48 protein-coding genes, 7 pseudogenes and 1 riboswitch (2 of these 56 cut by a window edge) are annotated in these 57,671 nt (G+C 60.7%); of the genes and pseudogenes, 31 read left to right on the forward strand and 24 right to left on the reverse strand.

All coding sequences use genetic code 11. From position 1 onward, the window contains the following. The 3 genes in view from NMD14_19185 to pepQ are tightly spaced (at most 36 nt apart) and all read right to left on the reverse strand, a layout consistent with a single transcriptional unit that may run on beyond the window. On the reverse strand, positions 1–265 hold the beginning of the coding sequence (locus tag NMD14_19185; protein XEI32778.1) for a TrkH family potassium uptake protein. Its footprint begins 1,193 nt before the window's first position; the window shows 265 of its 1,458 coding nt (coding positions 1–265); the start codon lies at positions 263–265; the stop codon falls past the left edge of the window. Between the two features lie 36 nt (positions 266–301). Then, positions 302–919 carry a YigZ family protein gene (locus tag NMD14_19190; protein ID XEI32779.1) on the reverse strand — a complete coding sequence of 206 codons (618 nt, stop codon included), beginning with the start codon at positions 917–919 and terminating at the stop codon, positions 302–304. Next, the gene (gene pepQ, locus NMD14_19195; protein XEI32780.1) at positions 919–2,241 is read right to left on the reverse strand and encodes a Xaa-Pro dipeptidase; all 1,323 of its coding nucleotides are present in this window, start codon (positions 2,239–2,241) and stop codon (positions 919–921) included. Before pepQ ends, NMD14_19190 begins: the two co-directional genes overlap by 1 nt. A 190-nt stretch (positions 2,242–2,431) precedes the next feature. Between pepQ and NMD14_19200 the strand changes: the two genes are divergently transcribed. From NMD14_19200 to NMD14_19225, 6 genes are all read left to right on the forward strand, one after another. Continuing rightward, the gene (locus tag NMD14_19200; protein ID XEI32781.1) at positions 2,432–4,369 is read left to right on the forward strand and encodes an acetoacetate--CoA ligase; all 1,938 of its coding nucleotides are present in this window, start codon (positions 2,432–2,434) and stop codon (positions 4,367–4,369) included. Positions 4,370–4,573: 204 nt separating this feature from the next. After that, complete coding sequence (gene fadB / locus NMD14_19205) at positions 4,574–6,721, forward strand: fatty acid oxidation complex subunit alpha FadB (GenBank protein XEI32782.1); 2,148 nt, start codon at positions 4,574–4,576, stop codon at positions 6,719–6,721. 21 nt (positions 6,722–6,742) lie between these two features. Continuing rightward, complete coding sequence (gene fadA / locus NMD14_19210) at positions 6,743–7,906, forward strand: acetyl-CoA C-acyltransferase FadA (GenBank protein ID XEI32783.1); 1,164 nt, start codon at positions 6,743–6,745, stop codon at positions 7,904–7,906. A gap of 277 nt (positions 7,907–8,183) precedes the next feature. Continuing rightward, a complete protein-coding gene (locus tag NMD14_19215) occupies positions 8,184–8,906 on the forward strand; it encodes a response regulator transcription factor (GenBank protein XEI32784.1) in 723 nt (240 codons plus the stop codon). After that, the gene (locus tag NMD14_19220) at positions 8,903–10,348 is read left to right on the forward strand and encodes an ATP-binding protein (GenBank protein ID XEI32785.1); all 1,446 of its coding nucleotides are present in this window, start codon (positions 8,903–8,905) and stop codon (positions 10,346–10,348) included. The genes NMD14_19215 and NMD14_19220 overlap by 4 nt, the downstream gene beginning before the upstream one ends. Positions 10,349–10,352: 4 nt before the next feature. Then, complete coding sequence (locus tag NMD14_19225; GenBank protein XEI32786.1) at positions 10,353–11,591, forward strand: ABC transporter substrate-binding protein; 1,239 nt, start codon at positions 10,353–10,355, stop codon at positions 11,589–11,591. 75 nt (positions 11,592–11,666) lie between these two features. Here the strand turns inward: NMD14_19225 and NMD14_19230 are convergent, their stop codons facing one another. Continuing rightward, complete coding sequence (locus NMD14_19230; GenBank protein ID XEI32787.1) at positions 11,667–11,858, reverse strand: hypothetical protein; 192 nt, start codon at positions 11,856–11,858, stop codon at positions 11,667–11,669. A 169-nt stretch (positions 11,859–12,027) separates the two neighbouring features. Here NMD14_19230 and NMD14_19235 point away from each other — a divergent pair. The 8 genes and pseudogenes from NMD14_19235 to NMD14_19270 all read left to right on the forward strand — a co-directional run bounded on the left by NMD14_19235 (position 12,028) and on the right by NMD14_19270 (position 13,333). After that, positions 12,028–12,120: pseudogene (locus tag NMD14_19235) on the forward strand (sulfurtransferase TusA). A 17-nt stretch (positions 12,121–12,137) separates the two neighbouring features. Further along, a pseudogene (locus tag NMD14_19240) lies at positions 12,138–12,206 on the forward strand (sulfurtransferase TusA). Between the two features lie 41 nt (positions 12,207–12,247). Continuing rightward, positions 12,248–12,493, forward strand: coding sequence for a sulfurtransferase TusA (gene tusA, locus NMD14_19245; protein ID XEI32788.1), 246 nt, complete (start codon positions 12,248–12,250; stop codon positions 12,491–12,493). Positions 12,494–12,513: 20 nt separating this feature from the next. After that, positions 12,514–12,861, forward strand: coding sequence for a RidA family protein (locus NMD14_19250; GenBank protein ID XEI32789.1), 348 nt, complete (start codon positions 12,514–12,516; stop codon positions 12,859–12,861). 28 nt (positions 12,862–12,889) lie between these two features. After that, positions 12,890–12,979: pseudogene (locus NMD14_19255) on the forward strand (endoribonuclease L-PSP). A 28-nt stretch (positions 12,980–13,007) separates the two neighbouring features. Next, positions 13,008–13,097: pseudogene (locus tag NMD14_19260) on the forward strand (endoribonuclease L-PSP). 28 nt (positions 13,098–13,125) lie between these two features. Further along, positions 13,126–13,215, forward strand: a pseudogene (locus NMD14_19265) (endoribonuclease L-PSP). Between the two features lie 28 nt (positions 13,216–13,243). After that, positions 13,244–13,333: pseudogene (locus tag NMD14_19270) on the forward strand (endoribonuclease L-PSP). A 144-nt stretch (positions 13,334–13,477) separates the two neighbouring features. Here the strand turns inward: NMD14_19270 and NMD14_19275 are convergent. Further along, positions 13,478–14,134, reverse strand: coding sequence for an OmpA family lipoprotein (locus NMD14_19275; GenBank protein XEI32790.1), 657 nt, complete (start codon positions 14,132–14,134; stop codon positions 13,478–13,480). Positions 14,135–14,307: 173 nt separating this feature from the next. Beyond that, entirely contained in the window at positions 14,308–14,880 is a 573-nt protein-coding gene (locus tag NMD14_19280) for a DNA-3-methyladenine glycosylase I (GenBank protein ID XEI32791.1), read from the reverse strand. Between the two features lie 222 nt (positions 14,881–15,102). Here NMD14_19280 and glyQ point away from each other — a divergent pair, with 222 nt between their 5' ends. Together glyQ and glyS are read left to right on the forward strand one after the other, a co-directional pair. After that, positions 15,103–16,032: a glycine--tRNA ligase subunit alpha gene (gene glyQ, locus NMD14_19285; GenBank protein ID XEI32792.1), complete on the forward strand. Its 930-nt coding sequence runs from the start codon at positions 15,103–15,105 to the stop codon at positions 16,030–16,032. A 9-nt stretch (positions 16,033–16,041) separates the two neighbouring features. Then, positions 16,042–18,111 (forward strand): glycine--tRNA ligase subunit beta, encoded by a 2,070-nt coding sequence (gene glyS / locus NMD14_19290; protein ID XEI32793.1) that lies wholly within the window; start codon positions 16,042–16,044, stop codon positions 18,109–18,111. Positions 18,112–18,715: 604 nt separating this feature from the next. On the opposite strand, the gene NMD14_19295 is transcribed toward glyS, so the two are convergent. After that, positions 18,716–19,618: a LysR family transcriptional regulator gene (locus NMD14_19295; GenBank protein XEI32794.1), complete on the reverse strand. Its 903-nt coding sequence runs from the start codon at positions 19,616–19,618 to the stop codon at positions 18,716–18,718. Between the two features lie 126 nt (positions 19,619–19,744). Between NMD14_19295 and NMD14_19300 the strand changes: the two genes are divergently transcribed. Further along, positions 19,745–20,311 (forward strand): NAD(P)H-dependent oxidoreductase, encoded by a 567-nt coding sequence (locus NMD14_19300; protein XEI32795.1) that lies wholly within the window; start codon positions 19,745–19,747, stop codon positions 20,309–20,311. Between the two features lie 401 nt (positions 20,312–20,712). Further along, positions 20,713–20,904, forward strand: a complete 192-nt coding sequence (locus NMD14_19305; protein XEI32796.1) for a hypothetical protein — start codon at positions 20,713–20,715, stop codon at positions 20,902–20,904. A gap of 84 nt (positions 20,905–20,988) precedes the next feature. Here NMD14_19305 and NMD14_19310 read toward each other — a convergent pair whose 3' ends face one another. From NMD14_19310 to norV, 5 genes are all read right to left on the reverse strand, one after another. Beyond that, positions 20,989–21,462 carry a DUF2846 domain-containing protein gene (locus NMD14_19310; GenBank protein ID XEI32797.1) on the reverse strand — a complete coding sequence of 158 codons (474 nt, stop codon included), beginning with the start codon at positions 21,460–21,462 and terminating at the stop codon, positions 20,989–20,991. Positions 21,463–21,770: 308 nt separating this feature from the next. Continuing rightward, a complete protein-coding gene (locus tag NMD14_19315; protein XEI32798.1) occupies positions 21,771–22,988 on the reverse strand; it encodes a 4Fe-4S binding protein in 1,218 nt (405 codons plus the stop codon). Positions 22,989–23,121: 133 nt separating this feature from the next. Continuing rightward, positions 23,122–23,463 carry a DUF1971 domain-containing protein gene (locus tag NMD14_19320; GenBank protein XEI32799.1) on the reverse strand — a complete coding sequence of 114 codons (342 nt, stop codon included), beginning with the start codon at positions 23,461–23,463 and terminating at the stop codon, positions 23,122–23,124. Positions 23,464–23,514: 51 nt separating this feature from the next. Then, on the reverse strand, positions 23,515–24,666 hold the full coding sequence (gene norW, locus NMD14_19325) for an NADH:flavorubredoxin reductase NorW (protein ID XEI32800.1): 1,152 nt from the start codon (positions 24,664–24,666) through the stop codon (positions 23,515–23,517). Then, a complete protein-coding gene (gene norV, locus NMD14_19330; protein ID XEI32801.1) occupies positions 24,663–26,147 on the reverse strand; it encodes an anaerobic nitric oxide reductase flavorubredoxin in 1,485 nt (494 codons plus the stop codon). The genes norW and norV overlap by 4 nt, the downstream gene beginning before the upstream one ends. Before the next feature lie 170 nt (positions 26,148–26,317). On the opposite strand from norV, the gene norR reads away from it, so the two are divergent. Next, positions 26,318–27,844 carry a nitric oxide reductase transcriptional regulator NorR gene (gene norR / locus NMD14_19335; protein XEI32802.1) on the forward strand — a complete coding sequence of 509 codons (1,527 nt, stop codon included), beginning with the start codon at positions 26,318–26,320 and terminating at the stop codon, positions 27,842–27,844. Between the two features lie 75 nt (positions 27,845–27,919). On the opposite strand, the gene NMD14_19340 is transcribed toward norR, so the two are convergent. Beyond that, entirely contained in the window at positions 27,920–28,924 is a 1,005-nt protein-coding gene (locus tag NMD14_19340; GenBank protein XEI32803.1) for a substrate-binding domain-containing protein, read from the reverse strand. A 434-nt stretch (positions 28,925–29,358) separates the two neighbouring features. Here NMD14_19340 and NMD14_19345 point away from each other — a divergent pair, with 434 nt between their 5' ends. From NMD14_19345 to glpG, 7 genes are all read left to right on the forward strand, one after another. Then, positions 29,359–30,480 carry a branched-chain amino acid ABC transporter substrate-binding protein gene (locus NMD14_19345; protein XEI32804.1) on the forward strand — a complete coding sequence of 374 codons (1,122 nt, stop codon included), beginning with the start codon at positions 29,359–29,361 and terminating at the stop codon, positions 30,478–30,480. Between the two features lie 65 nt (positions 30,481–30,545). Then, complete coding sequence (gene livH, locus NMD14_19350; GenBank protein XEI32805.1) at positions 30,546–31,472, forward strand: high-affinity branched-chain amino acid ABC transporter permease LivH; 927 nt, start codon at positions 30,546–30,548, stop codon at positions 31,470–31,472. Further along, positions 31,472–32,740 (forward strand): high-affinity branched-chain amino acid ABC transporter permease LivM, encoded by a 1,269-nt coding sequence (locus NMD14_19355; GenBank protein ID XEI32806.1) that lies wholly within the window; start codon positions 31,472–31,474, stop codon positions 32,738–32,740. The genes livH and NMD14_19355 overlap by 1 nt, the downstream gene beginning before the upstream one ends. Then, positions 32,737–33,501, forward strand: a complete 765-nt coding sequence (gene livG / locus NMD14_19360; protein ID XEI32807.1) for a high-affinity branched-chain amino acid ABC transporter ATP-binding protein LivG — start codon at positions 32,737–32,739, stop codon at positions 33,499–33,501. Before NMD14_19355 ends, livG begins: the two co-directional genes overlap by 4 nt. A 10-nt stretch (positions 33,502–33,511) precedes the next feature. Next, on the forward strand, positions 33,512–34,213 hold the full coding sequence (locus NMD14_19365) for an ATP-binding cassette domain-containing protein (GenBank protein ID XEI32808.1): 702 nt from the start codon (positions 33,512–33,514) through the stop codon (positions 34,211–34,213). Positions 34,214–34,335: 122 nt separating this feature from the next. Continuing rightward, entirely contained in the window at positions 34,336–34,659 is a 324-nt protein-coding gene (gene glpE / locus NMD14_19370) for a thiosulfate sulfurtransferase GlpE (protein XEI32809.1), read from the forward strand. Beyond that, complete coding sequence (gene glpG, locus NMD14_19375) at positions 34,656–35,489, forward strand: rhomboid family intramembrane serine protease GlpG (GenBank protein XEI32810.1); 834 nt, start codon at positions 34,656–34,658, stop codon at positions 35,487–35,489. The genes glpE and glpG overlap by 4 nt, the downstream gene beginning before the upstream one ends. A 66-nt stretch (positions 35,490–35,555) precedes the next feature. On the opposite strand, the gene NMD14_19380 is transcribed toward glpG, so the two are convergent. Then, on the reverse strand, positions 35,556–37,973 hold the full coding sequence (locus tag NMD14_19380) for a lipase (GenBank protein XEI32811.1): 2,418 nt from the start codon (positions 37,971–37,973) through the stop codon (positions 35,556–35,558). A 296-nt stretch (positions 37,974–38,269) separates the two neighbouring features. Here NMD14_19380 and NMD14_19385 point away from each other — a divergent pair, with 296 nt between their 5' ends. Further along, positions 38,270–38,527: an accessory factor UbiK family protein gene (locus NMD14_19385; protein ID XEI32812.1), complete on the forward strand. Its 258-nt coding sequence runs from the start codon at positions 38,270–38,272 to the stop codon at positions 38,525–38,527. A gap of 271 nt (positions 38,528–38,798) precedes the next feature. Here the strand turns inward: NMD14_19385 and NMD14_19390 are convergent, their stop codons facing one another. The 6 genes from NMD14_19390 to trxA all read right to left on the reverse strand — a co-directional run bounded on the left by NMD14_19390 (position 38,799) and on the right by trxA (position 45,277). Further along, a complete protein-coding gene (locus NMD14_19390) occupies positions 38,799–39,812 on the reverse strand; it encodes a sensor domain-containing diguanylate cyclase (GenBank protein XEI32813.1) in 1,014 nt (337 codons plus the stop codon). Positions 39,813–40,031: 219 nt separating this feature from the next. Continuing rightward, positions 40,032–40,730: an NAD(P)H-flavin reductase gene (gene fre, locus NMD14_19395; protein XEI32814.1), complete on the reverse strand. Its 699-nt coding sequence runs from the start codon at positions 40,728–40,730 to the stop codon at positions 40,032–40,034. A 146-nt stretch (positions 40,731–40,876) separates the two neighbouring features. After that, the gene (ubiD, locus tag NMD14_19400) at positions 40,877–42,346 is read right to left on the reverse strand and encodes a 4-hydroxy-3-polyprenylbenzoate decarboxylase (protein XEI32815.1); all 1,470 of its coding nucleotides are present in this window, start codon (positions 42,344–42,346) and stop codon (positions 40,877–40,879) included. Positions 42,347–42,379: 33 nt separating this feature from the next. Next, positions 42,380–43,372, reverse strand: coding sequence for a hypothetical protein (locus tag NMD14_19405; protein ID XEI32816.1), 993 nt, complete (start codon positions 43,370–43,372; stop codon positions 42,380–42,382). Between the two features lie 108 nt (positions 43,373–43,480). Continuing rightward, positions 43,481–44,746 carry a transcription termination factor Rho gene (rho, locus tag NMD14_19410; GenBank protein ID XEI32817.1) on the reverse strand — a complete coding sequence of 422 codons (1,266 nt, stop codon included), beginning with the start codon at positions 44,744–44,746 and terminating at the stop codon, positions 43,481–43,483. Positions 44,747–44,950: 204 nt separating this feature from the next. After that, on the reverse strand, positions 44,951–45,277 hold the full coding sequence (gene trxA / locus NMD14_19415; protein XEI32818.1) for a thioredoxin TrxA: 327 nt from the start codon (positions 45,275–45,277) through the stop codon (positions 44,951–44,953). Between the two features lie 113 nt (positions 45,278–45,390). Here trxA and rhlB point away from each other — a divergent pair, with 113 nt between their 5' ends. From rhlB to NMD14_19430, 3 genes are read left to right on the forward strand one after another with little or no spacing between them, the layout of a single operon-like run. Beyond that, positions 45,391–46,680 carry an ATP-dependent RNA helicase RhlB gene (gene rhlB, locus NMD14_19420; protein XEI32819.1) on the forward strand — a complete coding sequence of 430 codons (1,290 nt, stop codon included), beginning with the start codon at positions 45,391–45,393 and terminating at the stop codon, positions 46,678–46,680. 11 nt (positions 46,681–46,691) lie between these two features. After that, positions 46,692–48,182 (forward strand): guanosine-5'-triphosphate,3'-diphosphate diphosphatase, encoded by a 1,491-nt coding sequence (gene gppA, locus NMD14_19425; GenBank protein XEI32820.1) that lies wholly within the window; start codon positions 46,692–46,694, stop codon positions 48,180–48,182. A 30-nt stretch (positions 48,183–48,212) separates the two neighbouring features. After that, positions 48,213–48,467: a modulator protein gene (locus NMD14_19430; protein XEI32821.1), complete on the forward strand. Its 255-nt coding sequence runs from the start codon at positions 48,213–48,215 to the stop codon at positions 48,465–48,467. A 71-nt stretch (positions 48,468–48,538) separates the two neighbouring features. Here NMD14_19430 and NMD14_19435 read toward each other — a convergent pair whose 3' ends face one another. From NMD14_19435 to prlC, 3 genes are all read right to left on the reverse strand, one after another. Next, a complete protein-coding gene (locus NMD14_19435; GenBank protein ID XEI34804.1) occupies positions 48,539–49,291 on the reverse strand; it encodes a class I SAM-dependent methyltransferase in 753 nt (250 codons plus the stop codon). Positions 49,292–49,354: 63 nt separating this feature from the next. Further along, the gene (locus NMD14_19440) at positions 49,355–51,904 is read right to left on the reverse strand and encodes an EAL domain-containing protein (protein XEI32822.1); all 2,550 of its coding nucleotides are present in this window, start codon (positions 51,902–51,904) and stop codon (positions 49,355–49,357) included. Positions 51,905–52,109: 205 nt separating this feature from the next. Beyond that, on the reverse strand, positions 52,110–54,152 hold the full coding sequence (gene prlC, locus NMD14_19445; protein ID XEI32823.1) for an oligopeptidase A: 2,043 nt from the start codon (positions 54,150–54,152) through the stop codon (positions 52,110–52,112). 424 nt (positions 54,153–54,576) lie between these two features. Continuing rightward, positions 54,577–54,662, forward strand: a riboswitch (cyclic di-GMP riboswitch). 138 nt (positions 54,663–54,800) lie between these two features. Here prlC and NMD14_19450 point away from each other — a divergent pair. Continuing rightward, positions 54,801–56,165: pseudogene (locus NMD14_19450) on the forward strand (glycosyl hydrolase family 18 protein). Positions 56,166–56,974: 809 nt separating this feature from the next. On the opposite strand, the gene hemB reads toward NMD14_19450, so the two are convergent. Continuing rightward, a protein-coding gene (gene hemB, locus NMD14_19455) for a porphobilinogen synthase (protein XEI32824.1) crosses the window boundary here: on the reverse strand, positions 56,975–57,671 show its 3' portion. 320 nt of this gene lie beyond the right edge of the window; the window shows 697 of its 1,017 coding nt (coding positions 321–1,017); its start codon lies beyond the right edge, outside the window — the gene reads right to left on this strand; the stop codon is at positions 56,975–56,977.

A 57,671-nucleotide genomic window follows, 5' to 3' on the forward strand; every position in this document is an offset into this window, starting at 1 on the left:
TGAAGGGCACCGCCCCCACACTGCCCAGTACGGTCCAGAACAGCACCACGATGAGGAAGCCCTCTTTCGAGCGCATCTCCTTCTTGTGATAGCGATTGGGAAACCAGAGCACCACGCCGAGCAGCAGGGCGATCAGAAAAGAGCTGACAAACTCGGCACCCCCACCATCCCGATAGCCAAAGGCCACCAGTGCAGGCAACAGCATGGTCGAGCTGAACAGCGCAACCAGCAGGCCAACAATGCGAATAATGCTCAGGATGTGCATTACAGCCCCCTTTCCCCAATTAAAGAGCGATGGATTCTAGCCATCTAAGGGACTGAGGGATACCCGCCCATGAGTCCGGTCGGTCAATTCACGGTCCACCTGAGCCCAAACCGAGGACTCCCACGCCACCTGCAAGGTGACCTGCTGACCGTAATCCGCCGCCAGCAATTCGCCATTATGGCTACTGATCAGCGACTCGACTGTCCCCATGTCACCATAATCGCAGTGAATGAGAGAGGGAGTGCGCGGCACCTTGAGCAGGGTTGGCAATTGCTTGAGGGCGGCACCGACACCGCCCCCATAAGCTTTGACCAGTCCACCGGTGCCAAGCTGGATGCCGCCGTAGTAACGCACCACCACGGCACAGATTTCACCGATCCCCGAACCCATTAGCTGGGCCAGGATCGGCTTGCCCGCGGTACCGGACGGTTCGCCATCATCGCTGAAGCCATAGACCTGGCTATCTTGCGGTGCGCCAGCCACAAAAGCCCAGCAGTGGTGGCGAGCGGTCGGATGTTGGCGCTTGATCTCGTTGACCCACCCCTTGGCCGCCTCGACAGTCGGGGTGTGGGCAATCAGGGTAATGAAGCGGCTCTTCTTTATCTCTTCGGTCAACTCCAGCGGGGCGGCCGGAATGGAGTACGCTGCTGCCATCAGAGCCCTGCTTGTCTGGTCATGTTCTCCACCCCGTTGGCATGCAGCACGATATTGTCTTCGATGCGGATGCCACCAAACGGCCGCAGTGCCTCCACCTTGTTCCAGTTGACCCGTTTGCCCTGTTCGCCGCGGCGCAGCGGCTCCAGCAGGCTGTCGATAAAGTAGAGCCCCGGCTCGATGGTGAACACCTGATCCACCTCCATCACCCGGGTGCAGCGCAGATAGGGGAACAGCTCGGGCGCCGCCAGATGGGTGCCGCGCTCATCCTGCATGAAACCACCGGCATCGTGTACCTGCAGACCGAGGAAATGGCCGAGGCCGTGGGGGAAGAAGACGTTGGTCACCCCGGTGTTGATCATCTCGTCAACCGACATGTCCACCAGCTCGGTCGCTTGCAGCAGGCGCGCCAGCTTGTGGTGCATCTGCAGATGCAGCTCGCTGTAGCGGCGACCCGGCTTGATCTCCTTGATGATCTCCTGCTGCTGCTCGTCGAGGGCAGCAATCAGATCGGCAAACTCGCCGCGCCGCCACGCCCAGGTACGAGTGATATCGGAGGCATAACCGTGAAAATCGACGCCAGCATCGATCAGGAAGGAGTGGCGTTCCGCATCGGGCACCCGCAAGGCGGACAAATGGGTGTAGTGCAGGATGGCTGCATTGCGGTTGATGGCAACGATATTGCCGTAGGGCGCCTCATTCGCCCCCTGCCCGACCGCCTTCATGTAGGCCAGATTGATCTCGAACTCGCTTGCCCCAGCCATAAAGGAGTCCTTGGCAGCGATATGGCCGCGCACCCCGATGCGGTTCGCCTCGCGCAGACACTCCAGCTCGTAGGGGGTCTTGTAGGCGCGGTGATAGTGCAGGTAGTTGAGCACCGCCTCGGGATTGGGCTGGGTCAGCCCCAGCAGCTCGGCCACGTCCAGATGGCCGCCCAGATAGGCCCACTCCTGCTTGTTGGCAGGCAGATGCTCGGCCACCTGCTCCGGCCTCGTCAGGAAACGGATATCGAAGAACTCGACCCAGAAGGCATTGGGCAGATCCGCCACCTTGTGCCAGAAATCGACCGGGCGGTAGAACAGCAATACCGGTTTGTTCACCCCGTCCACCAGCAGCCAGCAGTGGGGGTTGTCCAGCACCGGCAACCAGGCCTTGAAGTGCGGGTTTACCTTGAACGAGTAATCCTGATCATCGAGGAAGATGCGGTGGGTCTGGCCGGAGTGAATGGCCAGTCCGCTGAGCCCCTGTTGTTGCAGAATGTCGCGGGTGCGCTGCTGCAAGGTATCGAGGTGCTGGGCAAAAAGTTGGCTGTAGCTGCTCATGGCGTCCTGCTCCGAGGTGAATGTGATAGCAGCATAACATCAAGCTCGGAGCGGCTCGACCCGTCAAGCTGCCGCTTCGTGAGGTAACGCATGCGTTACAACCTGTCTGTTATCAAACAAGAACCAATCATTAACAAATAGAAAACAATTCAATACACTGCCGGTAGATACATGAAGTCAGGGATTACTCATGGACAACCTCTGCCTGTGGCAACCGGATCCGCTCAGGATGCAGCAATCCAACCTCTACCGTTTTATGGCGGAGGTGAACCGTTTCCACGGCTTGCAGTTGCAGAATTACCCGCAGCTTTACCAATGGTCGGTGGAGAAGACCACCCGTTTCTGGCCGCTGGTATGGCAACACTGCGGCGTCAAGGGCGAGCTCGGCAACATAGTGGCGGAGAACCGTCAGGATATGCAGCGCACCCGCTGGTTCCCCGACAGCCGCCTCAACTTCGCCGAGAACCTGCTGCGCCGCCAGGACGAGAGCCCGGCCATCATCTCCCGCATCGAAGGGAGCCCAAGCCGCACCCTTAGCTGGCGTGAATTGAGTGATCAGGTTGCCCGGCTGGCTCAGTGGCTGCGCCATCAGGGGATTGGTCGTGGCGATGTGGTGGCGGCCTATCTGCCCAATATTCCGGAAACTGTCGTTGCCATGCTGGCAACCAGCAGCCTCGGGGCGATCTGGACCTCCACCAGCCCCGACTTCGGTGAAGCCAGCGTGGTGGAGCGTTTCGGCCAGACCCGGCCTCGAGTGCTGTTCGCGGTGGATGGTTATCACTACAACGGCAAGGAGATCGACATTCAGCAGAAGGTCGCCAGCGTGGTGAGCCAGTTAAGCAGCATAGAACAGACGGTGATGATCCCCCTGCTCGGCAACCCGCTGCAGCTTGGCCACGACTGGCAACAACTGCTGGCGAGCCACCAGGGTGCCCAGCTCGCCTTCGAGTCGATGGCCTTCAACGATCCGCTCTACATCCTCTATTCGTCAGGCACCACCGGCAAACCCAAGTGCATCGTACACGGCATCGGCGGCACCCTGCTGCAACATCTGAAAGAGCATCAGCTGCACTGCGACATCAAACCGGGGGAGCGGATCTTCTACTTCACCACCTGTGGCTGGATGATGTGGAACTGGCTGGTGAGCGCCCTCGCCTCCGGCGCCACCCTGGTGCTCTACGACGGCTCGCCGTTTTACCCGGACGGCAACGTGTTGTGGGATCTGGCCCGCGACGAGCAAGTCAGCTTGTTCGGTACCTCGGCCAAGTATCTCGATGCGCTGCACAAGCAGGCTTATGCCCCCATCAAGACCCACGACTTGCCGCACTTGCGGCTGATCTGCAGTACCGGCTCCGTGCTGTCGCCGGAGGGATTTGACTACGTTTATCAGCAGATCAAGCAGGATGTGCAGCTCAGCTCCATCTCAGGTGGCACCGATATCTGCTCCTGCTTCGTCATCGGCAACCCCCTCAGCCCGGTCTATCGCGGCGAGAGTCAGGGGCGCGGCCTCGGCCTCGCGGTGCAGGTATTCAACGAAGCGGGCCAGCCGGTGCAGGGGGAGAAGGGCGAGCTGGTCTGCACCAAGCCGTTCCCAGCCCAGCCCATCTACTTCTGGGGCGACGAGAATGGCGACAAGTACCACGCAGCCTACTTCGAGCGGTTCGACAACATCTGGTGCCACGGCGACTGGATCGAGCTGACCCCGACCGGTGGCATTCTGTTCTACGGCCGCTCCGACGCCACCCTCAACCCGGGCGGCGTGCGCATCGGCACCAGCGAGATCTATCGCTATGTTGAACAACTGGACGAGGTGGAAGAGAGCATCGTTATCGGCCAGCAGTGGCAACAGGACGAGCGGGTGGTGCTGTTCGTCAAACTCAAGGCGGGTTGCAAGCTGGACGAGCCGCTGCGCGAGCGGATCCGCCAGCAAATAAAGCAACACTGCACCGCCCGCCATGTGCCCGCCCGCATCCTGCAGGTGGATGCCATCCCCCGTACCAAGTCCGGCAAGATCGTCGAACTGGCGGTGCGGGAGGTGGTGCACAACCGGCCGGTCAACAACACCCATGCCCTCGCCGATCCCGAGGTGCTGAACCAGTATCGCAACCGGCCGGAACTGGCCAGTTGATAAAAAGCTCACAGTCATCCGAGGCGCCGCAAGGCGCCTCTCTTTTGCCCGTTTTGTGATGAGGAGCTTTCACTCGAGAACTGTTAAACAAATGTTTTAAATAGGTGTTGAAAATGTCTCCTTTTGGATCAATAGTGAGCCTCGCCCCCTGCTGGGGATAAAGGAGCAACACCCCCCACCGAGTGGGAACAAGGAGACACTCTCATGATCTACCAAGGCGAAACCCTGTCGGTCAGCTACCTCGAAAACGGCATTGCCGAGCTGAGGTTTGATGCCCCGGGTTCAGTCAACAAGCTGGATCGCGCTACCCTGCTCTCCCTGAGCGAAGCGATCGCCGCATTACAACAAGAACGTGAACTAAAAGGTCTGATCCTCACCTCCGGCAAAGACGCCTTTATCGTCGGTGCCGACATTACCGAATTCCTGGAACTGTTCGATCTGCCGCAAGAAGATCTGCTCGGCTGGCTGAAAAAGGCCAACGACATCTTCAACGCCATCGAAGATCTGCCGGTGCCGACCCTCTCCGCCATCAAGGGCCACGCCCTGGGCGGCGGCTGCGAGACCATCCTCTCCACCGACTTCCGTCTGGCCGACACCAGCGCCAAGATTGGCCTGCCCGAGACCAAACTCGGCATCATGCCGGGCTTTGGCGGCACCGTCCGTCTGCCGCGAGTGATCGGTGCCGACAATGCGCTGGAGTGGATCACCACCGGCAAGGATGTCCGTGCCGATGACGCCCTCAAGGTGGGGGCCATCGATGCCGTGGTCGCCCCCGATGTGCTGCACAGCGCTGCCGTGCAGATGATCAAAGACGCCATCGCGGGCAAGCTGGACTGGCAGAGCCGTCGCGCCGCCAAAAAAGCCCCGCTGCGCCTCTCCAAACTGGAAGCCATGATAAGCTTCACCACCGCCGCCGGCATGGTTGCCGCCGTGGCGGGCAAACATTACCCGGCGCCGATGACTGCGGTGAAAACCGTCGAGGCCGCCGCAGGTATGGGCCGTGACGAGGCGCTCAACGTCGAGGCACAAGGCTTTATCAAGCTGGCCAAGACCGATGTCGCCAAGGCGCTGGTCGGTATCTTCCTCAACGATCAACACATCAAGGCGCTGGCCAAGAAGGCAGCCAAGCAGGCAAGTAAGGCCACCGGCCATGCCGCCGTACTGGGTGCCGGCATCATGGGCGGTGGCATCGCCTACCAGTCTGCCAGCAAGGGCATTCCGGCGGTGATGAAAGACATCAACGAGAAGGCGCTGGCACTTGGCATGGGTGAAGCCACCAAGCTGCTTAACGGCCAGCTCGAAAAAGGCCGCATCGACGGCATCAAGATGGGCCAGGTGCTCTCCGCCATCACCCCGACTCTCAGCTATGACAACGTCAAGCATGTGGATGTGGTGGTCGAAGCCGTGGTCGAAAACCCGAAAGTGAAAGCCGCCGTGCTGGGCGAAGTGGAAGGGATCATTGGCGAAGACGCCGTGCTCGCCAGCAACACCTCCACCATTCCCATCTCCCTGCTGGCCAAGGGACTGAAGCGCCCGCAGAACTTCTGCGGCATGCACTTCTTCAACCCGGTACACCGTATGCCGCTGGTGGAGATCATCCGCGGCGAGCAGACCTCCGATGAAACCATCAACCGCGTGGTGGCCTATGCCGCCGCCATGGGCAAGTCCCCGGTGGTGGTCAACGACTGCCCGGGCTTCTTCGTCAACCGGGTGCTGTTCCCCTACTTCTTCGGCTTCAACAAGCTGGTCGCCGATGGCGCCGACTTCGCCGCCGTCGATAAGGTGATGGAGAAGGAGTTCGGCTGGCCGATGGGCCCCGCCTATCTGTTGGACGTGGTCGGCATCGACACCGGTCACCATGCCGGTGATGTGATGGCGCAGGGCTTCCCGGCTCGCATGAGCAAGGAAGGTCGCACCGCCATCGACGTGATGTACGAAGTGAACCGCTTCGGTCAGAAGAACGGCAAGGGCTTCTACGCCTATGAGCAGGACAAGAAGGGCAAGCCGAAGAAGGTGGCTGATGCCGCTGCTTACGAGCTGCTGGCCCCGATTGCCAAGCCGAAGCAGGATTTCGACAAGGAAGCCATCATTGCTCGCATGATGATCCCGATGATCAACGAGGTGGTGCTCTGTCTGGAAGAGGGCATTGTTGCCACCCCAGCCGAAGCCGACATCGCGCTGGTCTACGGTCTGGGCTTCCCTCCCTTCCGCGGCGGCGTGTTCCGCTATCTGGACACTATCGGTCTGGATCGCTACGTGGCCATGGCCGACCAGTATGCCGACTTGGGCCCGCTCTACCGCGTCAGCGACAAGCTGCGCGAGATGGCCGCCCAGGGCAAAACCTTCTACTGATTGCGGAAAGGAGATCCATTCATGAAAGACGTAGTCATTGTCGACTGTATCCGGACCCCGATGGGCCGGTCCAAGGGCGGCGCCTTCCGCAACGTGCGTGCAGAAGATCTGTCCGCGCACCTGATGAAATCCATCCTGCTGCGCAACCCCAACCTCGACCCGAACGAGATCGAGGATATCTACTGGGGCTGCGTGCAGCAGACCCTGGAGCAGGGTTTCAACATCGCCCGCAACGCCGCCTTGCTGGCCGGCATTCCGAAGCAGGTGGGGGCGGTCACCGTCAACCGTCTGTGCGGCTCCAGCATGCAGGCGCTGCACGATGCTTCCCGCGCCATTCAGGTAGGTGATGGGGATATCTTCATCATCGGCGGCGTCGAGCACATGGGCCACGTGCCGATGAGCCACGGCGTTGACTTCCACCCCGGCATGGCCAAGTCGGTGGCGAAAGCCTCCGGCATGATGGGGCTGACTGCCGAAATGCTCGGCAAGCTGCACGGCATCAGCCGATCGCAGCAGGATGAGTTTGCCGCCCGCTCCCATCGCCGCTCCCATGCGGCCACCGTGGAAGGACGTTTTGCCAAGGAGATCGTCGGGCTGGAAGGCCATGACGCCAGCGGCGCCCGCTTCTTCTACGACTACGACGAAGTGATCCGCCCGGAGACTACGGTCGAAACTCTGAGCCAGCTGCGCCCGGTGTTTGACCCGGTCAACGGCACCGTCACCGCTGGTAGCTCCTCGGCCCTGTCCGATGGCGCCGCCGCCATGCTGGTGATGAGCGCGGATCGCGCCAAGGCCCTCGGCCTCACGCCGCGCGCCAAGGTACGTGCCATGGCCATCGCCGGCTGTGACGCCGCCATCATGGGTTACGGCCCGGTGCCGGCCACCCAGAAGGCGCTCAAACGTGCTGGCCTGACTGTTGGTGATATCGACCTGTTCGAGCTGAACGAGGCGTTTGCCGCCCAGTCGCTGCCTTGCGTGAAGGATCTGGGTCTGCAGGATCAGGTGGACGACAAGGTAAACCTGAACGGCGGCGCCATTGCGCTGGGTCACCCGCTTGGCTGCTCCGGTGCCCGCATCTCCACCACCCTCATCAATCTGATGGAGGAGAAGGATGCCACCTTGGGGGTTGCCACCATGTGTATAGGTCTGGGTCAGGGCATCGCCACCGTGTTTGAACGGGTGTGATAACCAGCCGGATCGACGGGATGCACTACTGAGAGTTGTCCCTTTTCGGGGCCAGTCTGACTGGCCCCTTTTCAAGTCTGTGACGATCGCCACACGGGGTGCTCGTCAGTGGTCAGAAGCTGTCTGTTGGCCGTCCCGTTTGGGTCGGCCTTTTTTCGTTTTAACCTTATCAATAGGCTGTTATTGCCTTAAACCTCACATTAGATAGGGGGCTTGCTTGCTTTTTACTCCCCCGACAGGTTCAATCTGCACAAAAAAAGGGTGGATGCACATACATATGTCAATGAGCAAACAACTGCTGATCGTCGACGACGACCAAGAGATCCGCGAGCTGCTCAATGAGTACCTGACCCGGGCGGGCTTTCAGGTATTGACGGCGGCGGAGGGCAACGAGATGCGCCAGCAGCTCTCCCAGCACAGCCCGGACCTGATTATTCTGGACATCATGATGCCCGGCGAGGACGGTTTTACCCTCTGCCAGCAGATCCGTCGTGATTCTCAGGTTCCCATCATCATGCTGACCGCCGCCTCCGACGAAGCGGATCGGGTGATCGGCCTCGAACTCGGTGCTGACGACTATATCGCCAAGCCGTTCAGCCCCCGTGAACTGCAGGCCCGCATCAAGGCGCTGCTGCGCCGCGCCGAATTCCGCCAGCCGGAAAAAGAGAAGGAACCTAGCCGCCGCCTGCGCTTCGCCGAGTGGACCCTCGACACCCTGAGCCATCAGCTGACCCACGACGATGGCAGCCTGCTGGATCTCTCCGGCAGCGATGCCCTGCTGCTCGGCATGTTCCTGCAACAGCCCGGCGTGGTGCTGGATCGGGATACCATCTCCGATGCCACCCGCGGCCGCGAAAGCCTGCCGATGGAGCGCGGCATCGACGTACAGATCAGCCGTCTGCGCCAGAAGCTGGGTGACAACGGCAAGAGCCCGCGCATCATCAAGACCATTCGCGGTAGCGGCTACATGCTGATTGCCGAGGTGCACGAGCTGCCATGAGCAACAAGTGGTCCTGGGGGGCGCTGGTGCCCCGCTCCCTGCTGTCACGGATGATCCTGCTGCTGCTGCTGGCTATCCTGCTCTCCCAGACCATTCTGACCGGTATCTGGATGCAGCAGATCCAGAAGCGGGAGCTGGAGGGGATGATCAGCACCACCCGCAACCTGGCGCTCTCCGCCGCCTCCACCGTCAACTTCTTCAAATCCCTGCCGCTGCAGTATCGCCATATCGCGCTGGATCAGCTGCGCAACATGGGCGGCAGCCGCTTCTTCGTCTCGCTCAACGAAGAGGAGATCCACATCAGCGCCATCCCCGACAGCGAGCGCAAGACGCTGGTGCTGAAAGAAGTGCAGGGGGTGCTGACCCGCAAGCTCTCCGATGCCATGGCAATCAAGGTGGATTTCTCGCGGCCCGAAGAGCTGCACGTCTTCAACAACGACACCTTGCTGGCGGATCTCCCCTCCTCCTGGGCCCGCTATACCCTGTCGCTGGAGCCGCTCAATCCGCCAGTACTGGTGACCCAGATCGAAATCGAAAAGGGGGAGTGGCTCTATCTGGCGGCCCTGCTGCCCGCCCCGTACATGACCCTCGATGACACCGTGATGCCGAGTAATCAGGTGCGTTTCATCGCCCTGATGACCGTGTTCCTCTGCTTCTTCACCTTTATGTTGGTGCGCTGGCAGACCCGCCCGCTGCGCCGTCTCGCCAAGGCGGCAGTCAGTCTGGGAAAAGATATCGACCAGCCTTCGCTCAAAGAGGAAGGCGCATCGGAAATCGTGGCCGCCACCCGCGCCTTCAACATCATGCAGCACCGTATTCGCCGCTATATCGACGATAGAGAGCGGCTGTTCAGCTCCATCTCCCACGACCTCAAGACCCCCATCACCCGGCTGCGGCTGCGGGTTGAACTGCTCGACGACGAGGTACAGATCGGCAAGTTCAACAAAGATCTCGACGAGCTGGAGCTGATGGTGAAAGGGGCGCTGCAGACGGTCAAAGAGACCGACATTCACGAGAATATCGAGGAGATCGACATCAACGCCCTGCTGGAGCAGATGGCGGAGTCGATGAACCTGCACGACGAGCGGCTGACTATCGAAGGCCACTGCAAATGGCCCTATCGCGGCAAGCTGCTGGCGCTCAAACGCTGCATCGGCAATCTTGTGGATAACGGCATCAAGTACGGCCAGCGCGTGCGCATCATCATCATGGATGACAAGGAGATGCTGATCCTGTTCATCATGGACGAGGGCCCCGGCCTGCCAGACGATCAGTTCGAGCGCATCTTCGAGCCCTACTACCGGCTCAGCACCGATCAGGCGGGAACCGGCCTTGGCCTTGGCATCGCCCGCAATATTGCCCACGCTCACGGCGGCGATCTGGTACTGGAAAACCGTCCGCAAGGTGGCCTGCAAGCCACGCTCTCCCTACCAAGGCAGTAACCTTATGAAGTGGTTGTCTTTTTCTGTCATCGCCCTGCTATCACTACCGGCGTGCGCCTCCCAGGTGGAGGTGTTGCACTGGTGGACCTCGGGCGGCGAGGCCCGGGCAGTGGAGGTGCTTAAAGCGGAGTGGATCGCCCAGGGCAACCAGTGGAACGACTTTGCGGTGCAGGGCGGCGGCGGCAAGAGCGCCATGACGGTATTGAAGAGCCGGGCGCTGGCCGCCAACCCGCCCGAAGCGGCCCATCTCAAGGGCTATGAGCTCAAGGAGTGGGCCGGACTCGGCTTTCTGCGCGATCTCAGCCCAATGGCCGATCACCTCGGCTGGTACACCAAGATGCCCCCCATGGTGCGGGCCACCCTCAGCCAGAATGGCGCCCTGATGGCGGTGCCGACCGGCATCCACCGGGTCAACTGGCTGTGGCTCAACCGCAAGGTGTTCGAACAGCAGAAGCTGGCCCCGCCCGACGACTGGGCCCAGTTTGTCACCATCGCCGATAAGCTTAAAAAACAGGGCATCACCCCCCTCGCCATCGGCAACGAGCCCTGGCAGCTGGCGGTACTGTTTGAAACAGTGGCGCTCGGTGAGGGCGGCAAGACGTTCTACCGCAAAGCCTTTATGGAGCAGGACAGCGCCACCCTGACCGGTCCCGACATGGTGCGGGTACTGACCCGCTTCCAGCAGTTGCGCGCCTATGTACCGGAAAAATACGCCGGTCTGAAATGGCATCAGGCCACCAATCTGCTGGAGAGCGGTGGCGCCGCCATGCAGGTAATGGGGGACTGGGTCAAGGGGGAGCTGAGTGCAGGCAACTACAGGCCGGGTGAGGATATCGCCTGCCTGCCGAGCCCGGGCAGTGCCGGGCTGTTCAGCTACAACCTCGACTCCATCGCCATGTTCAAACAGCGGGATCCGGCCCAGCTACAGGCCCAGGGCGATCTGGCCCAACTGCTGATGACGCCGACATTCCAGGAGGAGTTCAATCGGGTGAAGGGGTCGATCCCGGCGCTGACCCGGCCCGATATGAGCAAGTTCGACCGCTGCGCCGTGCGCTCCTATCAGGATTTCCTGCTGGCGGAAAAGCAGAACAACCTGCTGCCCAGCATGGCGGAAGGGATGGCGACGCCGACCAATATGCGGCAGGCGATCCTCGATGTGCTGAGCAACTTCTTTAACGACCCCAGAGCCAACCCGGAGCAGACGGCATTGCATCTGGAGCGGGCGATGCGTTCGACCCGCTGATCCGGGAAAATGGCCAAACAGCTGAAATGACAAAGGCGGAATTGTTCCGCCTTTGTTGTTGAATCGTCACCTGATTCAGGATTGATCGTTTTCGTCCTCATCCTCGTCATAGTAATCGCTAAGCTCGATCCAGAGTCCCAACCCGACCATCACCATGGAGCCGAACCAGGTACCGGTATTCCCGATCGGGCTGCCCATCACTATCATGGCGAAAGACAAGAACCCCATGCCTGCATAGGCCTGTAATCTGCCGTAGGAGACCTGCATATTCACCTCCTTGTTGAATATGGTTCAATTTTTATATTACTCGTCCGGCGCGAGCTGGATAGGGCCGAATAACATTTTGGTTACATATGCTGGTTGATGGGTCGTTTGTTTGATTATTTTTTAGCCCTGAGTATCATTGGTAGCCGAATAGGTTGATGATTGATAACAGATGAGTGATTTATTCTGCAGCGCAACTCACGAGTTGGTTGCAATCGGGCTTCGTTGCCCGGAAAACGTGACGATAGCTCGCAAGAAAGTGCGGCTGAAGGTTGATTATTAATGAGTAATTTATTCTGCGATGCGACCCACGAGTTGGACGCAATCGGGCTTCGTTGCCCGGAACCCGTGACGATAGCTCGCAAGAAAGTGCGGCTGAAGGTTGATTATTAATGAGTAATTTATTCTGCGATGCGACCCATGAGTTGGACGCAATCGGGCTTCGTTGCCCGGAACCCGTAATGATGGTGCGCAAAAAAGTGCGACTGATGGCGGATGGCGAGACCCTGCTGGTCAGCGCCGACGATCCTTCAACCACCCGCGACATCCCCAGTTTCTGCCGCTTTATGGATCACACCCTGGTCGCCAGCGAGACAGAGCAGGCCCCTTACCGCTATCTGATCCGCAAGGGTCAATAAGCCCCGTACCGGAGCACGCCATGACAACCATTACCCGAATCGGCACCACCCAGCGTTGGTCAGACGTGGTCATCCACAATGGCACCCTCTACGTGGTGGAAGTGCCCGTCAGCGAAGAGGCTGACATCCACCAGCAAACCCGCGAAGTGCTGGCGAACCTGCAGCGTCTGCTGGAAGCCAACGGCTCCGGCATCGACAAGATCCTGATGGCCAACATCTATCTCAAAGACATTCAGGACATCGCGGCCTTCAACGAGCAGTGGGATGCCTGGCTCCCGGCTGGCACCGCACCGGTTCGCGCCTGCGTACAGGCCCGTCTGGCCCACGAAGGCTACAAGGTCGAAGTGCAGCTCACTGCCGCTGTCTAAGCAAAACGGGATGCCTGGCTCCCCTGATGCCGACACCGCACCGGTTCGCGCCTGCGTACAGGCCCGTCTGGCCCACGAAGGCTACAAGGTCGAAGTGCAGCTCACTGCCGCTGTCTAAGCAAAACGGGATGCCTGGCTCCCCTGATGCCGACACCGCACCAGTCCGCGCCTGCGTACAGGCCTGTCTGGCCCACGAAGGCTACAAGGTCGAAGTGCAGCTCACTGCCGCTGTCTAAGCAAAACGGGATGCCTGGCTCCCCTAATGCCGACACCGCACCAGTTCGCGCCTGCGTACAGGCCCGTCTGGCCCACGAAGGCTACAAGGTCGAAGTGCAGCTCACTGCCGCTGTCTAAGCAAAACGGGATGCCTGGCTCCCCTGATGCCGACACCGCACCGGTTCGCGCCTGTGTTCAGGCCCGCCTGGCCCACGAAGGCTACAAGGTCGAAGTACAGCTCACTGCCGCGGTCTAAGAGGCGGTTATCCCCCTCATCCCCGCCCCTTCTCCCACGAGGGGAGAAGGGAGCAAACAACAAGGCACCATTGCTCGCCACGGCGCCAATAGAAAGGCCCCGCCATCACTGGCGGGGCCTTTTCGTTACCGAAACCTGAACGAGTTAGGCGGTCGGGGTCAGGGTAATGGTCACGCGGCGGTTCTGGGCTTTGCCAGCGGCGGTGCTGTTGGTGGCAACCGGCTGATCCGGGCCCACGCCGGTGGTGGAGATGCGGCTGCCAGCTACACCGTGGCCAATCAGCTGGGCGGCAACGGCATCGGCGCGCTCGCGGGAGAGCTTCATGTTCAGATCGCGGGAACCGGTGCTGTCGGTGTGACCGACCACATTCAGGCGGGTCTTGTCGAACTCGGCAACCACCATGGCGACGCCGGAGAGGGTGTTGGCACCGGCCGCTTTCAGCTGGGAGCTGGAGCTGTCGAAGGTGACGTTGTTCGGCATGTTGAGGATCAGCTCATTGCCATTGCGGGTCACGTTGACGCCAGTGCCCTGCAGCTTCTCGCGCAGCTTGGCTTCCTGCACGTCCATGTAGTAGCCGATACCGCCGCCCAGTGCCGCGCCGGCAGCCACACCAGTCAGAATACCCTTCTTGCGATCACCCTTGCTGGAGGAGAGCGCACCCACGGCTGCACCGGCAGCGGCGCCGGCCAGCGCGCCCCAGGCACCTTTGGAGGTCTGGGATTCGCGGGTGTAGGGGTTGATGGTACAGCCGCTCAGGGCAACGGTCAGTGCCAGAGCAGGCACCAGGATCTTGGCTCGCATGAAAAAACCTCTGTGAAAACAATCCGGCACCATGCCGGGGGGCCGGATTGTAACGCGCTGGAACGCCATTGTCTGACGTAGGCCTGAACCGTTGGCGAGAGTGGCGGTTATTTGCGCAAAAACCGCCGAAAGGAGAAAGCCGGTGGAGACAAACGCAGCCAATGAAGGCCAGATTAGCGCGGTGACTGACACTCGCTGTGGCAAGGACAGCTGACCAGATGATCGTTCACCATCCCCACCGCCTGCATAAAGGCGTAACAGATGGTGCTGCCAACGAAGTTGAAGCCGAGCTTCTTGAGCGCTTTCGACATGGCGTCCGACTCCGGCGACGTTGCCGGAATATCGCCGTTGCCCTGTCGCTGGTTGACGATGGGGGCGCCGCCGACAAAGGCCCACAGGTAGTCGGCGAAGTCGATCCCCTGCTCCTGCAACGCCAGATAGGCGCGGGCATTTCTGATGATCGACTGCACCTTGAGCCGGTTGCGGATAATACCGCTATCCTGCATCAATCTCTCCACATCCTGCTCGTCGAACTGCACGATGCGCACCGGATCGAAGTCGGCATAAGCGCGATAGTAGCTCTCGGTACGCTTCAAGATGGTGATCCACGACAGCCCCGCCTGCTGGCCGTCGAGGCAGAGCTTGGCAAACAGCTCGCGGGCGTCATAGACCGGCCTGCCCCACTGTTTGTCATGGTATTCAATGTATTCCGGGTCCCTGGTCACCCAGGCGCAGCGCAGTTCCATTTCCTCTCCCTTATGATTTCAGCGGCTTCCCCGACCCAGCCCACTCTGCTGGCGGCATCGCTCACATCCTGTACCGGACATCCCGCCCGACCAGCCAGGGCGCAGTGCCATCCCGTGAATCCGCTGCAATTTCGCCTATTATCCGACCATGCCAGACGGTATACTCCCTCGGTTCACATTCAGCAAATCTTGCTCTGATTTTCACTTCGCGCGAAAAAAATTATGCAAAAATTCGATGTCAAAACCTTTCAGGGCCTGATCCTGCAGCTGCAGGACTATTGGTCCCGCCAGGGCTGTACCATCATTCAGCCGCTGGATATGGAAGTGGGTGCCGGTACTTCCCACCCCATGACCTGTCTGCGTGCCCTGGGCCCGGAGCCCATCGCCTGCGCCTACGTGCAACCGTCCCGCCGTCCGACCGACGGCCGCTACGGTGAAAACCCGAACCGCCTGCAGCACTACTACCAGTTCCAGGTGATCATCAAGCCTTCCCCCGACAACATTCAGGAACTCTATCTGGGCTCCCTGAAAGAGCTGGGTATGGATCCTGAAATCCACGACATCCGCTTCGTGGAAGACAACTGGGAAAACCCGACCTTAGGGGCCTGGGGCTTGGGCTGGGAAGTGTGGCTGAACGGTATGGAAGTGACCCAGTTCACCTACTTCCAGCAGGTTGGCGGCCTAGAGTGCAAGCCGGTCACCGGCGAGATCACCTACGGTCTCGAGCGTCTGGCCATGTACATTCAGGGCGTAGACAGCGTCTACGATCTGGTCTGGTCTGACGGCCCGCTGGGCAAGACCACCTACGGCGATGTGTTCCACCAGAACGAAGTGGAGCAATCCACCTACAACTTCGAACACGCCGACGTGGAGTTTCTGTTCCACTGCTTCGAGCAGTACGAGAAGGAAGCCCAGCACCTGCTGGCACTGGAAAAACCGCTGCCGCTGCCTGCCTACGAGCGCATCCTCAAAGCCGCTCACTCCTTCAACCTGCTGGATGCCCGCAAGGCCATCTCGGTCACCGAGCGTCAGCGCTACATCCTGCGCATTCGCACCCTGACCAAGGCCGTGGCAGAGGCATACTACGCCTCCCGCGAAGCGCTGGGCTTCCCGATGTGCCAACGCGGCAGCAACGAGAACAAGCAAGGTTAAGGAACGGACATGGCACAACATACATTTCTGGTAGAGATCGGTACTGCTGAGCTGCCGCCCAAAGCCCTGCGCTCCCTGGCCGAAGCCTTTGCCGACAACCTCAAAAGCGAACTGACCAAGGCCGATCTGGCCTTCGGCGACGTCGAGTGGTTTGCCTCACCGCGCCGTCTGGCCCTCAAGGTGAGCGAGCTGGCTGGCGAACAGCCTAGCAAGAGCGTCGAGAAGCGCGGCCCGGCCGTGTCTCAGGCGTTCGATGCCGAAGGCAAGCCGACCAAGGCTGCCGAAGGCTGGGCCCGTGGCAACGGCATCACCGTTGAGCAGGCCGAGCGTCTGGTCACCGACAAGGGCGAGTGGCTGGTTCACACCGCCAAGGTTGAAGGCCGTCCGGCCAAAGATCTGCTGGGCGAGCTGGTAGCCTCTGCACTGGCCAAGCTGCCGATCCCGAAGATGATGCGCTGGGGCGACAAGACCATCCAGTTCGTGCGTCCGGTCTTCACCGTGACCCTGCTGCTGGATGGGGATCTGGTGCCCGCCCACATCCTAGGTATCGACTCTGCCCGCACCATCCGCGGCCACCGCTTTATGGGCGAGAGCGAGATCACCATCGACAACGCCAGCCAGTACCCGCAGATCCTGCTGGAAAAGGGCAAGGTAGTAGCCGACTTTATGGCGCGCAAGGCCAAGATCAAGGCTGACGCCGAGGCGGCCGCTGCCGCCTTCGGTGGCGTGGCCGATCTGGACGATGCCCTGCTGGAAGAAGTGACCGCACTGGTCGAGTGGCCGGTGGTGCTGACCGCCAACTTCGAAGAGAAGTTCCTGGCCGTTCCGGCTGAAGCGCTGGTTCACACCATGAAGGGTGACCAGAAGTACTTCCCGGTCTACGACAAGAACGGCAAGCTGCTGCCGAAGTTCATCTTCGTCACCAACATCGAGTCCAAAGACCCGAGCCAGATCATCAGCGGCAACGAGAAGGTGGTTCGCCCCCGTCTCTCTGACGCCGAGTTCTTCTTCAAGACCGACCTCAAGCAGACCCTGGCCTCCCGCCTGCCGCGCCTTGAAACCGTGCTGTTCCAGCAACAGCTCGGCACCGTCAAGGCCAAGGTCGAGCGCATCGAGACCGTCGCCGGCTTTATCGCCGAGCGTATCGGCGCCGACGTGGCTCAGGCCAAGCGTGCCGGTCTGCTCTCCAAGTGTGATCTGATGACCAACATGGTCGGCGAGTTCACCGACACCCAGGGTGTCATGGGGATGCACTACGCCCGTCACGATGGCGAAGACGAAGCGGTGGCCGTGGCCCTCAACGAGCAGTACATGCCGCGCTTTGCCGGCGATGCCCTGCCGTCCGGTCTGGTTGCCTGCGCCGTCGCGCTGGCCGACAAGTTCGACACTCTGGCCGGTATCTTCGGCATCGGCATGCTGCCGAAGGGTGACAAGGACCCGTTCGCCCTGCGTCGCGCCGCCATCGGTGCCCTGCGCATCATGACCGAGAAGCAGTTGGATCTGGATCTGGTTGAACTGGTTGAAGAAGCGGTACGCGTCTACGGCGACAAGCTTACCAACAAAACCGTCGTCACCGACGTGGTCGACTTTATGCTGGGCCGCTTCCGCGCCGCCTATCAGGACGAAGGCATCGGTGCCGACGTAGTGCTGGCCGTACTGGCCCGCCGCCCGACCCGTCCGCTCGACTTCGATCGCCGCGTCAAGGCCGTCAGCCACTTCCGCACGCTGGATGCCGCACTGGCACTGGCTGCCGCCAACAAGCGCGTGAGCAACATTCTGGCCAAGGTCGAAGGCGAGTTGCCGACTGCCGTCAAACCGGAACTGCTGGTCGATGCCGCCGAGAAGGCGCTGGCCACCCAGGTTGCCGAACTGCAAGCCGAACTGGCCCCGCTGTTCGCCGCCGGTGACTATCAGGCTGCCCTCACCCGTCTGGCCGCCCTGCGCGAGCCGGTCGATACCTTCTTCAACGAAGTCATGGTGATGGCCGACGACGAGGCCCTCAAGGCCAACCGTCTGGCGCTGCTGAACAACCTGCGCAACCTGTTCCTGCAAGTCGCGGATATCTCCCTGCTGCAGTGATTAGGGTTGAGTAAGTGATATTAAAAACGGCGCCGTCAGGCGCCGTTTGTTTTGTTACGAGAGATACATGGTATCGACTGATGGCATGTATGTTCTACCGGAAATTAATTACCACATACTCCGGATTGTGCGAGTTGCACACTATCTTTGGAAATGACGCGTTTCCCTAAAACACACAAATGGAGATGTGTAGAATGATAATGAAACAGAAGTTCGTTATGTTGGCCGCCTTGTCCACCCTGATGTTATCTACCAGTGCCTTGGCCACTTACTGGTCGACGTGCAGTGTCTTGATCGGGTCATGTTGACCGATGTGCATGCCGGCTATATCAAATCGGCCAGTGGCGGCCCCGACGCGGGCAATGCGGTGGTGATTTCATGGGAAAAGAATTATGAGCAGGGCAGCCCGTAGGTTCGATTAGCCGTTAGGCGTAATCGGACGATCGCGTAAATGGACTCTCCCGCCATAACGGCCAGCCAAAATTTCACCTCCGGCTGGCCGCCTCTGTTGCACGGCAACAACCAAAGCCTCTCGATCGTCCGATGACGCTGCGCAGATAGAACCTACATGAAATACTTGCATGCGATGGATACCGCGCCGGCGTTATGGCAGCAACCGATGGGTCAGCAGGTAGTCGATCAGGGCGCGAACCCGGCCGGTCTTGGCGCTTTCCCGTCGGTAGTAGAGGTACAGGCCGGGATGGGTCACCCACCAGGGCTCCAGCACAGGTATCAGGGTGCCGGCGGCAAGTTGGGGAGCCGCCACCGGCTCGATCATCTTGCCGATACCCAGCCCCTGTTTGGCGGCATCGATCATGGCGTCGGTGTCGTTGACGATAAGCGCCGTGCCCATCTCCGGGGCCGGCGTATTGTCATCGAGGGCCAGCCGCAGTGCGGACAGGCGGTTAGAGGTGGTGAAGCGGTAGCGGATCAGTCGATGTGCGCTTAGCTGCATCGGCGTCGTCGGCATACCGTGCCGGGCCAGGTAGTCGGGCGAGGCAAACAGAGCCTCGCGCAGGGAGCCGCTCAATGGGCGCGCCACCATGCCCTCGTCGACCCGATCACCAGAGCGAATGCCGAGGTCGATCCCCTCCCGCAGTATGTCGACCGTGGCATCCGAGAGGTGCAACTCCAACTCTATCTCCGGGTATTGGTGGCAAAAACCGGCATAAAGCGGCTGCAAAAAGGTCTGGAACACGTAGCGAGGCAGGGTCATGCGCACCTTGCCGGCAGGGGCGCGACCATGTTGACCCACCAGCTCCAGTGCACCATCGAGGGTCGCCATGGCGTGACCGGTCTGGTCATGCAGCTGTTGCCCCGCCTCGGTCAGCTCCATGCTGCGGGTGGTACGCCGAAACAGCGCCAGCCCCACGATCTGCTCCAGCTGTTTGAGCGCCAGACTCACGGTCGGGGCCGACATCTCGAGCCGGCGAGCAGCACCTCGGATCGACCCTTCCTGCACGATGCAGTGAAAAATCATCAGACAGTGGAAGGTGGATCCTTTCATAGTGATGGCCACTTTTGTTAGTTAATAGCTAACAATCATTTTGCCAAATCTCGTCTAAAAATAAACAGCCCTCCCCCTTATAGTGGGGCCAATCCATCCAATACGGCTTTCACAGGAGAACATGCCATGAGCAAGGTGCTGGTCATTTCCGGTCATCCCGACCTGTCTCACTCTTTTACTAACCGGGTCATCCTCGGCGAGCTGGAGGAAGCCATCGACGGCCTCCGGGTGCGGCGCCTCGACCAACGCTACCCCGATACTCGCATCGACGTGGCGGCCGAGCAGCAGGCCCTGCTGGAGGCCGATATTCTGGTACTGCAGTTCCCCTTTTACTGGTATTCGGTGCCGGCGCTGCTGAAAAAGTGGATCGACGAGGTGCTGACCTTCAACTTCGCCTTCGGGCCGGAGGGGGATAAGCTCAAGGGCAAGCCACTACTGATCTCCCTGACCGTGGGCGGACCGCAGGAGTCCTATCGCCCACTCGGTTACAACCACTTCACCATTCCCGAGCTGCTCAAACCCCTCGAGCAGCTGGCCTACCTGACCGGCATGCCCTATGAGCCACCGATCTGGAGCCACGGCATGGTCTATATCCCCGAGGTCTACAACACCCTGGAGCTGGTCGAGGCTCGCGCTCGCGACCATGCCAGCCGACTGATCGCCGTCATCCGGGAGTTGCAGCAGGTGAACTGAACAGGGGAACGGTCGCCCCTCACGGCGGCGGAAGAACGGCCCGGACAGGCAGCCCGCCGATTTGGGCATATCTTGTCGGGGCGGCTCTGCCAAGGTGACAGGGCCCCTTCACAAGGTAAAAAGATGAAACGAGTAATCTAGGCCGCCCTGCTGGCCGTAACCATGGCTGCCGGTGCGCAGGCCACCGACAAGGTCACCACGGTCCCGGTGCAGCCCGTAGGTTCGATTAGCCGTCAGGCGTAATCGGACGTTCGCGTAAATGGATTCTCCCGCCATAACGGCCAGCCGAATTTCCCCTCCGGCTGGCCGCCTCTGTTGCACGGCAACAACCAAAGCCTCTCGATCGTCCGATTACGCTGCGCTAATCGAACCGACATCGCGATATCATCGATCACTATCAGGTGCTCGACTTCAAGACGGCGATCGATGACGTTGGCGCCGGTTACTCGGACCTCAATATGCTGGCCGAGGACATCGAAACCCGTCGTGAAATGGCTTGCCTGAGCGAGCTGGGGGTGCGGCTAATGCAGGGTTATCTGTTTGCCAAACCCGGCTTTGCGTCACTGCCCGAGCTGGATTTTACCAACCTCTGACCACCCTCGCAGGATTGCAGACAACCGCCACAAAGCAAGAAGGGCACCAGACGGTGCCCCTTTGATTAAGCCACAGTGGCAAGCTTACTGACTGCAAATCCCCGACTTCGCAAGCTGTACTTTTACTTTGGAGATCACACGCTTGCCCTCATCTTCAGAGACCGCTTCCAGATTGGCACCACCGACAAAGACACCCATCTTGATGTACTGACGGACAAAGTAGTTTTTGCCCGGTTCGGTAAAGATGGCGAGTTTGTTGTCAGAGAACTCGGATTCAGTGGAAACCTCGTGGTTCTTGCCACCCGCGACTTGCTTGTAGAAGAAGGTGCGATCAGCGGTTTCACCTACGCACTCGGAGTCAACATAGACATTTTTCTTCAGTGCCTTGCCAACAAAGCTGTCTCGATAGATATACAGCCCCGCCATGTTGCTTTGCGGTGCCGGGAAGCTCTTTAACTTGGCATTCTCCTGGGCACTTTCCATCGGAACGCTGGCACAGCCTGCCAACAACAATGTGCCCAATATCGTGGATACCAGAGCCAGTTTTTTTAAAATCATGGGGAATTCTCCGTGCAATATTGAGCCTAAAATTTATGTTTAATAATTAATGATTTATCTCTGACAACAGCGGATTAGAGCATATGAATCCAACCATCACCAGCACATGTACAGCCCGTTCGATTAACCGTCAGACGTAATCGGACGCTCGCTTACACAGAGCCTCTCATCATAATGGCCACCCCAATGTCCCCCTCCGGCTGGCCGCCGCAGACTCGCGGGAACAGCCGGAACAACAGCCTCTCGATCGTCCGGCTACGCTGCGCTAATCGAACCGACAGATCTGCCAGCAACGGGCTCCTTGGCGCTCAATGGGTCAGTTGCGGCAGCAGTTGCAGCAGGTGGGCGCGCACCGCCAGCGGCGTCTGGCTGACCCAGATACCCAGCAGGCCGTAAGCGAGCAGCGGCAGTACCAGCAGCAACAGGCAGAGCAGCCCCAGCAGCTGGCGGGGAGCGAGCCGGCGCCCCTGCGTACCGAGCTGCAGTGCATCGGCCCGCTTGGGGCAGGCGGCCACGCAGCTCAGGCAACTGGTGCACTCGAGACTGCGCACCGCGATGAGCTGGTGCACCTGGATACGCGACGGGCAGGCCCGGCTGCACTTGTCGCAGTCGTGGCCCGCACTGCGCAGGCAACGGGCCGGGTCACGGCGAATGCGCAGCGCCGTCAATAGGCCGAGCAGGGCGAGCCAGGCGCCGTAGGGACAGAGGTAGCGGCAGAATCCTTGCCGGAAGCTGGCGGTGAGCAGCAGCACCCAGCCAAGGCAGAGGCCCGAGATCAGGGTCAGGTTGAAGAAGAAGGCCCCCATCTTCATATCCGCCGCCTGATGGTAGGGACTGGTGAAGTAGCCGGGCAGGGCGGCGCTTGGCACTGCGATCAGTACGATAAACAGCAAGAAAGCGAGCACCAGAAACTTCTGGCCGCGCAACACGACATCGAGCCAGCGCGGCGGCGTCCACTCCCCCACCAGCCATCGGCTACGCAGGCTGTGCAGCCACTCCCCCACCAGCCCGAGCGGGCAGAACCAGGCGCAGAACGCCCGCCCCAGCAGCAGGGCCGACAGACTGAGCACCAGCACCGTGATGGTGGCCGCCGGATGGTGCGGATCCACCAGCCCCTGCCCAAGCCAGGCCCGCAGCCCGAGCCCGCCGGCGATGGGCAGGAAGCCATCCACCACGTCCGGGCGCACCAGCCAGGGGCTCATCCCCAACCCTAGCTGCCAGACATGCAGGCCATACTGCAGCGTCACCAGCCCCCAGCAGAACAACAGCAGCAGGCGCGTGCGCGCCCGCAGCCACTGGCTGTCGAGTTCCCCGAGGATCGGCAGCGGCCGCCGCAGGTGCCAGAGGGCAAGCGCAAAGGCCACCAGCCCCATGCCGAGCCAGAGCAGGCTGTCCGCCGCCAGCAACCAGAGCATGAGCAGCAGGCCGAGGGCAAGACGCCACTGCCAACCCGATCGCGCCTGCCACGCCAGCAGCACCAGATAGGCCAGGCCGGCGGCCATGGTCACGGCTTCGATCACGCTCATGTTTCCCTCATCGCTTCATCCAAAACTCGCGGCAAGGATAACGGACATTTGAATTGATTATTTTGATCTGCATGGGCAGAGGGGCATCGGCAACCCATGCTCCCGGTGGGGCCCTCTTTGCGAAGACGGCGCCTTATGCCTTGCGGCTGTTGAACAGCGGCTGGTCCGACTCGGCCTGCTCGGCCCAGAAGTGGATGTTGAAGCGGGCATTCTCCGACAGCTCGACCCTGTGCCAGTACTGGGGCGGGCTGGTGGCAAACTCCCCGGCCCGGATCACCAGGCTCAGCTCCGGCTCTTCGGCCTGCTCGTCGGCAAAGCCGTGATAGGTGACGGTGCCCTCCATCACGCAGAGCTGGCCGAACACCCCGGCCGCGGTGTTGTGGTGGCTGAGCAACGCCTGCGGCACATTCTCGCGGGTAAAGAAGGGTGTGGAACGACGCACGACCCAGTGAGACGGAATAAGTTGCATGGACATATCAGTTCTCCTCAAGGGGCCGGGTCAACCCGGCCTGGTGTTATCAATGAATCAACGGGGCAGCTGACGCAGCAGCGGGAAGGCGGCACTCATCTGATCGCCCCCCACCACGAAGCCGCACAGCTCGCCATCCTCGCCGTGTGCCTCGGCCACCATGCCCTGGCGGTTCCAGCGGCACTGCCAGGCGAGATCGTCACCCCGGGTGCGACCGGCCAGTTGCAGCGGGTAACGTGGCGTCTTCACCTTCACCAGCATGGGCGGCAGGCTCAGCGGGGTCGGTGTGCCGAGCAGGGTGCGCGCCAGCGCATTGGCCCCCAGCACGATGGGTTGCAGGAAGGGGAGCAGCTGACCCCGCCACTGCACGCAATCCCCCAGTGCGAAGATATGGGGATCGCTGGTCTGCAGCCGATCGTCGATCAGGATGCCGCGCTCCACTGCCAACCCGGCCCCGCGGGCCAGGGCCAGATTCGGCCGCAGGCCGATCGCGGCGATCACCAGATCCTGCTCGCAAGTACGACCGTCGGTCAGGGTGACGCGCCAGCCATCGCCCGGCTGGGCATCAATCCTGGCGAGACCTGTCCCGAACTGCAGGCTGACGCCCTGGCTGCGCAGCGCCTGTTGTAGCGGCTGAGTCAGGGTGGCGGGCAGCAGGGCGCTGAGCGGGCTGTCGGCCAGATCCAGCAGCGTCACCTCTTTTCCTGCACTCGCCATATCCATCGCCAGCTCGCAGCCGATGAGACCGGCCCCCAGCACCAGGATGCGGCGGGCTTGCTGGATTGCCCCCTCGACAGCGGCATACTCCTGCTGGCTGTTGAGGGTGACCAGATGCTCGCTTCCCGGTATCTCGGGGCGCGCTGCGCTGGCGCCGGTAGCCAGCACCAGCTGGCCATAGGGGAAGCTGCCCTGCTCGGTCAGTACCAACCGCCGGACGGGATCTATGCCAAGCACCGGGCAGTGAGGCAGCAGCGCGATGTGTTGCTGCTCGGCAAATTCGCTGCCGCTAAGGCGGGTCATGGCCGCGGCGGCGCAGCCCCGGCTTACCACGTGGCTCAAGTCCGGCTTGTTGTACTCGTCGCCGCTGTCGGCGGTGATAAGGCGGATGGGCTGCTCGGCGTCCAGCTTGCGCAGGCTCTTGACCAGCTGCTGGGCTGCGAAGCCGCTGCCGATCACCACTATCTCGTCGCGCTGGGGGATGGCACTCATATGCAGGCCTCCACGGCGCAAGGTTCAAATACCTCCTTGCCGATGCCGCAACCCGGGCAGAGGAAGCTGTCAGGTACCTGGGCCCAGGGGGTGCCCGGCGCCACCAGCTGATCCGGCTCGCCCTGGGCCGGGTCGTAAACCCACTGGCAGACGGTGCAGAGCATGGCCTGGTCGTCGTCCCATTCAGCCGCCGGGGCGGCTTGCGGCGCCGCAGTCACGGCCGCAGGCATCTCAGGGGCAAGCGTCGCCTGGGTTGTGGTGATCGGGCGGGGTGCCTCTAGGGGGTGCAGTGCCCATTGGCGGGCGAGTTGGCGGCCGTGTTCGCGGCATTCCGCCAGCGCCGAGCCATCCGGCCGCCACTTGGCCTTGAGGGAGATGCTGATGTCAAAGCCCGCGTCCATCAGGCGGGTCTGGATCCGGTCCACCGCACCGCCGGTCCAGCCGTAGCTGCCGAAGGCCGAGGCGCGCTTGTTACGGAAGCGTAGGCCGGTGATCTCTTCGAGCATGCCCGCCACCTTGGGCATCATGACGTTGTTCATGGTGGAGGAGCCCACCAGTATCCCCTTGGAGCGGAACACCTGGGTCAGGATCTCGTTCTTGTCGTGGCGGGCCACGTTGTAGATCTTCACCGCCACGCCCGGGTCCACCTCGTGGATGCCCTGGGCGATGGCATCGGCCATCATGCGGGTGTTGTTGGACATGGAGTCGTAGAACAGGGTGATGCGGTCTTCCTGATAGTGGTCAGCCCACTCCAGGTATTTCAGGATGATCTGGGTGGGGTCCTCGCGCCAGACGATGCCGTGGGAGGTGGCCACCATGCTCACCGGCAGGTTGAAGCCGAGCACTTCCTTGATCTTGGCGGTGACCAGCGGGCTGAACGGGGTGAGGATATTGGCGTAGTAGCGCTGGCACTGCTCCATCAACTCGGTCTGGTCCACCTCGTCGTTGAACAGGTGTTCGTCACAATAGTGCTGGCCGAAGGCGTCGTTGGAGAACAGCACCGCATCGTCGGTCATATAGGTCATCATGCTGTCGGGCCAGTGCAGCATGGGTGTCTCGATAAATACCAGCTGCTTGCCGTTGCCGATGTCCAGGCTGTCACCGGTCTTGACCGGGTGGAAGTTCCACTCAGGATGGTGATGGTGGCCGGTGATGGAGTCGATGGCATTGTGGGTGCAGTAGATGGGGGTGCCTGGGATGCGGGCCATCAGCTCGGTCAGGGCGCCGGCATGGTCCTCTTCGGCATGGTTGATGACCACGTAGTCGATGCTGGCCAGATCGATCTCGGCCGCCAGGTTCTGCACGAATTCCCGGCTGAACTTGTGATCGACGGTGTCGATCAGCACGTTCTTGCCCTCACGGATGAGGTAGCTGTTGTAGCTGGTGCCCTTGTGGGTCTTGTACTCGGTACCGTGGAAGTCGCGTACCTCCCAGTCCCGTTGGCCGACCCAGTGGATGTTGTTCTTGACGTGAATGCTCATCAGGCAGTTCCTCGAATGCAATAGTGGATGTTCGACTGAACCAGCTATTGCAGCGGACGTGCCAACATTTAAATTGTTGTTTTCATTGACTAAGTAAATCATGAATTGTCATTAAGACAACCCCTGTTTATAGTCATAATCACAAATACACTGTCATTTGGACAAATATCGTGATCTCGACCGACAGCCTGGCGCGCATCGCCCTCGACCTGCAACTCGGCATCTCCCATCAGGACCGCTTCCACCGCCTGATCCAGAGCGTGCGCAGCCTGCTGAACTCGGATGCCTCGGCTCTGCTGCGCTACGAGGGGGGCCAGTTCATCCCGCTGGCCATCGACGGCCTGATGCAGGACGTGCTGGGGCGCCGCTTCGCCCTCAAGGATCACCCGCGCATGGAGGCCATCGCCCGCGCCGGCGATGTGGTGCGCTTCCCCGCCGACAGCAGCCTGCCCGACCCCTATGACGGCCTGCTGCCGGATCACGACGACTTCAAGGTGCACGCCTGCGTCGGTCTGCCGCTGTTCTCGGATCAGGCGCTGATCGGCGCGCTGACCATAGACGGCATGAACCCGACCCAGTTCGACGCTATCAGCGACGAGGAGCTGCGGCTGGTGGGCGCCCTGGCCGCCGCCGCCCTCAACAACGCCCTGCTGCTGGAGCGGCTCGCCCGCCAGAGCAGCGAGCCGCTGGTCCCCGGCACCCGGCCCGGCCCTGAGCAGCCGGAGATGATCGGCCAGTCCCCCGCCATGGCCCGGCTACGCCACGAGATCGAGGTGGTCGCCAACTCGGAGCTGAACGTGCTGATCCTGGGGGAGACCGGGGTCGGCAAGGAGTTGATCGCCAAGGCGGTGCATCGCGGTTCCCCGCGTGCCAAGGCACCGCTGGTCTACCTCAACTGCGCCGCCCTGCCGGAATCGGTGGCCGAAAGCGAGCTGTTCGGTCACGTGAAGGGGGCCTTTACCGGCGCCATCCACAACCGGGCGGGCAAGTTCGAGCTGGCGGATCAGGGCACTTTGTTCCTCGACGAGATTGGCGAGCTCTCCCTGCCGCTGCAGGCCAAGCTGCTGCGGGTGCTGCAATACGGCGATCTGCAGCGCATCGGTGACGACACCCCGCTCAAGGTGAACGTGCGCATCCTGGCGGCCACCAACCGGGATCTGAAGCAGGCGGTGGTCGAGGGGCAATTCCGGGCCGACCTCTACCACCGGCTGAGCGTGTTCCCGATCCACGCCCCGGCGCTGCGCGAGCGCCCCGGCGACATTCCCCTGCTGGCCGGTTATTTTTGCGAACGCTGCCGGCTCAGCCTGGGGCTGGAGCGACTGCGTATCCAGCCACAAGCGCTGCAACTGCTCGAGCGCCACGACTGGCCCGGCAACGTGCGGGAACTCGAGCACGCCATCCACCGCGCCGCCGTGCTGGCGCGGGCCGAACAGGGTAGCCAGACCCCGGCCCTCGCCAGCCATCACTTCAACCTGGCGGCCGGCCCCCTGCCCCCCTCCACCAGCCCCGCCACGGCGCCGGTTGCCCCCTTGCCCGGCGGCCTCGGCCTGCGGGCCGCCACCGACGCCTTCCAGCTCACGCTGATCGAGCAGACCCTGGCCGCCCATGACGGTAACTGGGCAGCCACCGCCCGCGCGCTGGAGCTGGATGGCGGCAACCTGCACCGGCTCGCCAAGCGGCTCGGCCTCAAACCCTGACGCGCGCTGCTTGGCCCCATAAACAAAAACCCCCTCGTAACAGAGGGGGTTTTTCGGTTTGGCAACGGGTGCGGATTAACGCAGCGGTTTGACCGAGCGACGGATAATCAGCTCGGGCTGTACCGTCATCGATTCCACTTCCAGCTCCTTGTTGCGGATCCGGCTGACCAGATGCTTCACTGCCAGCTGGCCCAGTTCGGCCTTCGGGTGACGGATGGTGGTCAGCGGCGGGCTGGAAAAGCGCGCCATCTCCACATCGTCGTAGCCGATGATGGAGATATCGTCCGGCACCTTGACTCCGGCTTCCCAGGCAGCGCAAATCGCGCCGATCGCCATGGGGTCGTCGAAGGCAAAGACCGCGGTCGGACGAGGCTGCAGGGCCAGGATGCGCTGCATGGCATCGAAGCCGCTCTGGCTCTCGTAGTCCCCTTCAAAGATCTGGTCATCTTTGAGAGTCAGACCTTGCTCGCCCAGCGCATCACGAACCCCGTCCAATCGCTGCTGGGTGGTCGGCTTGGAGAGCTGGCCAGTGATACAGACGATGTCGCGGTGCCCCAGCTCCAGCAGATGGCGCACGGCCATGCGGGCGCCGATACGGGCGTTGTCGTTGATGACGTTGGCGAAATCGCACTCCGTGCCCCAATCCAGTACCACCTGCGGTACGTTCTTGTGGATGCGCAACATGTCGCGCAACGGGGTGTCGATATCGGTCCCCAATACCAGCAAGCCATCCACCCGTTTTTCCATCAACATTCTCAAGTAATGCTGTTGGCGAGGCGGCTGGTTTTCGGTGTTGCAGAGGATCAGGCTGTAGCCCTGTTCGAAGCAGTACGCTTCAACCCCTTGCACCACTTCTGCGAAGAAGGGGTTTACGCTGGTGGTGACCAGCATGCCAATGGTCTTGGTCGAATTTATTTTCAGACTGCGCGCTACCGAGTTGGGCGCGTAGTTGAGTTCTGCCACCGCCTCAATCACTTTCTGGGTCGCGTCTTCGCTGACCCGCCGAGTGTGGTTGAGCACATGTGAGACGGTGGAGATGGATACGCCTGCGCGCGAGGCGACATCCTTGATAGTGGCCATCTCTGTCTCCTGACTGTCAAAGGCGGAACATTAGCAGATTTCCCGAATAAAGGCTTGGTTTTAACGAGCTCTGCCACGGAATGGTCAATGCTGGCTAATCTAGGCGCTCATTTCTGTTTGCGCAAACAAATTGTGGTCAAAATGGGAGCAGCGTCAGAGTAAAATATCGCCAGATTAATCCTCTGCTGTTTGTCATAATTGCCTGGCGTTACCAAGATGTTAAGTCAAAAAATAAAAATTAAGCTCTGATTAACGTAAAATAACAGGTCATTTGTTTCAAAATTCACCCACCCAACCCCCTCTGGTTAGTATCTTTAACAGCTTGTTATTGCCCCGTGAGGAATGATAGAACCATACCTATAGCCGGATGCACGGGATGTAGATCCGGAATGGTACACGGACATGAAACAATCCACTGATTAAGGGACGAATCAATGCATAAGTTTAACAAAATCACAGTTGGCGCAGCGGTTTCTTTGGCTCTGTTTGGATCGATCTCCATCGCCCACGCGGCAGACACCATCAAGATCGGTATCGCGGGCCCGGTCACTGGCCCGGTCGCCCAATACGGCGACATGCAGTTCACCGGCGGCAAGATGGCAGTCGAGCAGATCAACAAGGCGGGCGGCATCAATGGCAAGCAGATCGAAGCAGTCGTCTATGACGACGCCTGCGACCCCAAGCAGGCGGTGGCCGTTGCGAACAAGGTGGTGAATGACGGCGTCAAGTTCGTGGTCGGTCACCTCTGCTCCGATAACACCCTGCCCGCCTCCGACATCTATGAAGACGAGGGGATCCTGATGATTACCCCCGCCTCCACCAACCCCAAGATCACCGAGCGCGGTTACCAGCTGACCCTGCGTACCATCGGTCTGGATAGCGATCAGGGCCCGACTGCCGCCAAATACATCATCGAACAGGTCAAACCCCAGCGCGTTGCCGTTATCCACGACAAGAAGCAGTACGGTGAAGGGATCGCCTCCAGCGTCAAAGCCTCGCTCGACAAAGCAGGCGTGAAAGTGGTGGCCTTTGAAGGGATCACCGCCGGTGACAAGGACTTCTCCGCCCTGATCGCCAAGCTGCAGAAAGAGAACGTCGATTTCGTCTACTACGGCGGCTATCACCCGGAGCTGGGTCTGATCCTGCGTCAGGCTGGCGAGAAAGGGCTGAAAGCCAAGTTCATGGGCCCGGAAGGGGTGGGTAACAAGGATATCTCCGCCATCGGTGGCCCGGCGTCTGAAGGCCTGCTGGTGACCCTGCCGAACAAATACGATCTGGTGCCGGCCAACGCCCCGCTGGTGGCCGCGTTCAAGGCCAAGGGTCAGGACTCCTCCGGCCCGTTCGTCTGGACTACCTATGCCGCGATGCAAACCCTGGTAGCCGGTATCGCCAAGGCGGGTGAAGATGACCCGGCCGCCGTGGCGGCCGCCATCAAGGCCGCGCCGATCGATACCGTGATGGGCCCCCTGACCTGGGCACCGAACGGTGACCTGAAAGGCTTCGAATTCGGTGTGTTCCAGTGGCACGCTGACGGCACCTCCAGCCAAGTCAAATAATCTGCCGATTGGGGGTGAGTACGCTCACCCCCTCCTCTTTTGCGGGCAAGTACAGGGAACGCAGTATGTCCGAACACCTCCTTTATCTGGTTCAGCAACTGCTGAACGGATTAACCATAGGCAGCACCTATGCGTTGATCGCCATCGGCTACACCATGGTCTATGGCATCATCGGTATGATCAACTTCGCCCACGGCGAGGTTTACATGATCGGCTCCTATGTCGCTTTCATGGTGATGGCGGGGCTCATGATGATGGGCATCGACAGCACCTTTCTACTGCTGGGGGGCGCCTTCCTGGTCAGTATCGTCATCACCGGCACCTATGGCTGGAGCATCGAACGGGTTGCCTACCGGCCGCTGCGCGGCGGCAACCGGCTGATCCCTCTCATCTCCGCCATCGGCATGTCGATCTTCTTGCAGAACATGATGCGGATGGCCCAGGGCTCGCGCGATATCGCCATGCCCAGCCTGATCTCCGGTGGCTGGACGCTGGGCGGTGAGGATGGTTTTCAGGCCAGCCTCTCCTATATGCAGCTGATCATCTTCGTGGTGACCTTCATCACCATGCTGGCGCTTACCCAGTTCATCAACCGCTCCCGCATGGGCCGCGCCTGTCGCGCCTGTTCGGAGGATATCAAGATGGCCAACCTGTTGGGGATCGACACCCATGTAGTCATCTCGATCACCTTCGTGCTGGGGGCCGCGCTGGCCGCCGTCGCCGGGGTGCTGCTCGGCATGTATTACGGCGTTATCAACCCCTACCTCGGCTTTATGGCCGGTCTGAAAGCCTTCACTGCCGCCGTGCTGGGCGGTATTGGCAGCATTCCGGGCGCCGTACTGGGTGGCCTGCTGCTGGGGGTGGTTGAAGCGCTCACCGCCGGTTATCTCAGCACCGAGTACAAGGATGTGATGGCGTTTGCCCTGCTCATTTTTGTGCTGCTCTTTATGCCCACTGGCATTCTGGGTCGTCCGGAAGTGGAGAAAGTGTAATGAGAAATCAATTTATCCACGCCTGTATCGCCAGCCTGGTGCTGCTGGTGCTCTCCTTCTGGCTGCTCGGCTTCAAGCTGGAGACCGACGGCTCCCGCCTGCTGGTGGTGAGCCGCCTCGATGTGTCGCTGGCCTGGCTGCTGGGCGGCGCCACCCTCGTATTCTGGTTCCAGATGCTGCGCGGCCAGATTGCCAAGCTGTTTCAAGCCTCCATCAGCGGCTTCTCGGTCGGCTTCACCAAGCTGGTGCTGCCGAGCCCGGAGGAGGCGCCCAAGCTCTATAACCTCACCGCCGTGCTGGTGCTGCTGTTCGCAGTGAGCTGGCCCTTTATGGCCTCTCGCGGCGCCATCGATCTCGCCACCCTCACCCTGATTTACATCATGTTGGGGCTGGGACTGAACGTGGTGGTCGGCCTCGCCGGTCTGCTCGATCTCGGCTATGTCGGCTTCTACGCAGTCGGTGCCTACAGCTATGCCCTGCTCAACACCTACTTCGGGCTGAGCTTCTGGGAGTGTCTGCCCATCGCCGGGCTGATGGCCGCTACCTTCGGCTTCCTGCTCGGGTTCCCGGTATTGCGGCTACGGGGGGACTATCTGGCCATCGTCACCCTCGGCTTTGGCGAGATCATCCGCATCCTGCTCAACAACATGACCACCCTGACCGGCGGCCCGAACGGCATATCTGGCATTCCCAAGCCGACGCTGGGGGGTCTGGAGTTCAACCGCACCGTCAAGGATGGGGGCTTTGATACTTTCCACAACTTCTTCGGCATCGCCTACAACGCCAACCACAAGGTGATCTTCCTCTACCTGATGGCGCTGGTACTGGTGGTGGCGACCCTGTTCGTGATCAACCGCCTGCTGCGGATGCCGCTGGGCCGCGCCTGGGAAGCGCTACGTGAGGACGAGATCGCCTGCAAATCGCTGGGGCTCAACCCCACCATCATCAAGCTGACCGCCTTCACCATAGGCGCCTGCTTCGCGGGCTTTGCCGGCAGCTTCTTCGCCTCGCGGCAGGGCTTTATCAGCCCGGAATCCTTCGTCTTTATCGAGTCGGCCATCGTGCTCGCCATCGTGGTGCTGGGGGGCATGGGCTCCCAGATCGGGGTGGTGCTGGCCGCTATCGTGATGACGGTGCTACCGGAGCTGGCCCGCGAGTTCAACGAGTACCGCATGCTGATGTTCGGCCTCTTGATGGTGTTCATGATGATCTGGCGGCCACAAGGATTGCTGCCGATGACCCGTCCGCATCTGGAGTTGAAGAAATGAGCAAGTTGTTGGAAGTCTCAAATTTGTCGATGCGTTTCGGTGGGTTACTGGCGGTCAACGGGGTCGAGCTGGATATCGAAAAAGGGGAAGTGATCTCCATCATCGGCCCCAACGGCGCGGGCAAGACCACCATCTTCAACTGCCTGACCGGCTTCTACAGCCCGAGCGGCGGCACCATCCGCTACAAGGGTGAGGAGATCCAGGGGCTGCCCGGCCACCTCATCGCCCGCAAGGGGATTGTGCGTACCTTCCAGCATGTGCGGCTGTTCAAGGAGATGACGGCGGTGGAGAACCTGCTGGTTGCCCAGCACCAGCACCTCAACACCAGCTTTATCGCCGGTCTGTTCAAGACCCCGGCCTTTCGCCGGGCGGAGCAAGAGGGGCTGGAGCGGGCCGCCTTCTGGCTGGAGAAGGTGGGGCTCACGGATCTTGCCAACCGCGCAGCCGGCAATCTGGCCTATGGTCAGCAGCGCCGCCTCGAGATCGCCCGCTGCATGGCAGCCCGCCCCGAGCTGTTGATGCTGGATGAACCGGCCGCCGGTCTGAACCCGAAGGAGACCGACGAACTGGATGAATTGATCACCTCTTTGCGGGACGAATTCGGCGTCTCTGTGCTGCTGATCGAGCACGACATGAAGCTGGTGATGGGCATCTCCAACCGCATCTTCGTGGTCAGCCAGGGCACCCCGCTGGCCCACGGCAAGCCGGATGAGATCCGCAACAATCCGGCAGTGATCAAGGCCTATCTGGGCGAGTCGTAAGGATAAAAAGATGTTAGAACTTCGCAACGTATCGACCCACTACGGCAAAATTCAGGCGCTGCACGATGTCAGCGTCGAGGTGAAAGAGGGGGAAATCGTCACCCTGATCGGTGCCAATGGCGCGGGCAAGACCACCCTGCTGATGACCCTCTGCGGTGAACCCAAACCCAGCAGCGGCTCCATCTGGTTTGAGGGGGAACAGATCAGCGCCCTCACCACCGCTCGCATCATGCGCAAGGATATCGCCGTGGTGCCGGAGGGGCGCCGCATTTTCGCCCGCCTGACGGTGGAGGAGAACCTGCTGATGGGCGCCTTCTTCGTCGACAAGGCCGAACAGCACGGACTGCTGGATCAGGTGTTCACCCTGTTCCCGCGCCTGCACGAACGGTTGGAACAGCGGGCCGGCACCATGTCCGGCGGCGAGCAACAGATGCTGGCCATCGGCCGCGCCCTGATGAGCAAACCGCGCCTGCTGCTGCTGGATGAACCCTCGCTGGGGCTGGCCCCCATCGTCATCCAGCAGATCTTCGACACCATAGAACAGTTGCGCCAGAAGGGGATGACCATCTTTCTGGTGGAGCAAAACGCCAACCAGGCGCTCAAGCTGGCTGACCGAGGCTATGTGCTGGAGAACGGCCACGTGGTGCTGCAAGACACAGGAGCCGCCCTGCTGGCCAACCCGGCGGTACGGCAGGCTTATCTGGGCGGTTAACCCACTGACCCGCATGCCATATCAACAAGGGAGCCGCTGGCTCCCTTATCTTTTGTGGGGTTAGTTTGCGCCCAAGCTTGCGGTACACTGGCCCGTAATCAACCTATTCGCAGGACATCCAGATGGACCAGTTTGCCCATATCAATGCCCATGATGCCCACCAGAAACTGAGCGCGGGTGAAGCCCGTCTGGTGGATATTCGCGACCCGCAATCCTTTGAAGCGGCCCACGCGGTCGGCGCCTTCCACCTCACCAACGGCACCCTGGTGCGCTTTATGAACGAAGTGGATTTCGATACCCCGGTCATCGTGATGTGCTATCACGGCAACAGCAGTCAAGGAGCGGCCCAATACCTGCTGCAACAGGGTTATGACGAGGTCTACAGCATGGATGGAGGCTTCGAGGCATGGCGCCGGGAATTTCCCATCGAGGCAGGCGAGGCATGATCCAGCTGCTGGTACTCGACAACGCCCGCATGGCGCAGGCGCTGGTGGACTATCTGGCGACCCTGGGCATCTCCTGCGAGCTGACCCAGTCCGAGCTGGGGGTCACCATCTGGCTGGCGGACGAGCAGCGCCTCGCCCAGGCCCAACTGGAGGTGAAGCGCTTTCTCACCGAGCCTGGCCACCCGCGCTACATGGAGGCCTCCTGGCAGTCCGGCCGCGCCGATGCCCGCATCGACTACAGCAAGGGGATGACGGATCCCATCACCGACTTCCTCCATCAGGCGGGGCCGCTGACGCTGGTGGTGATCATCGCCTGTCTCGCCATCTACGGCATCGATGCCATCGGCCTGCCCATCTACGATGAACTGGCATTCCACCCGACGCTGGCCCAGTTCACCGACTGGCAGGCGTGGCGCTATTTCACCCCCGCCCTGATCCACTTCTCGGTACTCCATCTGGTGTTCAACTTGCTCTGGTGGTGGTATCTCGGCGGTCAGATCGAGCAGCGCCTCGGCAGCGGCAAGCTGCTGATCCTGCTGCTGGTGGGCGCCGCCCTGCCCAATATCGCCGAGTTCTTCGCCAGCGGCCCGCTGTTTGGCGGCCTCTCCGGCGTGGTCTATGCCCTGCTCGGCTACTGCTGGCTGCGCAGCAAGCTGCAACCGGCCTGCGGTCTCACTCTGCCACCGGCGCTGATGGGCTTTATGCTGTTCTGGATGGTGCTCGGCTTCTTCGACATGCTCGGCACCAGCACCGCCAACATCGCCCACCTGACCGGCCTGCTGGTCGGCCTGCTGCAAGGCTGGCTGGATCGCAACCACCAGCCGGCCTGATTTTTCAGCTGCCGCAGAAACAACAACGCCGCCCCGAAGGGCGGCGTTTTTTTACAACCTGCGCCGTTACTGCTTGAGCAGGGAGCTGTCGGTCACTTGTACTGCCGTGCCACCGCTCATAAAGAAGCTGGCAAACTGAGTCTGCATCTCGGTGGTCACCAACGCGTTGCTGTCATTGCCGTCAGGAGCCAGCAGCGAGCTGTGACCACCGGCCACAAAGCGAGCCGCATGATGGCTGGCTGCGCCGGTTGCCGTGAGTGATTGCAGCGAAAGCACCTTGAACAGCGGCTCGGTGCCAGCCAGCGGCGCCGAGGCGATGCTGTTGGGGATAACCTGATCCGGCAAGCTGAGCGCACCATCGCCAACAATTTCGGTGGCGAACAGCGGGAAGCGCTTGGCGACGCCACTGCCCAGATTGATCGGGTCGGCAGAGTCCAGCACTGACTGGGCGGCAAAGGTATAGCTCTGCAAGGTGCTCGCCGCACCCGCTTGCGTGGCCGCATCCAGACTGGGCAGGAACTCGTTGACGAAGCAGGCTGCCTTGGTCGTTTTGCAGTTTGGCTCATAGGCGGTAAAGCCCGCCTTCAGCTCCGGACTGCCCGAGGTGAGCACGCTCATCTTGATGGTCGGCCCGAAGCTCGGCGAGTTGAGCAGCAACGGCGCTATGCCGCCACCCGGCATCGCCAGACCGCCGGTATCGAACTTGAACAGGGCATCAGCCAAGGCACTGCCGGTGGTCTGGTTGGCGACCGCCAGCAGATTGGCTCCGGCAATTGCCCCCAGCGAGTGGCCGAGGAAATGTACCTTCAGACCGGCGCCGCCCAGTTGACCACCCAGCCCCTTGGCATTAGCCAGACCGACGGCCAGTCGCAGTCCCAGCAGATCGGCCACGCTCTGTTTCAGGTTGTCCCGCGCCACCGTCAGATAGCCCAGATTCAGGTAGGGCGTCGGATTGTCGGAGGTGGTGACGGTCGCCATGCTGTTGCTCAAGGCATAGCCACGTTCGCCGTGCAGCGGATGATCGATCACCACCACAGCGACACTCTTGCTGGCAGTCGCGCCCGCGCCGATCTGGCCCAGCGCCAGTGCATAGGCGTTCTCCTTGATGGAGGTGACCCCGTGCTGATAGATGATCACATCGGTGACATTGGCCAATGGCCCGGCGGCAAAGATCCGCAGCGGTACCGATTGCACTTCGGTCAGGGCTGGCAGCGGATTGAAACGGCCGATATTGCGCTCGGCATCCAGCGGCTTGCCACCGGAGGTGAGGGTCACCCCGATCAGCTTGCTCGCCTCGGTCAGCAGTTCACTCTGACGGCTCGGGTCGGCGATCAGCTCACCCAGCAGCGCCGGATCCACGCCCGCCCCGACCAGTCCACCGATCACTTCGGTATCGCCCGCTTTCAATGCGTTGGCGATGGCATAGAGGCTGGGAATGGCACCGTGCCAGGATTGGGTCTTGGCCTTGTCCCATGAACCGGCTATCGCTGGAGTAGAGAGGAAGTAAGGGAGCTTGACGGTGCCGGTGTAAACCTTGGTCAGCTGGGCAACACCGTTAAGCGGTGTGCCAGTGCCAAAGGCGGCACTCAATGCATCTTTCTGATCCTGCGGCAGGAATGGCTCAGCAGCCAGCTGGGTCAGAAAATCCACCCCGCCATTAAGGCCACTGATGGTGTAGGTTGCCGGCAGGCTGGTGTTGCCCTTGGCGTCCTGTTTCCACAGCAATGCAGCGTCCAGGCTCGGGCTCTTCAACACGGAAGCGGCGGCACTCTTCACCGCCAGCAGCACATCGGCACCAGATTGGGTGGCAAACCAGTCGGAGAAGATCACCCGATCGCTGGTGATCCCGGTGGCCGCCTTGAACAGACTTTCCTGCAGCGAGATCAGACCGTTGATGGTCTGATCCTGCGTGGTTGCCGATTTGAAGTTGCTGTAATCGCCCCCCGCTTTGAGCGGTGTGCCGCGACTGTCCTTGAGGGAATCGGTCGCCACAATCAGGTAGTAAGAAGAGGGATTAAGCGGCTTGAGCGGAACCAGATTGAGTTTGCCGCCACTATCGCTCACCACAAAGTCGGTGCCATAGGTCAGAGGCTTGTTGTTCTTCACCCCGACAGGTCGCTGAGTCACCGGATCCAGCACCAGCTCCAGCAGATAGAGGGGCGCAACGGCAGAGGCATACTCGCTGGCCGCAGGGGCCGGCACAGAGACGCCGGTCACGGTCGCCGGTACCAGCTGGACAGGTTGCGTCGTAGACCAGCCATCCAGGGTGGAGAGGGCAGACACCGGGTTCGACAGATCCGCAGTCTCGGTCGAAAACTTCAGGGTGCCGTCACTGGCACGGGGGGCCAGCACGCTCGGGCGAATCCCGTTGGCGCCACTCAGGGCGTAGTCGAGAGAGCTGGTGGTGTCTCCCTTGTTGTCATCCCCACCACATCCGGCCAGCAGGGCGCTGAGCACGGCGGCATAAATTAGCTTCTTCTTCATTTTTTGTTCTCTTTATCGGTTGTTGTCCATCACAAGCCAACGAAGCATTCACCGCTTCGACCGCACAAAGTTAACATAAAATCAACAACCAAAGAGACTCATGTTGGTCATCTTCTGCTCAGGTTTGTGGCGAGAATCAAGGTTTTACGTAAACAAGGGCGCGCAAGGGTAACAACCGCGAAGGATAACCAGACCCGACCAGCCAGCGGGCACCATCACGACTAAAAAGCCGCTGCGATCTCGGCAAAGTGAGGGAATTGTCGGTAGAATGTCCGCCAACGTTTAAGGAGGACATCATGATCGACCCGAAGAAACTGGAAGAGATCGCCAAGCAGGTGCACAACTCCCTGCCGCCCGGCATTCGCAGCATGGGTGAAGAGGCCGAGAAGAAGATGCGTCAGGTACTGCAAGCCCAGCTGGGCAAGCTGGATCTGGTCAGCCGCGAAGAGTTCGACGTGCAGACCAAGGTGCTGCTGCGAACCCGTGAAAAACTGGCCGCCCTCGAAAGCAAGCTGGCTCAGCTCGAACAGCAGCTCGGCGCTAAAGGCGAATAATAGAAACCCCAGCTCGGCTGCAATGCTGATCAGATAAGCACTTTTTTGACTGATTATTCATAAATTAGATTTGAGTTGGGGGGGCAAGGCTGTGTCCAGTCGAGCTTCCTCCAGCCTTTATCCAGCGAGGCTTGCAATAGAAAGAGGGAGGCATCATGCCTCCCTCGCTTTTTCGTCCTGATACTACGTGGACTGGAACTCAAATTCTCTTAAGTGAACAGCATTGCAGCTCGGCTGGGGTTTTTGCTCTGTATTGAACCTCTAGAGGAGATCACACCTGCAACAGGTGCCAGGCCCGCTTGCCGCGCGCCTTGGCCTCGTACATGGCCCTGTCGGCCACCTCCAGCGCCTGCCGGAAGGTCAATGGCTCCTCATCCCACAGGGCGATGCCGATACTCAGCCCGACCCGTTGCGAGCAACCGGGTTTGGGCACATAACCGTGCATCCGGCTGATCAGCGCATCGGCCAGTTGTGCCAGGCCGTGGCTCGACACATCCCGGTGCAGATGCACCACAAACTCGTCGCCACCGTAGCGGCCGCACAGGGCCGATCCTGGCATGATGAGACGCAGCCAGCGCGCCATCTGCTGCAGCACCTGATCACCGCAGGCGTGGCCCAGCTGGTCGTTGATCCCCTTGAAATCATCCAGGTCGATAAAGAGCAGTGCCCCCGCCCCTTGCGGTTGCTGCTGGGCGAACGCCTTGCCAAATCCCTGCCGATTCAGCAAGCCGGTGAGCGCGTCGCTGTTGGCACGCTCGGCCAGTCGCTGTTCATAGGCCTTGCGCTGAGTGATATCAATATGGGCGCCCATGATCCGCAGTGGCTTGCCATTGCCATCCCGATCGACCACCCGGCCCCGATCCCACAGCCAGGTGATCTCCCCGTCCGGGCTGATGGTGCGGTATTCGGCTTCGTAGAAGGGGGTTTTTCCCTCAAGGTGGGCAAAGTAGCGGCCCATGGCATGGGCGCGATCGTCGGGATGGAGCTTGGCGCTCCACAGATCGAAATGGGGGGCCATGTCACCGGCCTGAAAGTTCTGCAGATTGAAGACCCGCAACTCGCCGGTGGGAATGGTGCCCTGCCAGAGACAGATGCCGGTGCCATCGAGGGCGGCATTGAGCTTCTCCTGCAACAGGCCATTTTCATGTTTCAGCACAGCGATTTCTGCCTGCAAACGGGCCACGTCACCGCCATGAAGGGATGGGTTCAGCGTTGCGACCCGCTCGACAGAGCCGGGCTCACCCCTGTCATCCTCCGCAGATGCCCTACCCTCTTCACTCAACACTGCGCCTCCTTGTGCTTGCGCTATGGGTACTCTTGTCACTCCCCCATAAAGATGCCACCAGCGACGCCCGATTAGTAGCCATTCATAGCCAAAAGATTGAAAAACCATGGGATAACGCCGCGATAATCCGCTCATTCGGCGCAATCCAGTGCAACGGCGGCCGCAAAAACAACAGCCCCCGGCAAAACCGGGGGCTGGGTCATCCAGACGGGGATCCCGTCAGATAAATTCGTAGGCGTCACCGAAGATGCGCTCCGGCTCGGCGCCGAGGATCTTGAACTCCTCCCGTGCCGCACCCGCCATCTCGAAGCGACCGGCGACATAGATGTCGTAGTCGTGGAGGCTGACGAAGTCATCCATGATCGCCTTGTGTACCAGCCCGCTCTTGCCGGTCCAGTCAGCCTCCGGCTCCTGCACCACCGGGATGAAGGTGAGCGGGGCGTAGTCGCGCTCCCACTGCTGCATCAGCTCCTGCTCGTAGAGCCAGTGCGCCTGACGCACGCCCCAGTAGAAGAACACCGGACGCTTGCTGCCCGTGTCGATCAGGTACTCCAGAATGGCGCGGGCATAAGAGAAACCGGTGCCACCCGCCATCAGGATCAGCGGACGGGGGGACTCATCGCGCAGGAACGCCTTGCCAGCCGGCAATTCGACCTCGATCTCCCCCTGCTCGCGCATGCGGGCCAGCACCTGACCGGCGTAGGCATTTTCGGGAGTGGCACCGATTTGCAGCTCCAGCACGCCCGGGCGGGTCGGCGAGTTGGCGATGGAGAAGGGACGCTTGTCCGAATCGCTCATCACCACCAGCAGATACTGGCCCGGCTTGAAACTGATCGCTTGCTGCGGCGTCAGGGCCACATGCCAGATGGTGTCGACATATTCGCGCAGTTCCTCTACGCGGCATTTGATACGTTGCATTCTTGTCCTTGTGGCGGGCTCGCTCGGCCCGCTTCGCTCATTGTTTCACTTTGGAGTGACGACCAGCCGCCCTGGCCCCGTCAGTCGAGAATACTCAAATCGGAGCGGATCGCATCACTTTTTGCAGCAAAACGGCCACCTCTGGCTCATCCGAGGATATTGAGTTCATCCCAGATGGCATCGACCTTCTGCTTCACCGCCTCGTCCTGAACGATGGGCTGACCCCACTCCCGGTTGGTCTCGCCCGGCCACTTGTTGGTGGCATCCAGCCCCATCTTGGAGCCGAGGCCGGAGACCGGCGAGGCGAAGTCCAGATAGTCGATCGGCGTATGCTCGATCAAGGTGGTATCCCGTGCCGGATCCATCCGGGTGGTGATGGCCCAAATCACATCCTTCCAGTCGCGGGCGTTGACGTCATCGTCACACACCACCACGAACTTGGTGTACATGAACTGGCGCAGAAAGGACCAGACCCCCAGCATCACCCGCTTGGCGTGGCCCGGGTAGCGCTTCTTGATGGTCACCACCGCCATCCGGTAGGAGCACCCCTCCGGCGGCAGATAGAAGTCCACAATCTCGGGGAACTGCTTCTGCAGCAACGGCACGAACACCTCGTTCAGCGCCAGCCCCAGCACCGCCGGTTCATCGGGCGGACGGCCGGTGTAGGTACTGTGGTAGATGGCATCGCGCCGCTTGGTGATGTGGGTGATGGTAAAGACCGGGAACTCGTCCACCTCGTTGTAGTACCCGGTGTGGTCGCCATAGGGCCCTTCCGGCGCCAGCTCACCCGGCTCCAGATAGCCTTCCAGCACGATCTCGGCGCTGGCGGGCACCTCCAGATCGCAGCTGATGGCCTTGATCACCTCGGTGCGGCTGCCGCGCAACAGACCGGCAAAGGCATATTCGGAGAGGGTATCCGGCACCGGTGTCACCGCGCCGAGAATGGTCGCCGGATCGGCGCCGAGCGCCACCACCACCGGGAATCGCTCACCGGGATGGGCCTCCTGCCACTCGCGAAAATCGATGGCACCGCCACGATGATCGAGCCAGCGCATGATCAGCTTGTTTTTGGCGATCTTCTGCTGGCGATAGATGCCGAGGTTCTGCCGTTTCTTGTAGGGGCCACGGGTGATGGTGAGGCCCCAGGTGACCAGCGGCGCCACATCGCCGGGCCAGCAGTGCTGGATCGGGATCTGGTCGAGATCGACCGCATCTCCCTCCTGCACCACCTGCTGGCAGGGGGCGGAAGAGAGGCGCTTGGTCGGCATGTTGAGCACCTGCTTGAAGATCGGCAGCTTCTCCATCAGCTCCTTGAACCCCTTGGGTGGCTCGGGCTCCTTCAGATAGGAGAGCCAGACCCCGACCTGACGCAGGGCCCCCACATCGGGCTGCCCCATGCCCATGGCAACCCGATCCGGGGTACCGAACAGGTTGGTCAGCACCGGCATGGTGTAGCCTTTGGGATTTTCGAACAGCAGAGCCGGGCCGCCCGCACGCAGGGTGCGATCGCTGATCTCGGTCATCTCCAGATAGGGATCTATCTCGCGGGTGATGCGCTTGAGTTGTCCGTTTTGTTCCAGCTGCGCGATGAAATCACGCAAATCCTTGTATTTCATGCAAGTTCCCAACCGGGTTCAGGAGGTCAGGCATTATAACTCTGGCTGCCCATCGGGTGTACCCGAATCGGGCAGCAGACTCGGTGCAATGGGTCGCGTGTCACGCTGGCCGAGCCGTCTGGCCAGCGCAGAGAGCAGTTGGGGCTCGTCCACCTCCATCAACAGACCGGCCACCAGCGCCCCGTATTGGCGGTTGGAGAGTTCCGCCAGCAGGTATTTCTGGGCCTGTGGCGGCAGGGGCGAGAGCGCGCTCAGCTGACGTAGCGCAGCCCCCTTCAACCCCTCGTTGCCACTGGCGGCAATCAGCAGGGAGCTGGCGGCAGTGCCGTGATGGAAGCGGTTGATGGTGGAGAGTGCCCGCAGCGCATCCTGATCTGCCGGCCGCCGCCACAACATGCCATAGAGCGCCGGTTCGCCAGTGCGTTGCAACAGGTGGAGCAACAGGTGGTTATCGGGCAGATAGATATTCTGACTGGCCAGCGCTTGCGCCTCCCGCATCCAGATCGGTTGCGGCAAGGCGTCGAGGGCCAGCAACAGGGCTTGCTGCTGCATGGCGAGATTGGGGTTACTGCTGTAATAGAGGGACTTGAGCTGGAAGTTGCCTTGGGCAAGCTGTTGCCGATAGCGCAGCACCAGTGACTGCAGTTGCCACTCCCCCAGCAACTGACGGGCGCGCGCAGCAAAATCATAGACAGGTTGCTGCACCAGAAAACCATCGACCTGCTGCTCCATGAGCCACTCGGGGGCCTTGTCGGCCTGTGCCTCGACCCACTGTTGCAACGCGGGAGACGCAGGCGCGGCAACCGGAATCGCCCGCAGCAGTTGCAACAGCAGGAGCTCCCGCTGCTCACGACTGAGGGTCGCCAACAGAGAGTCGATGGCGGCAAATTGCCCCTGCCGTAGACGGCTCGCCAGATAGTGCTGGTGCGTCTGCAGCGTCTCGGCTGTCACTGCGGGCGGTGCGCTCTGCGCATAGGCTGGCATTGCGCTCAGCAACCCCAACAAGAACCAGAGAACAGAATTCATGACGTCTCCATCCATGTGACATCGGGATCTCATACTACTAGGGCGACCGGAAAACAGATAAACAAAAACCGCGACCTGGGCCGCGGTTTCGTCATTTTGTGACCGGACTTACTTCTGCTGGCGCCGCATGGCGTCGAAGAACTCGTCGTTGGTCTTGGTCATCGCCAGCTTGTCGATGAGGAACTCGATGCCATCGATCTCGCCCATCGGGTGGACAATCTTGCGCAGGATCCACATCTTCTGCAGCTCGTCGCCGGTGGTCAGCAACTCTTCCTTACGGGTGCCGGAGCGGGTAATGTCGATGGCCGGATAGACGCGCTTCTCGGCAATCTTGCGCGAGAGGTGCAGCTCCATGTTGCCGGTACCCTTGAACTCTTCGTAGATAACCTCGTCCATCTTGGAACCGGTATCGATCAGCGCGGTGGCGATGATGGTCAGGCTGCCGCCCTCCTCAACATTACGCGCGGCGCCGAAGAAGCGCTTGGGACGGTGCAGGGCATTGGCGTCCACACCACCGGTCAGGACCTTGCCGGATGACGGGATGACGGTGTTGTAGGCACGGGCCAGACGGGTGATGGAGTCCAGCAGGATCACCACGTCTTTCTTGTGCTCGACCAGGCGCTTGGCCTTCTCGATCACCATTTCGGCGACCTGAACGTGACGGGAAGCCGGCTCGTCGAAGGTGGAAGCGATCACTTCACCTTTCACCATGCGTTGCATCTCGGTCACTTCTTCCGGACGCTCGTCGATCAGCAGCACGATCAGTTCACAGTCCGGGTGGTTGTAGGCGATGCTCTGGGCGATGTTCTGCAGCAGCATGGTCTTACCGGCCTTGGGCGGCGCCACGATCAGGCCACGCTGGCCTTTACCGATGGGGGAAGCCAGGTCCAGTACACGGGCGGTGATATCTTCGGTAGAGCCGTTACCCCGTTCCATACGCAGACGTTCGTTGGCATGCAGTGGGGTAAGGTTTTCAAACAGGATCTTGTTGCGGGAGTTTTCCGGGCGGTCGTAATTGACCTCGTTGACCTTGAGCAGCGCGAAGTAGCGTTCGCCCTCTTTCGGTGGCCGGATCTTGCCGGAGATGGTATCGCCGGTGCGCAGGTTGAAGCGGCGGATCTGGCTCGGGGAGACGTAGATATCGTCCGGGCCTGCCAGATAGGAGCCGTCTGCACTGCGCAGGAAGCCGAAACCATCGGTCAGGATTTCCAGCACACCGTCGCCAAAGATATCTTCACCACCCTTGGCGTGTGCCTTGAGGATGGCAAAAATAATATCTTTCTTGTGCGCCCGAGCCAGATTTTCCAACCCCATGGATTCGCCAAGCTTGACCAGCTCGGACACAGGAGTGTTCTTTAATTCAGTCAGATTCATAGTGGTGAAAGTCTGTAAGCAAGGATTGAAATGAGGAGACAGTCTGCTGGATTGATGCTGATCGGATTTGATTGCCAGGCTGTGGTTAGCAAAGAGTCAGGCAAAAAGGTTAGCAAACGAGCGATAAACTAGCACCAATCGGGATGAGCGTCTAGGTGATAAAACACAAGGAGCGCATTATTGCAATGCGCTCCTCTTTGATTATTACAGGTTGCCGTCCAGGAACTCTTTCAGCTGAGTCTTGGACAGTGCACCGACCTTGGTCGCTGCCACTTCGCCATTCTTGAACAGCAAGAGGGTCGGGATACCACGAATGCCGTACTTGGGCGGAGTATCAGAGTTATGGTCGATGTTCAGTTTGGCTACGGTTACGCGACCTTCGTACTCTTGGGCAACTTCTTCCAGGATCGGGGCAATCATCTTGCACGGACCACACCACTCGGCCCAGAAGTCGACCAGAACGGCGCCATCGGCTTTGATTACATCTGCCTCGAAGCTGGCATCGCTCAGCTGAACAATCTTGTCACTCATCTCCAACTCCAGTCAGTAATTAAGGCTTTATTGACATATCAACAAAGGCAATAGTTGCCCTATTTGAAATGATCCTGTTTATTATTGCAAGCCTAACCTGATAACCTACCGCCATGAGCAAAACACACTTAACGACCGACAAATTCGCCCAAATGGGCCTCGAACCCGAAGTTCTGGCTGGTCTGGAATCAAAGGGATTTCACTATTGCACGCCCATCCAGGCACTGTCTCTGCCACTGCTGGTAGAAGGTCATGACCTCGCCGGTCAGGCCCAGACCGGAACCGGCAAGACCATTGCCTTCCTGGCCGCGACATTCAACTATCTACTGACTCACCCGCTGACCAAGCCCCGTCTGGTTAACCAACCCAGAGCCATCATCATGGCGCCCACCCGGGAACTGGCAGTACAGATCTATAACGATGCCGACAGCATCGCTGCTTCTACCGGCCTGAAACTCGGCCTCGCCTACGGTGGCGAAGGTTACGACAAGCAGTTGGCCGTGCTGGAGCAGGGCGTCGACATCCTGATCGGCACCACCGGCCGCATCATCGACTACTTCAAGTCCAAGGTGATCGATCTGAGCAACATTCAGGTCGTGGTACTGGACGAAGCAGATCGCATGTTCGATCTGGGCTTCATCAAGGACATCCGCTTCCTGTTCCGCCGCATGCCTGCCCCGACCGAGCGTCTTAGCATGCTGTTCTCCGCCACCCTCTCCCTGCGGGTGCAGGAGCTGGCCTACGAACACATGAACCACCCGGAACATGTGCAAGTCGAGCCGGAGCAGATGACCGGCGTGCGGATCAAGGAGGAGCTGTTCTACCCCTCCAATGAAGACAAGATGTTGCTGCTGCTCTCCCTGATGGAAGAGGAGTGGCCGGAGAAAGCCATCGTCTTCGCCAACACCAAGCATGTCTGCGAAGATGTCCATGCCTGGCTGGAAAACGACGGCCACCGCGTTGGTCTGCTGACCGGTGACGTGCCGCAGAAGAAGCGGATGAAGATCCTCGAGGATTTCACCAAGGGGGCGCTCGATATTCTGGTCGCCACCGACGTGGCCGCCCGTGGTCTACACATCCCTGACGTGACCCACGTCTTCAACTATGACCTGCCCGACGATGCCGAAGACTATGTACACCGTATCGGTCGTACCGGTCGTGCCGGCAAGAGCGGTCACTCCATCAGCCTGGCCTGTGAAGACTATGCCTTCAACCTGCCGGCCATCGAGGAGTACATCCACCACGCCATTCCGGTCAGCAAGTACGACCGCGAAGCGCTGCTGGATGACGTGACTGCGCCGAAACGGGTGTTCCGCAACCGTCAGCCGGTGAACCGCAACATGCGGGATCGCCAGGGCGGTGGCAACAGCAACAACCGTCGTCGTCCACCGCGCAAGAGCTAAGGACAGGCCCGTTGCACAACTCGCCTCTCTATGCCGCTATCGACCTCGGCTCCAACAGCTTTCATATGCTGGTGGTGCGCGAGGTCGCCGGTGCCCTGCGCACCGTCGCCAAGGTCAAACGCAAGGTGCGCCTCGCCGCCGGGCTCGATCAGGAATTTCGTCTCAACCGCGCCGCCATGGAGCGGGGCTGGGACTGTTTGCGTCTCTTCTCCGAACAGTTGCAGGACATTCCGGCCGACAATATCCGGGTGGTGGGCACCGCCACCTTGCGCCTCGCCACCAACGTCGATGAGTTCCTCAGCGAAGCGGAACGGGTGCTCAACCACAGCATCGAGATCATCTCGGGCGAGGAAGAGGCCAAAACCATCTACGAAGGGGTCTCCTGGACCTCTGCCGGGGAAGGCAACCGACTGGTGATCGACATCGGCGGCGCCAGTACCGAACTGGTGATCGGCGAACATAGCGAAGCAAAACTGCTCAACAGCCTGCACATGGGCTGCGTCACCTGGCTCAACAATCACTTCGGTGATGGCGAGCTCTCCGAAGCCCGTTTCGAGCAGGCGATTGCCGCCGCCAAGGCGGTGCTGGAGAAGGTGGCGGAAGATTACCGCGCCCTCGGCTGGCGCACCTGCGTCGGCGCCTCCGGCACGGTACAGGCGCTGCAAGAGATCATGCTGGCGCAAGGGAAGAGCGAACGGGTCACTCTGCCGAAACTGCAGGAGCTGATGGGCCAGGCCATCGCCTGCGGCAAGCTGGATCGGCTGCAACTGGAAGGGCTGGCGGCCGAACGGCTGACCGTGTTCCCCTCCGGCCTCGCCATCCTGATCGCCATCTTCGAAACCCTGAATATCGAGAGCATGACCCTCGCGGGTGGCGCCCTGCGTGAAGGGCTGATCTACGGTCTGCTTGGCAACAATCACGACTGTGATGCCCGGGATCGCACCGCCGACAGCCTGATCAGCCGCTATCAGCTGGATAAAGAGCACGCCGAACGGGTGCGCGATACCGCCGTTGAGGCGTTCAACCAGCTGCAACCGGCCTGGCGCCTCTCCAAACGCTACGGTCGCCCAATCTTGCGTTATGCCGCGCTGCTGCACGAGATCGGCCTCTGTATCGAGTACAAGAAGGCGCCGCAACACGCCGCCTACATCATCGACAACATCGACATGCCGGGCTTTACCCCCGCGCAAAAGAAGCTGTTGTCGGCCCTGCTGTTCAACCAGCGGGACGAATTCAAGCTGGAACCGCTGGAGAAACAGGGTGCCGTCACCGCTCGTCAGGCGATCCGGCTGGCCCGTATCCTGCGCATCGCGCTGATCCTCTGCATGCGCCGCACCCAGGGCACAGTACCCAGCTTCACCCTGCAGGCAGAAGAGGAGTCAATGACCCTGACCCTGCCCAAGGGCTGGATGGATGAACACTACCTGCGCGCCAGCGAGCTGCGGCTCGAGGTGGAACGCCAGCAGAAGATGGGCTGGCCGACCCGCGTACAGGAAGCCTGACTCAGCAACCAGGCTGTTTTGGAGCCGATCATGCCGGATTATCAACCCATCAGCTGCGATCTCTACGACTGGCTCGAAATTGCTGCCAGCTGGCAACTGCCAGTGACCCTCACCAGTCGCGAGGGTCGCCAGTGGGATGACAAAATCCGCACCATCGAAGCCAGCGAAGGGATCGAGTATCTGCTGCTGCACTGTGGCGAGCGGCTCAGCCTGGCGGATCTGGCGACCCTGCGCCTGAACTGGCAAGAGGAAGAGAAGCTGATCCACTTCGCGCCAACCAACTGAATCCAATACGAAAAAGGAGGGCCAACATGACGTTGGCCCTCCTTTTTTACATCCGCAACTCGCACTGGCCGTTAACCCGCCACCAATGCCGCCATCACGTAGACATCGAAGCGGTTGCTCTTGGTCTCGATGGCCATGCTGGGTTTGTGCTCGTTGAGCCAGCCCGCATAGTCCGGCCGCTTCACCACCACCCGCTTCTCAGCCATCTTGAGCGCGGCAGGCAGCAGGACATCCGCATCGAGATCCGGCCCCACCAGCGACTGGAACACCCGCATCTCTTTTTTCACCAGCGCCGACTTCTGCTTGTGAGGGAACATGGGGTCGAGGTAGATCACCTCGGGCCGCTCCGGCAGCGCCAGCAGGTTGTCCACCGCCGGGCCCTGCAGCAGTTGCATCCGCTCGCTGACCCAGGGGCCAATCTCGGGATCCTGCGCAGCCCGCGCCAGCCCGTCCTGCAACAGAGCAGCCACCACAGGGCTGCGTTCGATCAGGGTCACCTTGCAACCGAGGGAGGCGAGCACGAAGGCATCGCGCCCCAGCCCGGCGGTGGCATCCACCACGGTCGGTGTGGCACCGGCCTTGAGCCCCACTGCCTTGGCGATGGACTGGCCGCGACCACCGCCAAATTTGCGACGATGTGCCACCGCCCCTTCCACGAAGTCCACATAGACGGCCCCCAGCTTGGGCTCATCCAGCTTGCGCAGTTCCAGTCGGTCTTCAGTCAGTACCAGCGCAAACGGGGCCGGAAACTCCACGTCGGCAAGGCGTAAACGCAGAGCGTCGAGCTCGCCATCAAGGGCGGGGACTTCACTGAAAACCTGAATATGGGGCATAGAAGGCAGACTCATGGCACGTACAGAAGCGGCCATGATAACAGAAGCGGTGGATCAGCTCACGACAGTGAGGTTCATCCCCTGACGGTTGAGGGCGAGGTAATCGATCAGGTCGTCATAGGCCAGCGGGCGACTGAGCAGGTAGCCTTGGGTGAAGGCACACCCCTTTTGGCAGAGGAAGTTGAACTGCTCGCGGGTCTCAACCCCCTCGATCACCACCTGCATGCCGAGGTTGTGCACTATGTTGATGATGCCATCGAGCAGCATCCGATCCTGCTCGTTGAAGGGGATATGGCGCACGAAAGAGCGGTCGATCTTGACCAGATCGACCGGGAAGGTGCGCAGATAGTTGAGGGCCGAGTAGCCGGTACCGAAATCGTCGATGGCCAGCTTGCAACCCGCCTCGCGCAGGGCATCGATCCGCACTCTGTGCTGATCGCTGCTCTCCATCAGCAGAGATTCGGTGATTTCGATGACGATGTCGGCAGGATCGAGCCCGAAATGCTGGATCACCTTGAGCCACTCGCTCGCCTCAGGGTCGATGGTCTGGAACTCCATGGTGGAGCGGTTGATCGACATCTGCAGATCCGGGAAGCCGGACTGCTGCAACCGCGCCAGATCCCGGCATGACTGCCACAATACCAGCGCCCCCAGCCCCTGAATCAACCCCGCCTCTTCTGCCAACGGAATGAACTCGGCAGGAGAGACCTGTCCCCATTGAGGGTTATACCAGCGCACCAGTGCTTCCAGCTTGGCGACCCGTCCACTGCGGTTGTCCCAGATCGGCTGGTAGGCCATGGTCAGCTGACCCTGCTTGATCGCTTCGGCCAAATCCTGCTGCATCTGGTGGCGCTGGCGCACCTCCTCCCGCATGGACGAGCAGTAGGTACCGAGCAACCGTCCCTGCCGCTTTGCCGCAAACAGCGCCTGCTCGGCGTTGCGCAGCAACTCATCGCTCTCGCTGCCATCGACCGGACAAAGGGTCATGCCGATGGTCGCGGTCACATAGAGATGCTGGTTGGCCAGCATGAAGGGGCGGGCGAAGCTGCCGATCACCTGCTTGGCAAACACCTCGGCCTGACGGCGAGTGACGATACCGGGCACCAGAAAGGCGAACTCGTCGCCACCAATGCGGGCCACCAAATCTTCGGTGCGCACCCGGCTCACCAGTCGATCCGACACCTCTCGCAGCAAGGCATCGCCAGCATGATGATCCATGCTGTTGTTGACCGCCTTGAAGTTGTTGAGGTCGAGCACCATCAGCGCAAAACGCTCGCCCCGCTCGCAGAAGCGGGTGAGGCAGCGGCCAAACAGCCAGCGGTTGGGCAGGCTGGTGAGGTTGTCATAGTTGGCCTGGGTCGCGATCTTCTGTTCAGCCACCTTGGTCTGGGAAAGATCGCTGAAAATGGCGATATATTGCTGAATTTTGCCAGCTTCGCGCAGAGTACTGATCATCACCTGCTGCGGGTAGAGCTTGCCGTTCTTGCGCTTGTTCCACACCTCACCCCGCCACACCCCCACCTGCTCCAGCGCGTGGTACATGTCGGCATAGAAGGTCTGGTCATGCAGCCCGGACTTGAGGATGCTGGGGCGCAGGCCACGCACCTCTTCTGCGCTGTAGCCGGTGATCTGCTCGAACGCCGGATTGACCGACATAATACGGCTATCGGCATCACACACCAGGATCGCCTCGGAGAGGTTGTCATAGACCCGGTGGGAGAGCTTGAGCTGCTCTGCGTGATGTTTGAAGGTGTCGATGTTCTCCAGCAGCACCATCAGATAGTCCGGCTGCTGCTGCTCGTCGCGGATCAGGGTGACCGTCACCCGCCCCCACAGGATCTCGCCCCCCTTGCGGAAGTAGCGTTTCTCCTGAGTGAAACTGCTGCGCTCGCCACGTCGAATCTCTTCGTAGCACTCGAGGCTGCGCTGCCAATCCTCCGGGTGATTGATGTCGGAGATGGCGCGATGGAGCAGCTCGTCGAGGGGATAGCCCAGCATCTTCTCGATGGCCGGGTTGGCCCAGAGAATTCGGCCGGTGAGATCGAGCTTGCCGATCCCCACCGGAGCCTGAAACAGCATGCTCTGCAGCACATCGGGGGTGTCAGGCAAGAGCTGAGGCTGCTGGCGTTGCAACATCAGCGCCAACTCGCGCCCGGCCAGCGGCCCCAGCAACCGGAGCAGCCCCATCACCTTGGTCATATTGGCCTGCGGCTGACGATAGAGCAGGCAGCAGACACCGATGGTCTCGCCATCCGCATCTTTGAGGGCGATCCCGGCGTAGGCCTGGGCTTGCCACAGATCGGCAAGCGGCATCGCAGGGAACAGCTGCAACAGACGATCGCTGAACCAGGCTTCGCCCTCCTGCCAGGTAATGGCATCGGGAGAGTCAGTCAGGGGCAGCGTCAGAGTATCGGGGGCAAGAGAGGAGGGGTAAGCTGCCTGCACCGTCAGGAGGGTATCATTTGATGCCCCACTGACGATCAGGACGACATCAGCCATCACAGCAGCGGCGATTTCACTCACAAAAGTATCGAAATATCCCTGGCCGCTCGAATGAGCCAGACTGGAGATGATTTGATAGACGGAATCGAGTGCTCGCCTCATGGCAAGTGGCTTTCTCTCCTTGAAGGTTATAACACGACTCTACTGAAGAGCCGTGAGCAGTGCAAATATGCAATCAGCAAGATATTAAAAAGCCTCGAAAAAAGGGACCAAATGGTCCCTTTTAGTCGCATAAATCATGCCTTGATCCCACTGTGTCGCAAAAGTGTACCTGCTTGAAGCTCACTCGGGCGGCGGGTCAGGAACCTCAGGCAGCGATCCCGCTGTGTCGCAGCAATGCATCCACCTTGGGCTCGCGACCCCGGAAGGCTCTGAACAGCTCCATCGGCTCCTTCGAGCCCCCCTTCTCCAGAATATTCTTCAGGAAGGATTGGCCGGTCACCGGGTTGAAGATCCCCTCCTCCTCGAAGCGGGAGAAGGCATCGGCAGAGAGCACCTCGGCCCACTTGTAGCTGTAGTAACCCGCCGCATAGCCACCCGCGAAGATGTGGGAGAAGCTGTGCTGGAAGCGGTTGAACGCCGGTGGCGTCATCACGGCCACCTGACTGCGCACCTCGTCCAGCAGCGCCGGAAGCTGCGCCGGATTGGCCGGGTCAAACTCCTGATGGAGACGGAAGTCGAACAGGGCGAACTCCAGCTGACGCAGCATCTGCATCGCCGCCTGGAAGTTGCGGGCAGTCAGCATTTTCTCCAGCAGATCGGCAGGCAATGGCTCACCGGTCTCGTAATGGCCGGAGATAAAGGCCAGCGCCTCGGACTCCCAGCACCAGTTCTCGAGGAACTGGCTCGGCAGCTCCACCGCATCCCAGGCCACGCCGTTGATACCGGCGACACCGGCCACATCGATGCGAGTCAGCATGTGGTGAATGCCGTGGCCAAACTCGTGGAACAGGGTGACCACTTCGTTGTGGGTGAACAGTGCAGGCTTGCCATCCACCGGGCCGTTGAAATTGCAGGTCAGGTAGGCCACCGGCTTTTGCAGCGAGCCATCCTGACGGTAGCGACGACCCAGGCAGACATCCATCCAGGCGCCACCCTGCTTGTGCTCGCGGGCATAGAGGTCGAGATAGAAGCTGCCACGCAGCTCGTCATCAGCATCGAAGATGTCGTAGAAGCGCACGTCCGGGTGCCAGGTATCGATGCCGAGGCGCTCGCGCACCTTCATGCCGAACACCCGCTTCACCACTTCAAACAACCCCTTCACCACCTTGCTGGCGGGGAAGTAGGGGCGCAGCTGCTCATCGGAGATGGAGAACTTGTGCTGCTTGAGCTTCTCGGCGTAGTAGCCGAGATCCCAGGCGGCCAGCTCGCTCTGGCCGTGCTGCTCGGCGGCGAAGGCGCGGATCTCCTCCAGCTCTGCTTTGCCTTGCGGCAGGGATTTGGCCGCCAGATCGGTGAGGAAGCGCACCACCTGTTCGGTCTTGTCCGCCATCTTGGTGGCCAGGGAGAGCTCGGCATAGTTGGCAAAACCCAGCAGCTGGGCCAGTTCGCGGCGCAGGGTGAGCAGCTCGCTCATGATGGCTGAGTTGTCCCACTTGCCCGCATTGGGGCCCTGATCGGAGGCGCGGGTGGTGAAGGCCTCATACATCTCGGCACGCAGTTCGCGGTTGTCGGCATACATCATCACCGGCAGGTAAGAGGGGATATCCAGAGTGAACAGCCACCCCTCTTTGCCCTTTAGCTCGGCCATCTGACGGGCAGCGGCACGCACGCTATCGGGCAGACCGGCCAGTTCAGATTCATCGGCCACCAGCTTGTGCCAGCCTTGGGTCGCATCCAGCACGTTGTTGCTGAAGCGGGAGGCCAGCTCGGAGAGGCGGGCCTGAATTTCACCGTAGCGCTGTTGCGCCTCGGCAGGCAGACCGATGCCGGAGAGGCGGAAGTCACGCAGGGTATTCTGGATCTCCTTGCGCTGGGCGCCGCTCAGCAGCGGGAAATCATCGCTCTGGGAGAGGGCCAGATAGGCCTGATAGAGCCCTTCATGCTGACCGACATAGGTCTGGAATTCGGAGAGCAGTGGCAGGCAGGCATCATGGGCCTCGCGCAGCGCTTCGCTGTTGAGTACGGAGTTGAGGTGGCTGACCGGTGACCAGATCCGTGACAGACGATCATTTACCTCTTCCAGCGGGGCAATCAGGCTATCCCAGGTATGGGGATCACGCTGGGCCAGCACATCGCTGATCTTCTGTTTGCAATCGGCAATGGCCTGCATCACGGCAGGCTGGACCTGGTCGGGCTGGATCTGGCTGAAAGGGGGCAGCGAGTCCATTGTCAGCAAAGGGTTATTCATCCCGGTTACCTCTTGTTTGGTCTTGAACAGACCGCTTTAGCAGCTCTGTATGGCTTTCTAACATGTGGCCAAGTTACGCAATAATCAAGCTTCAATCCGCCGGTTGACACTGTTTTCCCTTCTTTGTGAGCTCAAACACCTCTCTGCCAGGCACTGGACGCCAACAGCATGAATAGTAGGTACTTTTTTGTTCTTGTTGCTGTTTTTCGCGCTCTCTGGCCAGCAGACTGCAAACCAAATCCAACCGGTATTAAAGCACGACACACCTGCGCCTCTGCGGCCCCTTAACCGCCCGAAAAATAACTAAACGAAAAAATAATAACTAAAACAAATCATATACATACATTGATTAATTTGTTTTTAAGAGCATATCATTAGCAACCTGTCACTCAGGCCACTTGATTCTCTGTGCCACACGGAGAACGGGTGAAAAAGGCAAAGTGACCCGAAAGGGCGCGACGCAAAGCTACCGGTCTAAAGGAGATTTCCTATGACAGCGGGGCTGCCCCCGGGAGCGTTCAGCCACGGTTGTTCGCTCCGTTTGTACCGTATGGAGATATCAAGATGAACAAATTGAAGTTATCCCTGCTGGGCTGTCTGCTCGGCATGGGAGCGCCCATGGCGCAGGCCGCATCGGCCGCTCAGGCTATGATCAATCCCCAATCCGGTGTCGTTGTCGGTTACTGGCACAACTGGTGTGACGGCTCGGGCTACAAGGGCGGCATCGCCCCCTGCGTCAAGCTGGATCAGGTCAACCCGCAATACAACGTGGTCGATGTCTCCTTTATGAAGGTCTACGACGGCAGTGCCATCCCCACCTTCAAACTCGACCCGGCCATCGGCATGAGCGAAAGCCAGTTTATCGAGCAGATTGCCGAGCTGAACCGTCAGGGCCGTGCCGTGCTGCTGGCGCTGGGCGGTGCCGATGCGCACATCGAGCTGCGCAAGGGTCAGGAGCAAGCCTTTGCCGACGAGATCATCCGTCAGGTGGAGACCTATGGCTTCGACGGGCTGGATATCGATCTGGAACAGGCCGCCATCACCGCCGCCGACAACCAGACCGTGATCCCGGCGGCCCTGCGTCTGGTCAAGGATCACTACCGCGCCCAGGGGAAAAATTTCCTCATCACCATGGCGCCGGAGTTCCCCTATCTGACCCAGACCGGTGCCTACATCCCCTATATCCGCAATCTGGAAGGCTATTACGACTGGATCAACCCCCAGTTCTACAACCAGGGTGGCGACGGTATCTACATCGATGGCATCGGCTGGATTGCCCAGAACAACGACGCCCTGAAAGAAGAGTTCATCTACTACATGGCGGATTCGCTGAGCAACGGCACCCGTGGCTTCTACAAGATCCCCCATGACAAGCTGGTGTTCGGTATTCCGACCAACATCGACGCCGCCGCCACCGGCTTTGTGCAGGATCCGCAGAAGCTCTACAACGCCTTCAACCGCCTGAAGAGCGAGGGGCAACCGCTGCGTGGCGTGATGACCTGGTCCATCAACTGGGACATGGGCCGCAACGCCGCCGGTCAGTCCTACAACGAATCCTTCATCAAGAGCTACGGCCCCTTCATCCACGATCAGGAGATCACCCCGCCGGTCGACAACGGCAAGCCGATGTTCAGCGGCCTGAGCGATACCCGCATCAAGCAGGGCACCGCCTTTGATCCGTTGGCCGGTGTCAGCGCCAACGACAAGGAAGATGGCGACCTGACTGGCCAGATCCAGGTGGAAGGTTCGGTAGAGAGCCAGCGCATCGGCCTCTACCCCCTCACCTACAAGGTGAGCGATCGCGACAACAACGTCACCGAGCAGGTACGCACCATCGAGGTCTACAGCATGAAGCCGGTATTCAGTGGCGTCACCGATACCACGCTGGAGCTGGGTACCCCCTTCGATCCGATGACCGGCGTCAGCGCCCACGATGAGGAAGATGGCGACCTGACCGCCCAAATCAAGGTCAGCGGCAGCGTCGACAGCAGCAAGGTCGGCCGCTACACCCTCACCTATCAGGTGAGCGACAGCGCAGGCCAATTGGTTACCCAGCAGCGCAACGTGACAGTCAGGGAGCAGGGTGCCGTCTGTGAAAACAGCTGGGATGCCAAGAAGGTCTACGTGGGCGGCGACATCGTCAGCCACAACGGCAAGAACTGGCTGGCAGGCTGGTGGACCCAGAACGACGAGCCGGGCACCACGGGTGACTGGGGCGTCTGGCGCGTACAGGGCGATAGCGACTGTGATGGTGGTAGCAAGCCGCCGGTGATCGGCAGCAGCGACTTCACCGTCAGCGCCATGGCGAGCGAGTACACCATAGTCAACGGTCAGGTCAGCATCCGCTTCAACGTGACCACTGCCAACCCGGTACAGATCACTGCCACTCTGGAACAAGGCGGCCGCAGCCACGGTACCACCAGCAGCCAGGTGAACGGCACCAGCACCCTGGTACTGCAGGGCAGCAATGTGATCGATGGCAGCTACGACGTGGTCATCACCGGTCTGGCGGACGGCCAGCAGCCGGTGGTGCAGCGCTTCCCGGTTGCGCTGACCGAAGAGAGCAGCGGGGATGGCGAAGGTGACTACCCGGCCTACGCCCCCAACACCGGCTATCAGGCCGGTGATCGGGTCAGCAATGCCGGTGGCAACTACGAGTGCAAACCCTGGCCCTACAGCGGCTGGTGTGGCGGCTCGACCAGCCACTATGCGCCGGGTACCGGCACTGCCTGGAGCGATGCCTGGACCAAGCTGTAATCAGCTAGCCATAACAAAGAGGGGGAGCCATCGGCTCCCCCTCTCGTTTATTCCTTCAACCCAGATTAACGGGCATCTTCCTTCAACCACTGCGCCACACGCTTGGCGAAGTAGGTGAGGATGCCGTCGGCCCCGGCCCGCTTGAAGCAGAGCAGGGACTCCATGATGCTCTCCTTCTCTTTCAGCCAGCCGTTCTGGATCGCCGCCATGTGCATGGCGTACTCGCCGCTGACCTGATAGGCAAAGGTCGGCACGCCGAACTGATCCTTCACCTGACGGATCACGTCCAGATAGGGCATGCCCGGCTTGACCATCACGCTGTCGGCCCCTTCCTGAATATCCAGCGCCACCTCGTGCAGGGCTTCGTTGCTGTTGGCCGGATCCATCTGGTAGGTGGCCTTGTTGCTCTTGCCGAGGTTACCGGCAGAGCCAACCGCATCGCGGAACGGGCCGTAGTAGCAGGAGGCGTACTTGGCGGAGTAGGCCATGATCTGGGTGTTGATGAAGCCGTTCTCTTCCAGCGCGGCGCGGATGACGCCGATGCGACCATCCATCATGTCGGACGGCGCGACGATATCGACCCCGGCCTCGGCGTGGGAGAGCGCCTGCTTGATCAGGATCTCGGTGGTGATGTCGTTCAGCACATAGCCTTCATCATCGATGATGCCGTCCTGACCGTGGGTGGTGAACGGATCGAGCGCCACGTCGGTGATGACCCCGAGCTCCGGGAAGCGGGCCTTGAGGGCACGCACGGTACGCTGG

The sequence above is a fragment of the Aeromonas veronii genome, from assembly GCA_041319085.1.
GTDB classification, from domain to species: Bacteria; Pseudomonadota; Gammaproteobacteria; order Enterobacterales; family Aeromonadaceae; genus Aeromonas; species Aeromonas veronii_F.

Coding starts and splice junctions, on each gene's coding strand:
- NMD14_19340 (XEI32803.1), bottom strand. CDS start 28,924: ATGGCCACTATCAAGGATGTCGCCTCGCGCGCAGGCGTATCCATCTCC.
- NMD14_19380 (XEI32811.1), bottom strand. CDS start 37,973: ATGAAGAAGAAGCTAATTTATGCCGCCGTGCTCAGCGCCCTGCTGGCC.
- NMD14_19440 (XEI32822.1), bottom strand. CDS start 51,904: ATGAGGCGAGCACTCGATTCCGTCTATCAAATCATCTCCAGTCTGGCT.
- rhlB (XEI32819.1), top strand. CDS start 45,391: ATGAGCAAAACACACTTAACGACCGACAAATTCGCCCAAATGGGCCTC.
- NMD14_19230 (XEI32787.1), bottom strand. CDS start 11,858: ATGCAGGTCTCCTACGGCAGATTACAGGCCTATGCAGGCATGGGGTTC.
- prlC (XEI32823.1), bottom strand. CDS start 54,152: ATGAATAACCCTTTGCTGACAATGGACTCGCTGCCCCCTTTCAGCCAG.
- NMD14_19320 (XEI32799.1), bottom strand. CDS start 23,463: ATGTCCATGCAACTTATTCCGTCTCACTGGGTCGTGCGTCGTTCCACA.
- NMD14_19190 (XEI32779.1), bottom strand. CDS start 919: ATGGCAGCAGCGTACTCCATTCCGGCCGCCCCGCTGGAGTTGACCGAA.
- NMD14_19315 (XEI32798.1), bottom strand. CDS start 22,988: ATGAGCGTGATCGAAGCCGTGACCATGGCCGCCGGCCTGGCCTATCTG.
- NMD14_19215 (XEI32784.1), top strand. CDS start 8,184: ATGTCAATGAGCAAACAACTGCTGATCGTCGACGACGACCAAGAGATC.
- NMD14_19225 (XEI32786.1), top strand. CDS start 10,353: ATGAAGTGGTTGTCTTTTTCTGTCATCGCCCTGCTATCACTACCGGCG.
- norV (XEI32801.1), bottom strand. CDS start 26,147: ATGAGCATTCACGTCAAGAACAACATCCACTGGGTCGGCCAACGGGAC.
- fadB (XEI32782.1), top strand. CDS start 4,574: ATGATCTACCAAGGCGAAACCCTGTCGGTCAGCTACCTCGAAAACGGC.
- NMD14_19220 (XEI32785.1), top strand. CDS start 8,903: ATGAGCAACAAGTGGTCCTGGGGGGCGCTGGTGCCCCGCTCCCTGCTG.
- NMD14_19275 (XEI32790.1), bottom strand. CDS start 14,134: ATGCGAGCCAAGATCCTGGTGCCTGCTCTGGCACTGACCGTTGCCCTG.
- fre (XEI32814.1), bottom strand. CDS start 40,730: ATGCAACGTATCAAATGCCGCGTAGAGGAACTGCGCGAATATGTCGAC.
- NMD14_19345 (XEI32804.1), top strand. CDS start 29,359: ATGCATAAGTTTAACAAAATCACAGTTGGCGCAGCGGTTTCTTTGGCT.
- NMD14_19250 (XEI32789.1), top strand. CDS start 12,514: ATGACAACCATTACCCGAATCGGCACCACCCAGCGTTGGTCAGACGTG.
- NMD14_19385 (XEI32812.1), top strand. CDS start 38,270: ATGATCGACCCGAAGAAACTGGAAGAGATCGCCAAGCAGGTGCACAAC.
- glpG (XEI32810.1), top strand. CDS start 34,656: ATGATCCAGCTGCTGGTACTCGACAACGCCCGCATGGCGCAGGCGCTG.
- glyQ (XEI32792.1), top strand. CDS start 15,103: ATGCAAAAATTCGATGTCAAAACCTTTCAGGGCCTGATCCTGCAGCTG.
- tusA (XEI32788.1), top strand. CDS start 12,248: ATGAGTAATTTATTCTGCGATGCGACCCATGAGTTGGACGCAATCGGG.
- NMD14_19405 (XEI32816.1), bottom strand. CDS start 43,372: ATGAATTCTGTTCTCTGGTTCTTGTTGGGGTTGCTGAGCGCAATGCCA.
- NMD14_19310 (XEI32797.1), bottom strand. CDS start 21,462: ATGATTTTAAAAAAACTGGCTCTGGTATCCACGATATTGGGCACATTG.
- livH (XEI32805.1), top strand. CDS start 30,546: ATGTCCGAACACCTCCTTTATCTGGTTCAGCAACTGCTGAACGGATTA.
- norW (XEI32800.1), bottom strand. CDS start 24,666: ATGAGTGCCATCCCCCAGCGCGACGAGATAGTGGTGATCGGCAGCGGC.
- livG (XEI32807.1), top strand. CDS start 32,737: ATGAGCAAGTTGTTGGAAGTCTCAAATTTGTCGATGCGTTTCGGTGGG.
- pepQ (XEI32780.1), bottom strand. CDS start 2,241: ATGAGCAGCTACAGCCAACTTTTTGCCCAGCACCTCGATACCTTGCAG.
- trxA (XEI32818.1), bottom strand. CDS start 45,277: ATGAGTGACAAGATTGTTCAGCTGAGCGATGCCAGCTTCGAGGCAGAT.
- NMD14_19365 (XEI32808.1), top strand. CDS start 33,512: ATGTTAGAACTTCGCAACGTATCGACCCACTACGGCAAAATTCAGGCG.
- NMD14_19295 (XEI32794.1), bottom strand. CDS start 19,618: ATGAAAGGATCCACCTTCCACTGTCTGATGATTTTTCACTGCATCGTG.
- NMD14_19280 (XEI32791.1), bottom strand. CDS start 14,880: ATGGAACTGCGCTGCGCCTGGGTGACCAGGGACCCGGAATACATTGAA.
- NMD14_19200 (XEI32781.1), top strand. CDS start 2,432: ATGGACAACCTCTGCCTGTGGCAACCGGATCCGCTCAGGATGCAGCAA.
- glyS (XEI32793.1), top strand. CDS start 16,042: ATGGCACAACATACATTTCTGGTAGAGATCGGTACTGCTGAGCTGCCG.
- NMD14_19355 (XEI32806.1), top strand. CDS start 31,472: ATGAGAAATCAATTTATCCACGCCTGTATCGCCAGCCTGGTGCTGCTG.
- NMD14_19300 (XEI32795.1), top strand. CDS start 19,745: ATGAGCAAGGTGCTGGTCATTTCCGGTCATCCCGACCTGTCTCACTCT.
- ubiD (XEI32815.1), bottom strand. CDS start 42,346: ATGAAATACAAGGATTTGCGTGATTTCATCGCGCAGCTGGAACAAAAC.
- rho (XEI32817.1), bottom strand. CDS start 44,746: ATGAATCTGACTGAATTAAAGAACACTCCTGTGTCCGAGCTGGTCAAG.
- glpE (XEI32809.1), top strand. CDS start 34,336: ATGGACCAGTTTGCCCATATCAATGCCCATGATGCCCACCAGAAACTG.
- NMD14_19430 (XEI32821.1), top strand. CDS start 48,213: ATGCCGGATTATCAACCCATCAGCTGCGATCTCTACGACTGGCTCGAA.
- fadA (XEI32783.1), top strand. CDS start 6,743: ATGAAAGACGTAGTCATTGTCGACTGTATCCGGACCCCGATGGGCCGG.